The organism is Streptomyces typhae (assembly GCF_009755605.1).
In the GTDB taxonomy this organism is placed as follows: Bacteria; Actinomycetota; Actinomycetes; order Streptomycetales; family Streptomycetaceae; genus Streptomyces; species Streptomyces typhae.
This window is the reverse complement of record NZ_WPNZ01000021.1, coordinates 113,600-170,708: the sequence shown is the minus strand read 5'-3', so window position 1 is coordinate 170,708 and position 57,109 is coordinate 113,600. Positions and strand designations below refer to the sequence as shown.

At 71.7% G+C, this 57,109-nt stretch carries 51 protein-coding genes and 1 riboswitch (2 of these 52 cut by a window edge); of the genes, 24 read left to right on the top strand and 27 right to left on the bottom strand.

The annotated features are described in order from the left end of the window. A protein-coding gene (locus GPA10_RS31480; RefSeq protein WP_157168412.1) for a TerD family protein crosses the window boundary here: on the bottom strand, positions 1-305 show its beginning. Its footprint begins 1,555 nt before the window's first position; only the first 305 of its 1,860 coding nucleotides appear in the window; the start codon lies at positions 303-305; its stop codon lies off the left edge, out of view. A gap of 255 nt (positions 306-560) precedes the next feature. Further along, positions 561-1,970 (bottom strand): type I glutamate--ammonia ligase, encoded by a 1,410-nt coding sequence (glnA, locus tag GPA10_RS31475; protein ID WP_058850437.1) that lies wholly within the window; start codon positions 1,968-1,970, stop codon positions 561-563. A gap of 267 nt (positions 1,971-2,237) precedes the next feature. On the opposite strand from glnA, the gene GPA10_RS31470 reads away from it, so the two are divergent. Further along, complete coding sequence (locus tag GPA10_RS31470; RefSeq protein ID WP_058850438.1) at positions 2,238-2,705, top strand: RDD family protein; 468 nt, start codon at positions 2,238-2,240, stop codon at positions 2,703-2,705. A gap of 129 nt (positions 2,706-2,834) precedes the next feature. Here GPA10_RS31470 and GPA10_RS31465 read toward each other — a convergent pair whose 3' ends face one another. The 4 genes from GPA10_RS31465 to lipB all read right to left on the bottom strand — a co-directional run bounded on the left by GPA10_RS31465 (position 2,835) and on the right by lipB (position 6,178). Further along, on the bottom strand, positions 2,835-3,542 hold the full coding sequence (locus GPA10_RS31465) for a DUF4191 domain-containing protein (RefSeq protein ID WP_157168411.1): 708 nt from the start codon (positions 3,540-3,542) through the stop codon (positions 2,835-2,837). Positions 3,543-3,572: 30 nt separating this feature from the next. After that, positions 3,573-3,776 (bottom strand): SCO2195 family GlnR-regulated protein, encoded by a 204-nt coding sequence (locus GPA10_RS31460; RefSeq protein ID WP_058850440.1) that lies wholly within the window; start codon positions 3,774-3,776, stop codon positions 3,573-3,575. 480 nt (positions 3,777-4,256) lie between these two features. Beyond that, positions 4,257-5,222, bottom strand: a complete 966-nt coding sequence (locus GPA10_RS31455) for a lipoyl synthase (protein WP_343041538.1) — start codon at positions 5,220-5,222, stop codon at positions 4,257-4,259. A gap of 155 nt (positions 5,223-5,377) precedes the next feature. After that, positions 5,378-6,178 (bottom strand): lipoyl(octanoyl) transferase LipB, encoded by an 801-nt coding sequence (lipB, locus tag GPA10_RS31450; RefSeq protein WP_343041537.1) that lies wholly within the window; start codon positions 6,176-6,178, stop codon positions 5,378-5,380. Positions 6,179-6,469: 291 nt separating this feature from the next. Here lipB and GPA10_RS31445 point away from each other — a divergent pair, with 291 nt between their 5' ends. Next, entirely contained in the window at positions 6,470-7,912 is a 1,443-nt protein-coding gene (locus GPA10_RS31445; RefSeq protein WP_058850443.1) for an NsdA family TPR-like regulatory protein, read from the top strand. A gap of 120 nt (positions 7,913-8,032) precedes the next feature. Here GPA10_RS31445 and GPA10_RS31440 read toward each other — a convergent pair whose 3' ends face one another. Both GPA10_RS31440 and GPA10_RS31435 read right to left on the bottom strand, forming a co-directional pair. Next, the gene (locus GPA10_RS31440; RefSeq protein WP_343041536.1) at positions 8,033-9,445 is read right to left on the bottom strand and encodes an NAD(P)/FAD-dependent oxidoreductase; all 1,413 of its coding nucleotides are present in this window, start codon (positions 9,443-9,445) and stop codon (positions 8,033-8,035) included. A 210-nt stretch (positions 9,446-9,655) separates the two neighbouring features. Next, positions 9,656-10,678 carry a TIGR01777 family oxidoreductase gene (locus GPA10_RS31435; RefSeq protein WP_157168410.1) on the bottom strand — a complete coding sequence of 341 codons (1,023 nt, stop codon included), beginning with the start codon at positions 10,676-10,678 and terminating at the stop codon, positions 9,656-9,658. A gap of 62 nt (positions 10,679-10,740) precedes the next feature. Between GPA10_RS31435 and GPA10_RS31430 the strand changes: the two genes are divergently transcribed. Both GPA10_RS31430 and GPA10_RS31425 read left to right on the top strand, forming a co-directional pair. Next, the gene (locus tag GPA10_RS31430) at positions 10,741-11,229 is read left to right on the top strand and encodes a GNAT family N-acetyltransferase (RefSeq protein ID WP_107450510.1); all 489 of its coding nucleotides are present in this window, start codon (positions 10,741-10,743) and stop codon (positions 11,227-11,229) included. A 127-nt stretch (positions 11,230-11,356) separates the two neighbouring features. Then, positions 11,357-12,505 (top strand): PP2C family protein-serine/threonine phosphatase, encoded by a 1,149-nt coding sequence (locus tag GPA10_RS31425; protein WP_157168409.1) that lies wholly within the window; start codon positions 11,357-11,359, stop codon positions 12,503-12,505. A 37-nt stretch (positions 12,506-12,542) separates the two neighbouring features. Here the strand turns inward: GPA10_RS31425 and GPA10_RS31420 are convergent, their stop codons facing one another. Next, complete coding sequence (locus GPA10_RS31420; protein WP_198351759.1) at positions 12,543-13,064, bottom strand: DUF4240 domain-containing protein; 522 nt, start codon at positions 13,062-13,064, stop codon at positions 12,543-12,545. A gap of 180 nt (positions 13,065-13,244) precedes the next feature. On the opposite strand from GPA10_RS31420, the gene GPA10_RS31415 reads away from it, so the two are divergent. Then, positions 13,245-14,207 (top strand): SDR family oxidoreductase, encoded by a 963-nt coding sequence (locus GPA10_RS31415; RefSeq protein ID WP_157168451.1) that lies wholly within the window; start codon positions 13,245-13,247, stop codon positions 14,205-14,207. Here the strand turns inward: GPA10_RS31415 and GPA10_RS31410 are convergent. The 7 genes from GPA10_RS31410 to GPA10_RS31380 all read right to left on the bottom strand — a co-directional run bounded on the left by GPA10_RS31410 (position 14,198) and on the right by GPA10_RS31380 (position 25,299). After that, the gene (locus GPA10_RS31410; RefSeq protein ID WP_157168407.1) at positions 14,198-15,175 is read right to left on the bottom strand and encodes a helix-turn-helix transcriptional regulator; all 978 of its coding nucleotides are present in this window, start codon (positions 15,173-15,175) and stop codon (positions 14,198-14,200) included. The two genes, GPA10_RS31415 and GPA10_RS31410, sit on opposite strands and share 10 nt — an antisense overlap. A 230-nt stretch (positions 15,176-15,405) precedes the next feature. Then, complete coding sequence (gene aceE / locus GPA10_RS31405) at positions 15,406-18,102, bottom strand: pyruvate dehydrogenase (acetyl-transferring), homodimeric type (protein ID WP_157168406.1); 2,697 nt, start codon at positions 18,100-18,102, stop codon at positions 15,406-15,408. A 261-nt stretch (positions 18,103-18,363) separates the two neighbouring features. Continuing rightward, positions 18,364-18,987, bottom strand: coding sequence for a GntR family transcriptional regulator (locus GPA10_RS31400; protein ID WP_058850449.1), 624 nt, complete (start codon positions 18,985-18,987; stop codon positions 18,364-18,366). 169 nt (positions 18,988-19,156) lie between these two features. After that, positions 19,157-20,977 (bottom strand): 2-oxoglutarate dehydrogenase, E2 component, dihydrolipoamide succinyltransferase, encoded by a 1,821-nt coding sequence (gene sucB / locus GPA10_RS31395; RefSeq protein ID WP_157168405.1) that lies wholly within the window; start codon positions 20,975-20,977, stop codon positions 19,157-19,159. 60 nt (positions 20,978-21,037) lie between these two features. Further along, on the bottom strand, positions 21,038-22,426 hold the full coding sequence (gene lpdA / locus GPA10_RS31390; protein WP_343041535.1) for a dihydrolipoyl dehydrogenase: 1,389 nt from the start codon (positions 22,424-22,426) through the stop codon (positions 21,038-21,040). 373 nt (positions 22,427-22,799) lie between these two features. Then, complete coding sequence (locus tag GPA10_RS31385) at positions 22,800-24,347, bottom strand: leucyl aminopeptidase (protein ID WP_343041534.1); 1,548 nt, start codon at positions 24,345-24,347, stop codon at positions 22,800-22,802. Positions 24,348-24,504: 157 nt separating this feature from the next. Continuing rightward, a complete protein-coding gene (locus tag GPA10_RS31380; protein WP_058850453.1) occupies positions 24,505-25,299 on the bottom strand; it encodes an adenosylcobinamide-GDP ribazoletransferase in 795 nt (264 codons plus the stop codon). A 169-nt stretch (positions 25,300-25,468) separates the two neighbouring features. Here GPA10_RS31380 and GPA10_RS31375 point away from each other — a divergent pair, with 169 nt between their 5' ends. Then, a complete protein-coding gene (locus GPA10_RS31375) occupies positions 25,469-26,233 on the top strand; it encodes a hypothetical protein (protein WP_157168403.1) in 765 nt (254 codons plus the stop codon). Here the strand turns inward: GPA10_RS31375 and GPA10_RS31370 are convergent. From GPA10_RS31370 to cobT, 3 genes are all read right to left on the bottom strand, one after another. Continuing rightward, the gene (locus GPA10_RS31370; RefSeq protein WP_157168402.1) at positions 26,173-26,874 is read right to left on the bottom strand and encodes a hypothetical protein; all 702 of its coding nucleotides are present in this window, start codon (positions 26,872-26,874) and stop codon (positions 26,173-26,175) included. The genes GPA10_RS31375 and GPA10_RS31370 overlap by 61 nt on opposite strands. Then, entirely contained in the window at positions 26,871-28,637 is a 1,767-nt protein-coding gene (locus GPA10_RS31365; protein WP_157168401.1) for a phosphatidylglycerol lysyltransferase domain-containing protein, read from the bottom strand. Before GPA10_RS31365 ends, GPA10_RS31370 begins: the two co-directional genes overlap by 4 nt. Positions 28,638-28,772: 135 nt before the next feature. After that, positions 28,773-29,870, bottom strand: coding sequence for a nicotinate-nucleotide--dimethylbenzimidazole phosphoribosyltransferase (gene cobT / locus GPA10_RS31360; protein WP_157168400.1), 1,098 nt, complete (start codon positions 29,868-29,870; stop codon positions 28,773-28,775). A 202-nt stretch (positions 29,871-30,072) separates the two neighbouring features. On the opposite strand from cobT, the gene GPA10_RS31355 reads away from it, so the two are divergent. After that, positions 30,073-31,182: a class I SAM-dependent methyltransferase gene (locus tag GPA10_RS31355; RefSeq protein WP_157168449.1), complete on the top strand. Its 1,110-nt coding sequence runs from the start codon at positions 30,073-30,075 to the stop codon at positions 31,180-31,182. A 74-nt stretch (positions 31,183-31,256) separates the two neighbouring features. Here GPA10_RS31355 and GPA10_RS31350 read toward each other — a convergent pair whose 3' ends face one another. Next, positions 31,257-32,456: a bifunctional adenosylcobinamide kinase/adenosylcobinamide-phosphate guanylyltransferase gene (locus tag GPA10_RS31350; protein WP_343041532.1), complete on the bottom strand. Its 1,200-nt coding sequence runs from the start codon at positions 32,454-32,456 to the stop codon at positions 31,257-31,259. 113 nt (positions 32,457-32,569) lie between these two features. Between GPA10_RS31350 and GPA10_RS31345 the strand changes: the two genes are divergently transcribed. Continuing rightward, positions 32,570-32,785 carry a hypothetical protein gene (locus tag GPA10_RS31345; protein ID WP_157168398.1) on the top strand — a complete coding sequence of 72 codons (216 nt, stop codon included), beginning with the start codon at positions 32,570-32,572 and terminating at the stop codon, positions 32,783-32,785. 257 nt (positions 32,786-33,042) lie between these two features. On the opposite strand, the gene GPA10_RS31340 is transcribed toward GPA10_RS31345, so the two are convergent. Beyond that, positions 33,043-33,798, bottom strand: a complete 756-nt coding sequence (locus GPA10_RS31340) for a class I SAM-dependent methyltransferase (protein ID WP_425505848.1) — start codon at positions 33,796-33,798, stop codon at positions 33,043-33,045. After that, the gene (locus GPA10_RS31335) at positions 33,795-34,397 is read right to left on the bottom strand and encodes a DUF3043 domain-containing protein (protein ID WP_058850461.1); all 603 of its coding nucleotides are present in this window, start codon (positions 34,395-34,397) and stop codon (positions 33,795-33,797) included. The genes GPA10_RS31340 and GPA10_RS31335 overlap by 4 nt, the downstream gene beginning before the upstream one ends. A 278-nt stretch (positions 34,398-34,675) precedes the next feature. Between GPA10_RS31335 and GPA10_RS31330 the strand changes: the two genes are divergently transcribed. From GPA10_RS31330 to GPA10_RS31315, 4 genes are all read left to right on the top strand, one after another. Next, positions 34,676-35,473, top strand: coding sequence for a PspA/IM30 family protein (locus GPA10_RS31330; protein ID WP_079086743.1), 798 nt, complete (start codon positions 34,676-34,678; stop codon positions 35,471-35,473). 74 nt (positions 35,474-35,547) lie between these two features. Then, on the top strand, positions 35,548-35,826 hold the full coding sequence (gene pspAA, locus GPA10_RS31325) for a PspA-associated protein PspAA (protein ID WP_058850463.1): 279 nt from the start codon (positions 35,548-35,550) through the stop codon (positions 35,824-35,826). 139 nt (positions 35,827-35,965) lie between these two features. Beyond that, on the top strand, positions 35,966-37,231 hold the full coding sequence (locus tag GPA10_RS31320) for a sensor histidine kinase (protein ID WP_058850464.1): 1,266 nt from the start codon (positions 35,966-35,968) through the stop codon (positions 37,229-37,231). After that, the gene (locus GPA10_RS31315; protein ID WP_343041531.1) at positions 37,228-37,908 is read left to right on the top strand and encodes a response regulator; all 681 of its coding nucleotides are present in this window, start codon (positions 37,228-37,230) and stop codon (positions 37,906-37,908) included. Before GPA10_RS31320 ends, GPA10_RS31315 begins: the two co-directional genes overlap by 4 nt. 7 nt (positions 37,909-37,915) lie before the next feature. Here the strand turns inward: GPA10_RS31315 and nadA are convergent, their stop codons facing one another. After that, complete coding sequence (gene nadA, locus GPA10_RS31310; RefSeq protein ID WP_343041530.1) at positions 37,916-39,112, bottom strand: quinolinate synthase NadA; 1,197 nt, start codon at positions 39,110-39,112, stop codon at positions 37,916-37,918. Positions 39,113-39,365: 253 nt separating this feature from the next. Between nadA and GPA10_RS31300 the strand changes: the two genes are divergently transcribed. Next, positions 39,366-39,722, top strand: a complete 357-nt coding sequence (locus GPA10_RS31300) for a HesB/IscA family protein (protein ID WP_030564219.1) — start codon at positions 39,366-39,368, stop codon at positions 39,720-39,722. A gap of 139 nt (positions 39,723-39,861) precedes the next feature. On the opposite strand, the gene GPA10_RS31295 is transcribed toward GPA10_RS31300, so the two are convergent. Further along, positions 39,862-41,442, bottom strand: a complete 1,581-nt coding sequence (locus tag GPA10_RS31295; RefSeq protein WP_343041529.1) for a hypothetical protein — start codon at positions 41,440-41,442, stop codon at positions 39,862-39,864. A 149-nt stretch (positions 41,443-41,591) separates the two neighbouring features. Further along, a complete protein-coding gene (locus GPA10_RS31290) occupies positions 41,592-41,807 on the bottom strand; it encodes a hypothetical protein (RefSeq protein WP_058850468.1) in 216 nt (71 codons plus the stop codon). A gap of 133 nt (positions 41,808-41,940) precedes the next feature. Here GPA10_RS31290 and GPA10_RS31285 point away from each other — a divergent pair, with 133 nt between their 5' ends. Further along, positions 41,941-42,915: a carbohydrate kinase family protein gene (locus GPA10_RS31285; RefSeq protein WP_343041528.1), complete on the top strand. Its 975-nt coding sequence runs from the start codon at positions 41,941-41,943 to the stop codon at positions 42,913-42,915. A 69-nt stretch (positions 42,916-42,984) separates the two neighbouring features. Here the strand turns inward: GPA10_RS31285 and GPA10_RS31280 are convergent, their stop codons facing one another. Further along, positions 42,985-44,367 carry a cysteine desulfurase/sulfurtransferase TusA family protein gene (locus tag GPA10_RS31280; RefSeq protein ID WP_343041527.1) on the bottom strand — a complete coding sequence of 461 codons (1,383 nt, stop codon included), beginning with the start codon at positions 44,365-44,367 and terminating at the stop codon, positions 42,985-42,987. 338 nt (positions 44,368-44,705) lie between these two features. Here GPA10_RS31280 and ctaC point away from each other — a divergent pair, with 338 nt between their 5' ends. The 4 genes from ctaC (at position 44,706) to GPA10_RS31260 (ending at position 49,197) form a co-directional block, all read left to right on the top strand. Then, the gene (gene ctaC, locus GPA10_RS31275) at positions 44,706-45,668 is read left to right on the top strand and encodes an aa3-type cytochrome oxidase subunit II (protein ID WP_079086744.1); all 963 of its coding nucleotides are present in this window, start codon (positions 44,706-44,708) and stop codon (positions 45,666-45,668) included. Beyond that, positions 45,665-47,401: an aa3-type cytochrome oxidase subunit I gene (gene ctaD, locus GPA10_RS31270; RefSeq protein ID WP_343041526.1), complete on the top strand. Its 1,737-nt coding sequence runs from the start codon at positions 45,665-45,667 to the stop codon at positions 47,399-47,401. The genes ctaC and ctaD overlap by 4 nt, the downstream gene beginning before the upstream one ends. Then, entirely contained in the window at positions 47,398-47,796 is a 399-nt protein-coding gene (locus tag GPA10_RS31265) for a cytochrome c oxidase subunit 4 (protein WP_058850471.1), read from the top strand. Before ctaD ends, GPA10_RS31265 begins: the two co-directional genes overlap by 4 nt. A gap of 153 nt (positions 47,797-47,949) precedes the next feature. Further along, the gene (locus tag GPA10_RS31260) at positions 47,950-49,197 is read left to right on the top strand and encodes a L,D-transpeptidase (protein WP_157168394.1); all 1,248 of its coding nucleotides are present in this window, start codon (positions 47,950-47,952) and stop codon (positions 49,195-49,197) included. Between the two features lie 122 nt (positions 49,198-49,319). On the opposite strand, the gene GPA10_RS31255 is transcribed toward GPA10_RS31260, so the two are convergent. Continuing rightward, positions 49,320-49,721 carry a DNA-binding transcriptional response regulator gene (locus tag GPA10_RS31255; RefSeq protein WP_058850472.1) on the bottom strand — a complete coding sequence of 134 codons (402 nt, stop codon included), beginning with the start codon at positions 49,719-49,721 and terminating at the stop codon, positions 49,320-49,322. 165 nt (positions 49,722-49,886) lie between these two features. Between GPA10_RS31255 and ctaE the strand changes: the two genes are divergently transcribed. From ctaE to GPA10_RS31225, 6 genes are all read left to right on the top strand, one after another. After that, complete coding sequence (gene ctaE / locus GPA10_RS31250) at positions 49,887-50,507, top strand: aa3-type cytochrome oxidase subunit III (RefSeq protein ID WP_030564245.1); 621 nt, start codon at positions 49,887-49,889, stop codon at positions 50,505-50,507. 102 nt (positions 50,508-50,609) lie between these two features. Continuing rightward, positions 50,610-51,419: a cytochrome bc1 complex diheme cytochrome c subunit gene (gene qcrC, locus GPA10_RS31245; protein WP_058850473.1), complete on the top strand. Its 810-nt coding sequence runs from the start codon at positions 50,610-50,612 to the stop codon at positions 51,417-51,419. Further along, positions 51,416-52,480 carry a cytochrome bc1 complex Rieske iron-sulfur subunit gene (qcrA, locus tag GPA10_RS31240; protein ID WP_058850474.1) on the top strand — a complete coding sequence of 355 codons (1,065 nt, stop codon included), beginning with the start codon at positions 51,416-51,418 and terminating at the stop codon, positions 52,478-52,480. Before qcrC ends, qcrA begins: the two co-directional genes overlap by 4 nt. Then, positions 52,477-54,135 carry a cytochrome bc1 complex cytochrome b subunit gene (gene qcrB / locus GPA10_RS31235; protein ID WP_058850475.1) on the top strand — a complete coding sequence of 553 codons (1,659 nt, stop codon included), beginning with the start codon at positions 52,477-52,479 and terminating at the stop codon, positions 54,133-54,135. The genes qcrA and qcrB overlap by 4 nt, the downstream gene beginning before the upstream one ends. A gap of 152 nt (positions 54,136-54,287) precedes the next feature. Next, positions 54,288-55,352, top strand: a complete 1,065-nt coding sequence (trpD, locus tag GPA10_RS31230) for an anthranilate phosphoribosyltransferase (protein ID WP_157168393.1) — start codon at positions 54,288-54,290, stop codon at positions 55,350-55,352. Positions 55,353-55,525: 173 nt separating this feature from the next. Next, positions 55,526-55,643: riboswitch (SAM riboswitch) on the top strand. A 208-nt stretch (positions 55,644-55,851) separates the two neighbouring features. Further along, a protein-coding gene (locus GPA10_RS31225; RefSeq protein WP_246260141.1) for an aminotransferase class V-fold PLP-dependent enzyme crosses the window boundary here: on the top strand, positions 55,852-57,109 show its 5' portion. 170 nt of this gene lie beyond the right edge of the window; the window shows 1,258 of its 1,428 coding nt (coding positions 1-1,258); its start codon is at positions 55,852-55,854; its stop codon lies beyond the right edge, outside the window.

Below are 57,109 nucleotides of genomic sequence, written 5' to 3'. Positions count from 1 at the left end.
GCGACCAGGACACGGCTGCTCAGAAGTGCCGCCACCTGCGGGGCGATGTCCTCGAAGACAGGTGCGCCGGAGAGCCTGGCTGGGGTGAGGCCGTGGATGTGCACCGGGCCGGGGTCGCAGCCCGGATTGAGGAGCGTGGAGAATTCGCCTGTCTGCCGACCGTGCCCGTCCAGGGTGACGACAGCGAGAGACAGGATGCGGTCGTGCCCCGGCCTGAGCCCGGAGGTCTCGACATCCACCAGTGCCCAGTCGTGAAAGTAGTCGGCCAGTGTGGGCCACTTCCGCTGCGACGACAGCAAAACCATGCTGGGGCTCCCCTCCCGAGCGCGGCAGGGTGCCAGGCCTGCCCACGGTGATGACGACTGCGGGGGATTTTTCCATGGGCTGGGCCCTGCGGGTGCTGGATCTGTCACAGAGGGTCGTCTCGACCGGACAGCCGATTCGCCCGGCCACGAGCGGAGGCCGCCACCCGCAGGTGACGGCCTCCGCTCATGCAGGTTGATGCTCGTCAGGTATTTCGTCGTCCCTCGCACATCAGGATGGGCGTCGACCGAGAGGGCTTAGATGTCGAAGTACAGCTCGAACTCGTGCGGGTGCGGCCGCAGCTGGATCGGGGCGATCTCGTTCGTGCGCTTGTAGTCGATCCACGTCTCGATCAGGTCGGACGTGAAGACGCCGCCGGCCTGGAGGTACTCGTTGTCCGCCTCGAGGGCGTCGAGGACCGCGGGGAGGGACGTGGGGACCTGGGGGACGCCCGCGTGCTCCTCGGGGGCGAGTTCGTAGAGGTCCTTGTCGATGGGCTCGGCCGGCTCGATCTTGTTCTTGACGCCGTCGAGGCCCGCGAGGAGGAGGGCGGAGAAGGCGAGGTAGGGGTTCGAGGACGGGTCCGGGGCGCGGAACTCCACGCGCTTGGCCTTCGGGTTGGAGCCCGTGATCGGGATGCGCATCGCGGCGGAGCGGTTGCGCTGCGAGTAGACCAGGTTGACCGGGGCCTCGAAACCGGGCACCAGGCGGTGGTAGGAGTTCACGGTGGGGTTGGTGAAGGCCAGGAGCGAGGGGGCGTGCTTCAGGATGCCGCCGATGTAGTAGCGGGCGGTGTCCGACAGGCCCGCGTAGCCCTGCTCGTCGTAGAAGAGCGGCTCGCCACCCGTCCACAGGGACTGGTGCACATGCATGCCCGAGCCGTTGTCACCGAAGATCGGCTTCGGCATGAACGTCGCCGTCTTGCCGTTGCGCCACGCGACGTTCTTCACGATGTACTTGAAGAGCATCAGGTCGTCGGCGGCGGCGAGCAGCGTGTTGAACTTGTAGTTGATCTCCGCCTGGCCCGCCGTGCCCACCTCGTGGTGCTGGCGCTCGACCTTGAGGCCCTGCTTGTCCAGCTCCAGGGAGATCTCCGCGCGCAGGTCGGCGAAGTGGTCCACCGGCGGCGCCGGGAAGTACCCGCCCTTGTAGCGGACCTTGTAGCCGCGGTTGTTCTCGATCGCGCCGGTGTTCCAGGCGCCCGCCTCGGAGTCGATCTCGTAGATCGAACGGTTCGCGGAGGTCTCGAAGCGGACCGAGTCGAAGACGTAGAACTCGGCCTCGGGGCCGAAGTACGCCGTGTCGGCGATGCCGGTGGAGGCCAGGTACGCCTCCGCCTTCTTGGCCACGTTGCGCGGGTCGCGGGAGTACTGCTCGCCCGTGATCGGGTCGTGGATGAAGAAGTTGACGTTCAGCGTCTTGTCACGCCGGAAGGGGTCCACACGGGCCGTGGAGAGGTCCGCGCGCAGCGCCATGTCCGACTCGTGGATCGCCTGGAAGCCGCGGATGGACGAGCCGTCGAAGGCCAGCTCCTCCGTGGGGTCGAACGCCTCCGCCGGCACCGTGAAGTGCTGCATGACACCCGGCAGGTCGCAGAAGCGGACGTCTACGAACTTCACGTCCTCGTCCGCGAGGAACTTCTTGGCTTCGTCGGCGTTCTGGAACATCCAGCTCCTCCTACTCCCGCCCGGGAAGGAACGGGGTTGCAGCTCGGTTGTGCGGCCGGTGCGGTGGCACACGCTGGGACCCGACCATAAGGACGGTGGATTTCTCAAGCGTGACCCATTTGTTTCGCCGAAGTTAACCAGGGCGAGTGCGGGACGAGGGCTGTGCCGCGGGCTCACCCGGCCGCACCCGGCCCCCATACGCCTCCGCCCGGCCTTGGCGCGACCCCGCCCGCCCGGCTCCGCGCGGGCGCGCAGTACCGTGGACGGGTGGACAACAGGCAAGTAATCGGATCGTGGCTCTCCGGCCCGCGCGCGGCAGCCGAGGACGCGGGCGTCGACTTCGGATACCGCGGCGAGCGGCTCGGCCTGCCCGAGGAGGGCCCAGGCTCCGTCGCCCGGCCCGGCCGCCGCATCGGCGCCATCGCCGTCGACTGGGCCCTGTGCATGGTCATCGCATACGGTCTGCTCGCCCGCGACAACCCGCAGGCGATGGGCAACTGGGCGCTCGGCATCCTCTTCGTGATGAGCCTGCTGACCGTGGGCACGGTCGGCAGCACGCCCGGCAAGCGCCTGCTCGGCCTGCGCGTCGTCGGCGAGGACGGCGGCCGCCTCGGCTTCGTCCGCGTCCTGATCCGCAGCGCGCTGCTGTGCGTCGGCATCCCGGCCCTCATCTGGGACCGCGACGGCCGCGGCCTCCACGACCGCCTCGCCCGCGCCGTGCAGGTTCGGATCTAGGGATCCAGCACCTGGACACATAGAGCAGGAAGAGCAAGAAGAGCAGGAAGAGCAAGAAGAGGGGCGCCGGAACCTATCGGTTTCGGCGCCCCTCCTCGTACAGCGTCTCGTACGGTCTCTCGTACGGCGTCAGCGCATCTTGGGGCCGCCGCGCGGCATCCGCATGCCCTTGGGCATGGGCCCCTTGGGCAGGGGCATGTTGGACATCAGGTCCCCCATCGCCTTCAGGCGGTCGTTGGTCGCCGTGACCTGAGGGCCCTGGAGCACCCGCGGCAGCTTCAGCAGCGTGGTGCGGAGCTTCTTGAGCTCGACCTGGCCCTCGCCGGTGCCGACGATCACGTCGTGCACGGGTACGTCCGCGACGATGCGGGCCATCTTCTTCTTCTCGGAGGCGAGGAGCGGCTTCAACCGGTTCGGGTTGCCCTCGGCCACCAGGACGATGCCGGCCTTGCCGACCGTGCGGTGCACCACGTCCTGGCTGCGGTTCATCGCCACCGCGGGGGTCGTGGTCCAGCCGCGGCCGATCTTGTCGAGCACCGCGGCCGCCGCGCCGGGCTGGCCCTCCATCTGTCCGAAGGCGGCGCGCTCGGCCCTGCGTCCGAAGACGATCGCCATCGCCAGGAAGGCGAGGACGAAGCCGAGAATGCCGAGATAGACGGGGTGGTCGATCCAGAAGCCGATCGCGAGGAAGACACCGAAGGTGACGATTCCCACAGCCGCGATGATGAGACCGATCTTGGAGTCGGCCCGCCGGGTCATCTTGTAGGTCAGGGCGATCTGCTTGAGTCGCCCGGGTTCCGCGGCCGAAGCCGCCGCGGTGGTTTCCTTCCTCGCCATGCTGTGAAGTCTACGTGGCCCCGGAGGCGACTACGACGTGCGGGTTGATCCCGCCTCTTCCAGGACGCGCTGAGCCTCGACCCGGTCCTTGGCGCGGCGCCGGTCCTCCAGGACGGACGTCCAGGCGTTGCGGCGCGCGGTGCGCTGGCCGCCGCTCATGAGCAGCGACTCGACGGCGCGCAGCGCGTCGGTGACGGACGGGATGGCGGTGGCGCGAACGGGCGCGGCCTGCATGGTGATGCCCTCCGGGAAGCGGCAGTGGACGGGGGAGCGCTATGAGGGGTGCTACGGGGTGCTACGGGGTGGTGGCGGGTGGCAGCTGGTGGTGCCGAGCCGGGCCGGTGCTGGATGCGGGGGTGTCCAGCTATGGCTAAGGCTCTACGTGCGGTAGTAGCAGGGTCACTGATTGGTGTTACCAGGGCGTGACTGGGCGGTCAAACACCGATGAAGCCCTGACGCGGGGCCCGCAAACGCTGACGCGGCCCTTACGCTCCCCTCACCTGCGAGAAACGTACGGGCCGCGCCATATCGGCCGCTACCGGGCGGTAGTCACTTGTGCGCAGATTCACACGGCGGTCGGCCCCGCGAGGCCCTGCCAAGCGGAAGCCGCAGGGCCCGGAAGCGGAAGCCGAGGCGCCCTGCCGGGCGGAAGCCGAGGAGCCGGGCCGAGCGGAAGCCGAGCGGCCCGGCCGGACCCGGCCGAGCGGAAGCGCGTCAGACCGCCTGCGACGCCACGTACGACCCGCGCCGCTCGATCGCCATCTGGTACAGCCGCCCCGCGCGGTAGGAGGAGCGGACCAGCGGCCCCGACATGACCCCGGAGAACCCGATCTCCTCGGCCTCCTCCTTCAGCTCCACGAACTCCTGCGGCTTGGCCCAGCGCTCCACGGGGTGGTGGCGCACCGACGGGCGCAGGTACTGCGTGATCGTGATGAGCTCGCAGCCCGCGTCGTGCAGCCGCTGGAGCGCCTCGCTGATCTCCGCGCGCTCCTCGCCCATGCCGAGGATCAGGTTGGACTTCGTCACCAGACCGGCCTCGCGGGCCTCGGTGATGACCTTCAGGGAGCGCTCGAAGCGGAATCCGGGACGGATGCGCTTGAAGATGCGCGGCACCGTCTCCACGTTGTGCGCGAGCACCTCGGGACGCGACGAGAAGACCTCGGCCAGCTGGTCGGGATCCGCGTTGAAGTCGGGGATGAGCAGCTCGACCTTGGTCTGGCCGCTCTCGCGCTCCGCCGTCATGGCGTGGATCTGGCGGACCGTCTCGGCGTACAGCCAGGCGCCGCCGTCCTCCAGGTCGTCGCGGGCGACGCCGGTGATGGTGGCGTAGTTCAGGTCCATCGTGACGACGGACTCGCCGACGCGACGGGGCTCGTCGCGGTCGAGGGCCTGCGGCTTGCCGGTGTCGATCTGGCAGAAGTCGCAACGCCGCGTGCACTGGTCGCCGCCGATGAGGAACGTGGCCTCGCGGTCCTCCCAGCACTCGTAGATGTTCGGACAGCCCGCTTCCTGGCAGACCGTGTGCAGGCCCTCGCTCTTCACGAGCTTCTGGAGGGCGTTGTACTCGGGGCCCATTTTCGCCCGTGTCTTGATCCACTCGGGCTTGCGCTCGATGGGGGTCTGGGCGTTCCGGACCTCCAGGCGCAGCATCTTGCGTCCGTCGGGTGCGACTGCGGACACATCGGCTCCCTGTTAGCTGGCGTAACTTCGATTCGTCGGCGCACCCCAGGGTACGCCCGTCATGTCGTGGGGCTTACGTACGGCCAACCTCTGGCCCAAGGGGTGCATTCCCGTAGGGGTGCAATCCCGTACGAGCGCGGTGCCCCGTGCCCCGCCTAGGCGAGCGCGGGCTTCGCCACCTCGCGCGGCTTCAGCTCCGCGTTCTCCAGGACGTCCCGCAGATGCTTCTCGGCCACCGGCAGGACGTCGGCGATCGTGACGTCGCGGCCCAGCTCGTGGGCGATCGACGTCACCCCCGCGTCCCGGATGCCGCACGGCACGATCCGGTCGAACCAGGTGTTGTCCGGGTTCACGTTCAGGGCGAAGCCGTGCATCGTGACGCCCTTGGCGACGCGGATGCCGATCGCGGCGACCTTGCGGTCCTCGCGGCGCTGGCCCGCGTTGGAGGGCGCGTACTCCGGGCCGTTGAGGCGGGGGTCGAACTCGTCGTCCTGGAGCCGGGGGTCGAAGTCGAGGCTCAGGCCGCCGAGGGCCGGACGCGACTCCACCGGATCACCGAGGACCCATACGCCGCTGCGCCCTTCCACCCGCGTGGTCGCGAGACCGAACTCGGCACACGTTCGGATAAGGGCCTCTTCCAGACGTCGTACATGTGCTACGACGTCCACCGGACGCGGCAGTTTCTGGATCGGGTAGCCGACGAGCTGCCCCGGGCCGTGCCAGGTGATCTTGCCGCCGCGGTCCACGTCCACGACGGGCGTGCCGTCCAGCGGGCGCTCGCTCGGATCGGTCCTGCGGCCCGCCGTGTAGACCGGCGGGTGCTCCAGGAGCAGACAGGTGTCGGGGGCCTCGTCGGCGAAGCGGGCGGCGTGCACCCGGCGCTGCTCGTCCCAGGCCTCCTGGTACTCCACGGACTCGGGGCCGAACCCCAGCCGGATGAATCGCAACTCGCCCACGGCGCGTGCCTCCCTAGAACCGTCCCCGTGTACTCCGCGGCCGCCGCGGGCACTCCGCCGTCCCGGCCGCGGACCCGCCCCGCACCCGGAAACCTTCACCGTGCACGGATCGCGCCCCTGCCACTGTACGTCCGGCCACATCACGTCAGCCGTCCGGCCAATCCTCACACGATCGGATGAATGCGGCTTGAAGGTCACGATGAGCGGCCTCATCGCCGCTACATTCGCGCCGTTCACGAGGCCATAAGGGCTGCTCAAGGCAGGCCCGGAAGGCAGGAGACCGCACAGCTGATGACGGAACGACCTCCGCAGCGCACCCCCAACCGACAGCTAGCCGCGCTCATCGCGGAAGCAGGTTTCTCCAATGCGGGCCTCGCGCGCCGCGTCGATCAGCTAGGGCTCGAGCACGGTCTCGATCTCAGGTACGACAAGACATCGGTGACGCGCTGGCTCAGAGGCCAGCAGCCGCGCGGCACGACCCCCGCACTGATCGCGGAGGTCTTCACCCGGCGGCTCGGCCGCCGGCTCTCCGCGCAGGACCTCGGGCTCGACGCGTGCGCGCCCGTCTACGCGGGCCTGGAGTTCGCCTCCTCGCCCGAGGAGGCCGTCGACATCGTCGGCGGCCTGTGGCGCAAGGACTCCGGCAGCCACGCGGAACTGCGCAAGATCGCCTTCACCCCGGCCGGGCTGGTGGTGCCGAGCCGGGACTGGCTGATCGGCCGCGCCGACGAGCGCGTCGCCCGCGGCGAGCCCCAGCAGAGCCCGCGCGTGCCCGCCCAGGGCCGCCCCGCCGTGCCCCGCCAGCGCCGCGACACCGACCGCGGCCCCGGCCACCGGGTCACCGGCGGCGACATCGCGGCCCTGCGCTCCGTCGGCGAGCTGTTCCGCGCCCTGGACCACGCCTACGGCGGCGGGCACGCCCGCCAGGCCCTGGTCCGCTATCTGGAGCACGAGGCCGAGCCGATGCTCCGCGGCACCTACGGCGAGCAGGCCGGGCGCCGCCTGTTCGCCGCCGCGGCCGATCTGACCCGGCTCGCGGGCTGGACGTCGTACGACATCGCGGCGCACGGCCTCGCCCAGCGGTACTTCGTGCAGGCCCTGCGCCTGTCGCAGGCCGCGGGCGATCGCGCGTACGGCAGCTACGTCCTGGTCACCATGAGCCGCCAGGCCGTCTACCTCGGCCACGGACGCGAGGCGGTGCAGCTCGCCCGCGTCGCCCAGCAGGGCGTCGGCTCATCGGCGCCACCCGTCGTCCAGGCCCTGCTGCACGCCGTCGAGGCGCGCGGGCACGGGGTGCTCGGAGAGGTGCGGGCCTGCGCGGCGTCGATGGTGCGGGCCGAGCGCGTCCTGGAGACGGCACGGCCCGGTGACGAGGTCCCGTACTGGGCGCGCTTCTTCGACGAGGCCCAGCTCGCCGACGAGTTCGCGCACTGCAACCGCGACCTCCAGCAGTACCGCGCCGCCGCCCAGCACGCCGAGCGCTCCCTGCAACTGCGTGCCCCCGGCTACGCCCGCAGCAGGCTCTTCTGCCGCGTCGTCCTCGCCTCCGCCCGCCTCGGCCTCGGCGAACTGGAGCAGGCCTGCCAGCTCGGCGCGGAGGCGGCCCAGGCGGCGGGCGAGATGCGCTCGGTCCGTGCGGTGGAGTACGTACGGGACTTCGAACGCCGCTTGGAGCCCTACCGGGACGCGGCACCCGTGCGCGGGTACCGCGACAAGGTCGCGGCACTCGGTTAGCGGGCGCCCGGAGGGCTGGATGCTTGCCAGGGCGGCAAGCATCCAGCCCGTCCGGCGTTTGAGGACGAGGCGCGGAGCGCCGATCGACGGGAGCCCTGTGGGCGGCACCCGACGGAACCGTTACGCCGCCGCGGGCAAGGCCTCCTCCGCGGCCGCCGGTTCGACCCCGAGGTCGGCCAGCGCCGCGGCAGCGGCCCTGCGGCCCGAGTGCAGCGCGCCCTGCACGGTGCTGGTGTCCCGGTGGTCGCCGCACACGTACAGGCCCGCGAGGAGCCGTACGGGACGGCGCAGGTCGTGCGGCGGCGGCATCGCGGGCACCGCCTCGCGGGTGTGGTGGACGGCGAGGAGCTGCCAGCTGTCCGTGGCGGTGCCGTACAGCTCCGCGAGGTGGGTGCGCACCCGGTGCTCCAGGTCGTCCGGGGGAGGGCCGAGGACGGTCGAGGAGACCAGGGTGCGGCCCGCGGGCGCACGGGTGGGGTCGACGCGGCTGACCACGGCCGTGTGCGCGACCGGGCCCCGGCGGTCGGCGTCGAGCAGCAGGGCGGGTTCGGCGAGCGGCGGCTCGGGGGCCTCGTGGTGCACCACGGTCACCGGGTGGAAGGACGGCACCCGCAGGCCCGGAAGCAGCTCGGCGGCGGCGCGCGCGTCGGTGGCGAGCAGCACACCGGCGCAGGACAGCTCGCCGTGCTCCGCGGTGGTGACACGGTTCGCGGACACCGAGGTGACGCGTACGCCGGTGCGCACGGTCCCCGGCGGCAGCGCGGCCGCGAGCAGTTCGGGCAGGGCGTCGGCGCCGCCCTCGGGCAGACAGAGCCGGCCCCGCGCGAAGGCGTGCAGGGCGAGGTCGGCGCAGCGGCTCGACGTCGTCAGGTCCGGGTCGCACAGCAGCGCCGAGAGCAGCGGGCGCAGGAACCCCGCCACGGTGCGCGCGGGCAGGCCGCGCGCCGTCAGGGCCTGCACGGCGGGAAGTTCGGGGCGGGCGAGGAGCCGGGGGACCGGGGTCGCCGCGATACGGGCGAGGGCCGCCCCGAGACGGGCCTGATCGAGCGCGCCGCCCAGGGGCGTGGTGCGGGAGCCGGGCCTGGAAGGCCGGGGTGTGGTTCCGGCCGGGTGCCGGGGCGGGGCACCGGGCGCCGGGCGCCGCGGCCGCGCCACCCGAGGGGCGCTTGCCAGGGCGCGTGCCGCAGTGAGTGCGCCCCGTGCGCCCCCTGCGCTCTTGCTCCCGGCGGGCTCCGCCGCACGGTGGTGCCTGCCCTCGCTGTGCACGAGGAGGCCGGGCGCGAACGGGCGCAGGACGAGGGCGTCGAGTCCGGGCGCGTGCCGCAGTTCCGGATAGGACGTGGTCAGCAGCTGACCGATCCGGTCGAGCCGGAAGCCGTCCACCTTCTCCGTGGACATCCGGCCGCCGACGTAAGGGGCGGCTTCCAGGACAATGGTCGTTACACCGGCCCTGGTCAGGCGGTGGGCGGCCGACAGTCCCGCGATCCCGGCCCCCACGATGACGACATCGGCATGGTGCGCAGGCTCTGGCACGTGCTCCTCCCGGCGGTTGCGCGGCTCGCTCGACTGCTGGGGAGCCTTATGCCCTCGGCAGGGCGGCGGAATCCCCGAGTTCGCTTGAGGGTAGGAGTGCGGGCGTCCCGGGGCACTCGCGCATGGACCGGGCACGGTCGCACGCCGGTCGCACACGTGCGCGGTACGGGGCGCGGCCGGTGGCCCGGCCGGAGGCACGCGCCCCGGGTGTCACCGCAGCGCGGCCCGCACCGCGTCGTCGATCCGGGGGTGGGCGAAGGCGAAACCGGACTCCGTGAGCCTGGCCGGAAGCACGCGCTGGCTGCCGAGGACGTCCCCCGCCATCTCCCCGAGGACCAGGCGCAGCGCGGGCGCGGGCGCCGGGAACAGCGTGGGGCGCCGAAGGACCCGGCCCATGGCGGCCGTCACCTCGCGGTTGGTGACCGGTTCCGGCGCCGTCAGGTTGAAAGGACCCGCCAGGTCGTCGCGCGCGAGCAGATGCCGCAGCGCCGCCACCTCGTCGCGCAGCGCGATGAAGCTCCAGTACTGCCGCCCGTCGCCGAGGCGCCCGCCGAGCCCCGCCTTGAAGAGCGGGAACATCCGGCCCCAGGCGCCGCCCCCGCGCGCCACCACCAGACCGCTGCGCGCGAACACCGTGCGCACGCCCGCCTCCTCGACCGGCGCGGCCGCCTGCTCCCACTCCACGCACATGGACGGCAGGAAACCCTCCCCGGCGGGGGCGCTCTCGTCCACCGCGCGGGAGCCGGTGTCTCCGTAGTAGCCGATCGCGCTGCCGTTCAGGAACACGCGGGGCGGGGTGCCGAGCGCGGTCACGGCGGCGGCGAGCGTCCTGGTGCCGAGGACCCTGCTGTCCCTCAGCTCACGCTTGTACGCGTCGTTCCAGCGGCGGTCCCCGATGCCGGCGCCCGCCAGGTTCACGACGGCCTCGCAGCCCGCGAGCCCGTCCGCGTCCACGTACCCCTTCGCGGGGTCCCAGCGCACCTCGTCCGCGGCCCGCGGCGCCCGGCGCACCAGGCGCACCACCTCGTACCCGTCGGCCGCCAGGGAGCGGGTGAGCGCCGTCCCGATGAGGCCGGAGGCCCCCGCCACGGCGACGCGTCCCGGGCCGCCGGAGGCCTTGCCGGGGTTTCCCTCGGCGGCCTGCTCGGTGGCCTGCTCGGCGGCCTGCTCGGCGGCCTTCCCGGAGGGCGTCGAAGGGGCCGGTGACTCCGCGGGTGGTTCGGGCTTGTCCATGGGCCCATCCTGCCGTGAAAAGGGGGCGTGTGCCGTCGTACCGCCGCCGTACAGTGACGCTCATGCAGCAGACGTACATACGCACCGCGCGTGCCGAGGACGACGACGTGCTGGCCCGTCTGGACCGCGACCACTGGTCCACCCTGCACTCCGTCCAGCCGCGCCCGCAGCCGCCGCACGAGCCGTTCTTCACCGAACGCTTCGGCCCCGGCGACCACTTGGTCGCCGAACTGGACGGGAGGACGGTCGGCTACATCCGGCTCGGCTTCCCGACGCCGCTCGCCGTGAACGCGCACGTGCGCCAGATCCTCGGCTTCGTCGTCGCCGACGCGGCGCGCGGCAAGGGCGTGGGGCGCCTGCTGCTGCGCGCCGCGGTGGAGGAGGCCCGCCGCCAGGGCGCCCGCCGCGTCACGCTGCGCGTCCTCGGGCACAACACGGCGGCCCGCACGCTCTACGAGTCCGAGGGCTTCGCCGTCGAGGGCGTCCTGCCCGGCGAGTTCCTCCTGGACGGCAGGTACGTCGACGACGTCCTGATGGGCCGCCCCGTCTGAGCAGCCCGCTGCCGTGCCCGCCGCCTCGCCCGCCCCGGCGAAGCCCTGACGGACCGGCCCGGCGTGCGCCCGGTGCCCGCCCGTAGGAGCGTGGACTCGTCCTCCGGTCCGCCGGGAAGGAGCACCGATGATCAGGGCCGCGGCCAGGCGCCGGGACGCGCGGGAGGCCGGCTGGCCGCGCGGCGCGTCCGCGCCCCCTTGGGCGCGCTGGCCCGCGCCGGTGCTCCTGGTCGTCACGTGCGTGGTCCAGCTCGCCACCCCGCGGACCATCGACCTCAGCTTCCTGCTGGCCGCGGTGCCCCCGCTGGCCGCCCTCGCCTACGGGCCCGCCGCCACCGCGGGCCTCGGCGCCGCCGTCCTGCTCCTGATCTCCCTGCCGCAGTACGACCTGGGGCACCCCGGGGAGAGCGACACCGCGACCGTGGCCTTCGTGTCCGTGCTCAGCGTGCTCTTCTCCTGGGTGCGCAGCCGCCGCGACGCCCAGCTCGTCACGGTCCGCACGGTCGCGGAGGCGGCCCAGTTCGCGGTCCTGCCGCCGCTCCCCGACCGGGTGGGCCCGGTGCGCTGCGCCGGCCTGTACCGGGCCGCGCAGCGCGGCACCCTCGTCGGTGGCGACCTCTTCGACGTACGCCGGGGCCCGCACGGCGTGCGCGCCCTGGTCGGGGACGTGCAGGGGCACGGGCTCGCCGCCGTCGGAACCGTCGCGGCCCTGCTCGGGGCCTTCCGGGAGGCGGTCCTCGACGAGAGCGACCTGGAGGGCGTCGCCAGGCGCCTAGACCGGCGCCTTGTCATCGACACCGAGGAGGCGGCGCTCCAGCGGCGCCTGGTCATCGACCCCGACGAACCGCCCTCCGGCGACCCCCGTGAACTCTTCACCACCGCCGTCCTCCTGGAGTTCGACGACGCGGGCCGTGAGCTGAGCTTCCTCAGCTGCGGCCATCCGCCGCCGCTGCTGCTGCGCGGCGGCGCGGTCACCGAGCTTGAGGTCGCCCCGGGCGCGCCGCTCGGCCTCGGCATCGCGGGCACGGCCCCGCCGCGGCCCGCGGTCGTGCCCCTGGAGCCCGGCGACTGGCTGCTGACCGTGACCGACGGCGTGACCGAGGCACGGGACGCGTCCGGCGCGTTCTATCCGCTGGCGCAGCGGCTGCCGATGGTCTTCGAGGCGGAGCGCGACGACCCCGTGGCCTTCACGGACGCGATCTGGAGCGACCTGGTCCGCTACAGCGGCGGGGTGCAGGACGACGTGGCGCTGCTGGTGTTCGTGGTGGGGGAGTAGCGCGCCCGCGTACGCGGCCGGAGGCGGGCGGGTACGGTCACGCGGACGCGAACCGCTCCCACAGCTTCGGGTAGAGCCGCGCGAGCGCCGCGTCGTCCTCGAGGTCGACGGGCGTGCCCTCCGGCTCCGGCGGCGCGGGCGTGATGCCGAGGTCGGGGGCGACGACGCCGGTCATCCGCTCGTACGCCTCGTCGGCGGCGTAGCCCAGCTCCTCGCCGTCCCCGTCGATCTCGTCGTCGAAGTCGTCGAGGAGCTCGGCGAGGGAGTCCGGGTCGTGCACGGCGCCCTCGAAGACCTCCCGGCCCTGCCCGATCAGCCAGCACCGGAAGTAGTCGAAGGCGTCGTCGCTCGCGCCGTCGAGCAGGATCCAGGCCGCGCCCCACAGGTCCCAGCGGTACGCGCGGTTGTAGCGGGCCTCGAAGTGCCGGGCGAAGTCCAGGACGGAGTCCGGGTCGTACTCCAGGAGCTTGTCGACGACCAGCTCGGCCTGGTCCTCGGGGTCGCCCTCGGCGGCCTCGCGGGTGCTGTCCACGATCTCCCAGAACTCCGTCTCGTCCATCACGGGTCCAGCATCGGTCCTGGGCGGTGGGGGCGCACGCGGAGTGCGCCGGAATGCGGCTGTGTCGTTATGCGTGCACATGCCCGTGGAAAGACCGACAGAGGATGTCGGCTTTCGCTGCGAGGGTCTGCGTCACGGAACCAGGACGGAACCATGGACGAGCAGGAAGCGGAGTACGGGATGACCGGACGGACAGGGGCAGCAGCGGGGGCGGGCGGCCTGACCGGGAAGATCGCGCTGGTGGCCGGGGCGACCCGCGGGGCGGGCCGGGCCATGGCGGTGGAACTGGGCCGGGCCGGGGCGACGGTGTACGTCACCGGCCGCACGACACGGGAGCACACCAGCGAGGTCGGCAGGACCAAGGAGACCATCGAGGGCACCGCGGACCTCGTCACCGCGGCGGGCACGGAGGCGGGCACGGGCGGCACGGGCGTGGCGGTGCCCACCGACCACCTCGACCCGGAGCGGGTACGGGCCCTGGTGGAGCGGATCGAGCGGGACCACGGCCGCCTGGACGTCCTCGTCAACGACATCTGGGGCGGCGACGTCCACGTCGAGTGGGACAAGAAGATGTGGGAGCACGACCTGGACAAGGGACTGCGCATCCTGCGCCTCGGCGTGGAGAGCCACATCGTCACCAGCCGGTACGCGCTGCCGCTTCTGATCCGCAACCCCGGCGGCCTGGTGGTCGAGGTGACCGACGGCACGCAGGAGTACAACAGCCGCTACCGCGAGCCGTTCTACTACGACCTTGCGAAGTCGGCGCCGCTGCGGATGGCGCGCGCGCTCGCGGAGGAACTGAAGGAGTACGACTGCACGGCGGTGTGCCTGACGCCGGGATGGCTGCGCTCCGAGGCGATGCTCGACACGTACTTCAAGGTCACCGAGGACGACTGGCTGGCGGGCTGCGAGCAGGACCCGCACTTCGCGATCTCCGAGACGCCGACGTTCGTGGGCCGGGCGCTCGCCGCCCTCGCGTCGGACCCCGACGTGGCCCGGTGGAACGGCGCCTCGCTGTCCAGCGGCGGGCTCGCCAAGGAGTACGGCTTCACGGACGTGGACGGCTCGGCGCCGGACGCCTGGCGGTACCTCATGGAGGTCGACCAGGAGAGCAAGGAGGCGGACGTGACGGGCTACCGGTAGAGCTCGGCCATCCGGGCCGCCGTCGTGGCGAGGCGCTCCCGCAGCTCCGGCGGCTGAAGGACCTCCACCTCGGGGCCGAGGACGAGGAGTTGGGAGTACGCGACGACGGCGGACTCGACGGGCAGGGTGACGGTGACCCGGCCGAGGCCGTCGGGTTCGGCGCCGGCCAGGGCTTCCTCGGCGACGGCGCGGTCGGTGACGTGGGGGAGCTGCCGGGCGCCGGCGGGGGAAAGGCGCAGGACGGTCTCCTCGCGCAGGATGGCGCGGGCGAACTGGGCGGCGCGTTCCTCCCAGAACGCGGGCAGGTCGAAGTCCTCGTCGCGGACGAAGCGTTCGCCCGCGGAGGTGCCGGGGGTGACGGAGGTGAAGCGGTCGATGCGGTACACCCGGTGGGACGCCGTCTCCGGGACGCGGGCGCACAGGTACCAGACGCCCGCCTTGAGGACCAGGCCGTACGGTTCGAGTTCCCGCTCCACCTCGGAGTCCTGGCGCCGGTAGCGGGCCACGACGGGGCGGTCGTCCCACACCGCGTCGGCCACGACCGGCAGCAGGGGCGGGGGCGGGGTCTCCTTGAACCAGCCCGGGGCGTCCAGGTGGAAGCGCTGGGACGCGTTCTGGGAGGCGTCGCGCAGGGACGGGAGCAGGGCGGCGGAGACCTTCAGGCGGGCGGCGGACGCGGCGTCCTCCAGGCCCATCTCGCGCAGGGCGCCCGGGACCCCGGACAGGAACAGAGCCTCCGCCTCGCTCCGGGCGAGGCCCGTGAGACGGGTCCGGTAGCCGCCGATCAGCCGGTACCCGCCCGTCCTGCCCCGGTCCGCGTACACCGGGACGCCCGCCTCCGAGAGAGCCTGGGCGTCCCGCGTGATGGTCCGCTCCGAGACCTCCAGCTCCTCGGCGAGCTCGGCGGCGGTCATGGAGGCCCGCGACTGGAGCAGCAGGACCATCTTGATGAGCCGGGCAGCGCGCATGGGCCCATGATGCAGGGTGGCCCCTGTCTGCGGCGGCAGTCACGGGTGGGCGGGTGGGAGACCGCCGCGGAGCGGCGGGGCGGTTGCCGCCTGGGAGGGTGTGCGCAGCCCGGCGCGGCGGGGTCCGCCCTGTGCCCACCCGTCCCGCCCTCTGGGCGGCCCAGCTGCCCACAGGGCGGACGGGCGGCGGCGGCTCAGCTGCCCACAGGGCGGACGGGTGGACGACGGCCTTACAGGCCGTACTTCGCGCGGGCCTCCTTGACCGCGGCCGCAGGCACCTCGCCGCGAGCCGCAAGGCGGGCGAGGGCGGCCACGACGATGGACTCGGCGTCGACGCCGAAGTGGCGGCGGGCCGCGTCCCGGGTGTCGGAGAGGCCGAAGCCGTCCGCGCCGAGCGAGGAGTAGTCCTGCTCGACCCACTGGGCGATCTGGTCGGGGACCTGGCGCATGTAGTCGGAGACGGCCAGGACGGGACCCTGGGCGCCGTCGAGGGCGGCACGCACGAAGGGCGTGCGCTCCTCGCCGCGCAGCACCGCCGCGTCCGCCTCCAGGGCGTCCCGGCGCAGCTCGGTCCAGGAGGTCGCGGACCACACGTCGGCGGCGACCCCCCACTCCTCGGCGAGCAGCCGCTGCGCCTTGAGCACCCAGTGGATGGCCGTACCCGAGCCGAGGAGCTGGATCCGCGCGGCGTTGGCGGCGGGCGAGAGACCCGCGGACTCGGCCGTGTTGAAGCGGTACAGGCCCTTCACGATGCCCTCGTCCACACCCGCGGGCTTCGCGGGCTGCGGCATCGGCTCGTTGTAGACGGTCAGGTAGTAGAAGACGTCCTGGTCCTCACCGGGAGCGGCCTCGCCGTACATCCGGCGCAGACCCTCCTTGACGATCGCGGCGATCTCGTACGCGAACGCGGGGTCGTAGGACAGCGCGGCCGGGTTCGTCGCGGCGATCATCGGCGAGTGGCCGTCGGCGTGCTGAAGGCCCTCACCGGTGAGCGTGGTGCGGCCCGCGGTGGCGCCGATGAGGAAGCCGCGGCCGAGCTGGTCGCCGAGCTGCCACATCTGGTCGGCGGTGCGCTGCCAGCCGAACATCGAGTAGAAGATGTACAGGGGGATCATGGGCTCGCCGTGCGTCGCGTACGACGACGAGGCGGCGATGAAGTCCGCCATCGAACCGGCCTCGGTGATGCCCTCGTTGAGGATCTGGCCGTTCTTGGCTTCCTTGTAGTACATCAGCTGGTCGCGGTCGACCGGCTCGTACGTCTGCCCCTTGGGGGAGTAGATGCCGAGCGAGGGGAAGAGCGACTCCATGCCGAAGGTGCGGGCCTCGTCCGGGACGATCGGGACCCAGCGCTTGCCGGTCTCCTTGTCGCGTACGAGGTCCTTGAGCAGCCGTACGAGCGCCATGGTGCTCGCGACCTTCTGCGAGCCCGAGCCCTTGTCGAAGGAGGCGAAGGCCTTGTCGGCGGCGGACGGCAGCGGCGCGGCGGCGTGCGTGCGACGGGCCGGGGCCGGACCGCCGAGGGCGGCACGGCGCTCCTGGAGGTAGCGGACCTCGGGGGAGTCGGCGCCCGGGTGGCCGTAGGGCACCACGTCGTCGACGAACTGGGAGTCGGAGATCGGCAGGTCGAGCAGGTCCCGCATGTTCTTGAACTCGTCCGTCGTCAGCTTCTTCATCTGGTGGTTCGCGTTCTTCGACGCGAAGCCCTCACCGAGGGTGAAGCCCTTGACGGTCTGCGCCAGGATTACGGTCGGCGCGCCCTTGTGGGCCAGGGCCGCCTTGTACGCCGCGTACACCTTGCGCGGCTCGTGGCCACCGCGGGAGAGGTGGAAACACTCGAGGATCTTGTCGTCGCTCAGCAGCTTCGCCATCTCGACGAGCGCCGGGTCCTTGCCGAAGAAGTCCTCGCGGATGTAGGCGGCGTCCCGCGTCTGATACGTCTGCACCTGCGCGTCCGGCACCTCGCGGATGCGGCGGACCAGGGCGCCGGTGGTGTCGAGCTGGAACAGTTCGTCCCAGGCGTTGCCCCACAGGGACTTGATCACGTTCCAGCCGGCGCCGCGGAACTGGGCCTCCAGCTCCTGCACGATCTTGAAGTTGGCGCGCACCGGACCGTCGAGGCGCTGCAGGTTGCAGTTGATGACGAAGGTCAGGTTGTCCAGGCCCTCACGGGCGGCGAGCGCGAGTGCCGCCGTCGACTCGGGCTCGTCCATCTCGCCGTCGCCGAGGAACGCCCACACGTGCGAGGACGAGACGTCCTTGATGGAGCGGTTGGTGAGGTACCGGTTGAAGCGGGCCTGGTAGATCGCCGACAGCGGGCCGAGGCCCATGGAGACGGTCGGGAACTCCCACAGCCAGGGCAGCCGGCGCGGGTGCGGATAGGAGGGCAGGCCGTTGCCGCCGGACTCCTGGCGGAAGTTGTCGAGCTGCGTCTCGTTCAGCCGGCCGTCGAGGAAGGCGCGGGCGTAGATGCCGGGCGAGGCGTGGCCCTGGATGTACAGCTGGTCGCCGGAGCCATCGCCTTCCTTGCCGTGGAAGAAGTGGTTGAAGCCCGTCTCGTACAGCCAGGCCGCCGAGGCGAAGGTGGCGATGTGGCCGCCGACGCCGTGCTTGGCGCCGCGGGTGACCATCGCGGCCGCGTTCCAGCGGTTCCACGCGGTGATCCGGGACTCCATCGCCTCGTCGCCGTCGATGACCGGCTCGGCGGCGGTGGGGATGGTGTTGACGTAGTCCGTCTCAAGAAGCTTGGGCAGCGCCAGGCCCGCGCCCTCGGCGCGCTCCAGCGTGCGGCGCATCAGGTACGCGGCACGGTGCGGCCCGGCCGCCTTGGTCACGGCGTCCAGGGAGGCCTGCCATTCGGCGGTCTCCTCCGGGTCGCGGTCCGGGAGCTGGTCGAGCTCGCTCGGCTGGATGCGGGAGGGGTCGGTCATTACGCCGCCTTCCTGAGTCGGAGGGGGTGCCCATGCCTGTGTCGGGCGGGGGTCCCTTAACGGAAAGGGTCGGGGGTGCCCTTGGTCTTTGGCAGGACAGGGCGTAGGGCCCGGGTGCGCAGTCGTTTGTGCGGCTCCGCGGCGGGCCCATCGAAGACTGTAAGCCCGCGATCGATGATCGATCAAAGCTTTGAAGGGAAAACTTCCTCGAAACGACAAAAGTGGGCACAGAGTGCCGTACTCAAGGGCACGCAGTGCCGGTCAGGGGCGCGGCGCGCAGCCGAGGACGTGTGCCTTGACCAGCTCCGCGATCGCGGGGTCGCGCTGCCGGAACGCCGACACCAGGGCCTCGTGCTCCTCCGCGTACGACTGCTGGACCGTGCCGAGCCAGCGGATGGACAGCGCGGTGAAGACCTCGATGCCGAGCCCCTCCCAGGTGTGCAGGAGCACGGAGTTGTGCGCGGCCCGCACCAGTTCCCGGTGGAAGCCCACGGTGTGCCGCACCTGGCCGGTACCGTCCGACGCCCGGTCGGCCTCGTACAGGGCCGCCACATGGGGTTCGAGGGCCGAGCAGTCCTCGGCGAGGCGGTCCGCCGCGAGCTCCGCGGCGATGGCCTCGAGACCGGCCCGTACCGGATAGCTCTCCTCCAGGTCGGCGGCGGTCAGGTTGCGCACCCGGACGCCCTTGTTGGGGGCGGACTCGATCAGGCGCAGCGACTCCAGCTCCCGCAGCGCCTCGCGCACCGGGGTCTGGGAGACCTCGAGCTCGACGGCGATCCTGCGCTCCACGATCCGCTCGCCCGGTTTCCAGCGACCGCTCACGATGCCTTCCACGATGTGCTCGCGAATCTGTTCGCGCAGCGAGTGAACGACGGGCGCGGTCATGGGGGCTCCTCCGGCGGTCGGAAGCGTGGCGCTTGGGGCCTCGGTGGGGGGCGACGGGCGGGCAACCCTTGAACAATACGGCCAATACACGGCCGCGCCCCCGTCCGGAGGACTCCGGACGGGGGCGTACTCGCTGATGAGACGAGTGTTACAGCCGAAAGTGAGGCGCTTACAGGCCGAGTTCGACCTCGAACTCGCCGGCCTCCAGGATGGCCTTGACCGTCGTCAGGTAGCGGGCGGCGTCCGCGCCGTCCACCAGACGGTGGTCGTAGGACAGCGTCACGTACGTCATGTCCCGCACCGCGATGGTCTCACCGAGATCGGGGTGGTTGATGACGACCGGGCGCTTGACGGTGGCACCGATGCCGAGGATGCCGACCTGGTTCGGCGGCACGATGATCGTGTCGAACAGGGCGCCGCGCGAACCGGTGTTGGAGATGGTGAACGTCGCACCGGACAGCTCGTCCGGCGTGATCTTGCTGGCCCGGACCTTGTTGGCCAGGTCGGCGGTCGCCTTGGCGATACCGGCCAGGTTCAGGTCACCGGCGCCCTTGATGACCGGCGTCATCAGACCCTTCTCGGAGTCCACGGCGATGCCGATGTTCTCCGAGTCGAAGTACGTGATGGTGCCCTCGTCCTCGTTGATGCGGGCGTTGACGACCGGGTGGGCCTTCAGCGCCTGCGCCGCCGCCTTGACGAAGAACGGCATCGGGGACAGCTTGACGCCCTCACGGGCGGCGAAGGAGTCCTTGGCCGCGGCGCGCAGCTTCATGAGCTTCGTGATGTCGACCTCGACCACGCTGGAGAGCTGGGCCTGGCCGTGCAGCGCCTTCATCATGTTGTCGCCGATGACCTTGCGCATGCGGGTCATCTTGACGGTCTGGCCGCGCAGCGGGGACGCCTCGATGACCGGCGCCTTCGACGCGGACGCCGGGGCGGCGGCAGCGGCCGGGGCGGCGGCCGGAGCCGGGGCCTTGGCGGCCTCGGCGGCGGCGAGCACGTCCTGCTTGCGGATGCGGCCGCCGACGCCGGTGCCCTTGACCGAGCCCAGGTCGACGCCGTTCTCCGAGGCGAGCTTGCGCACCAGCGGGGTGACGTAGGCGCCGTCGTCCGCCGGGGTCGCCGGGGCCGCGGGAGCGGCGGGCTCGGCCGGAGCGGCCGGCTGCGCCGGAGCCGCGGGCTGCGCCGGGGCCGGAGCGGCCTGGGCGGGCTGCGCGGGAGCGGCGGGCTCGGCGGCGGGGGCCGCGGGCTGCGCCGGGGCCTCCTCCTTCGCCGGAGCCGGGGCGGGAGCCTCCTCCTTCGCCTCCTCCTTCGCCGGGGCCGGAGCCTCGGCGGGAGCGGCCGGAGCGGCGGCGGGGGCCGCGCCCGGGGCACCGATGACGGCGAGCTTGGCGCCGACCTCGGCGGTCTCGTCCTCACCGACGACGATCTCCAGGAGAACACCGGCGGTGGGCGAGGGGATCTCGGTGTCGACCTTGTCCGTGGAGACCTCGAGCAGCGGCTCGTCGGCCTCGACGGAGTCGCCGACCTCCTTCAGCCAGCGGGTGACGGTGCCCTCGGTGACGGACTCGCCGAGCGCGGGCAGCGTGACCTCGGTGCCCTCGGCGGAACCGCCGGAGGCGGCCGGGGCCTCGGCCTGCGGGGCGGCCTGCTGAGGGGCCTCCTCCTGCGCCGGGGCCGGGGCCTCCTCCTGCGCGGGAGCGGCCGGGGCCTCTTCCTGCGCCGGAGCGGCGGAGCCGCCCGCGTCGCCGGAGCCGTCGTCGATGACGGCCAGCTCGGCGCCGACCTCGACGGTCTCGTCCTCGGCGACCTTGATGGAGGCGAGCACACCGGCGGCGGGGGAGGGGATCTCGGTGTCGACCTTGTCGGTCGAGACCTCGAGCAGCGGCTCGTCGGCCTCGACGCGCTCGCCCTCGGCCTTCAGCCAGCGGGTGACAGTGCCTTCAGTGACGCTCTCGCCGAGCGCCGGAAGGGTTACGGAAACCGACATGGTTTCTGTTGCTCCTTAACTACGTACGTATGTGGTCGTCGCGCCCGTGGGACTGAAGGCTCAGTCGTGGGAGTGCAGCGGCTTGCCGGCGAGGGCGAGGTGGGCCTCGCCGAGCGCCTCGTTCTGCGTCGGGTGGGCGTGGATGAGCTGGGCGACCTCGGCGGGCAGCGCTTCCCAGTTGTAGACCAGCTGGGCCTCGCCGACCTGCTCACCCATGCGGTCGCCGACCATGTGGACGCCGACCACGGCACCGTCCTTGACCTGGACGAGCTTGATCTCGCCCGCGGTCTTGAGGATCTTGCTCTTGCCGTTGCCCGCGAGGTTGTACTTCAGAGCGACGACCTTGTCCGCACCGTAGATCTCCTTGGCCTTGGCCTCGGTGATGCCCACGGAGGCGACCTCGGGGTGGCAGTACGTCACCCGGGGCACGCCGTCGTAGTCGATCGGGACGGTCTTGAGACCGGCCAGACGCTCCGCCACCAGGATGCCCTCGGCGAAGCCGACGTGCGCGAGCTGGAGCGTCGGGACGAGGTCACCGACGGCGGAGATCGTCTCCACGTTCGTGCGCATGTACTCGTCGACCAGGACGTAGCCGCGGTCCGTCGCGACGCCCTGCTCCTCGTACCCGAGGCCCTGGGAGACCGGGCCGCGGCCGATGGCGACGAGGAGCACCTCGGCCTCGAAGGTCTTGCCGTCGGCGAGGGTGACGCGCACGCCGTTCTCGGTGTACTCGGCCTTGTCGAAGAAGGTGCCGAGGTTGAACTTGATGCCGCGCTTGCGGAAGGCGCGCTCAAGGAGCTTGGAGCTGTTCTCGTCCTCGGCCGGCACCAGGTGCTTGAGGCCCTCGACGACCGTCACGTCGGTGCCGAAGGACTTCCAGGCGGAGGCGAACTCGACGCCGATGACGCCGCCGCCGAGGATGATCGCGGACTCCGGCACCCGGTCCAGGACCAGCGCGTGGTCGGAGGAGATGACGCGGTTGCCGTCGATCTCCAGGCCCGGCAGGGACTTCGGCACGGAGCCGGTCGCGAGGAGGATGTGACGGCCCTGGATCCGCTGGCCGTTCACGTCCACGGAGGTCGGGGAGGACAGCCGGCCCTCACCCTCGATGTAGGTGACCTTGCGGGAGGCGACCAGGCCCTGGAGGCCCTTGTACAGGCCGGCGATCACGTCGTCCTTGTACTTGTGGACGCCCTTGATGTCGATGCCCTCGAAGGTGGCCTTGACACCGAACTGGTCGGCCTCGCGTGCCTGGTCGGCGATCTCGCCGGCGTGCAGCAGGGCCTTCGTGGGGATGCAGCCGTTGTGCAGGCAGGTGCCGCCGAGCTTGTTCTTCTCGATCAGTGCGACGTCGAGACCCAGCTGCGAGGCGCGCAGGGCCGCGGCGTAACCGCCGCTACCGCCGCCGAGGATCACTAGGTCGAAAACGGTGCTGGCGTCGTTCGCCACGTCACGTCCTCCATGCATGTGCGCCGTGCGCCGGACCCCTCTTACCGGGGACGACCGGTCGGTCGGCTGGTATACGGCCGCTCTTCTTCGGCCCTTTGGTGGGGGCCCTGTCCTGCCGAGAACCCATCTTCGCACTTGTCGGCGACAGGCGGGACGCCGGGCCGGTCCCGGAGCCGTCCGATCGTCCGGTGCGGCGGGCAACCTCGCGTACGAACGTACGGATTTCATCCACAGCGAACAGCGGCCTTCGTCGCGCCGTGGGCGGCATCACATCCGCACCCGGGGTACGGCCCGGTCCCGCGCACGGGTACGGCCCCGGACCCGAGGGCGTCCGGGGCCGTACCCGTGCGCGGCGCGGCCGGCGTCGGCCGGGTCAGCCGAGGTCGCCGGCGGCGGTGCGCTCGGCGAGGCGCACCAGGGTGCGGACCGCGGAGCCCGTGCCGCCCTTCGGGGTGTAGCCGAAGGGGGCGGCCTCGTTGTAGGCCGGGCCCGCGATGTCCAGGTGGGCCCAGCTGATGCCCTCGCCCACGAACTCCTTCAGGAACAGACCGGCGACCAGGCCGCCGCCCATGCGCTCGCCCATGTTGGCGATGTCGGCGGTGGGGGAGTCCATGCCCTTGCGCAGGTGCTCCGGCAGCGGCATCGGCCAGGACGGCTCGCCGACCTCCTCGGCGATCTCGTGCAGCGAGGTGCGGAAGGCGTCGTCGTTGGCCATGATGCCGAAGGTCCGGCCGCCGAGCGCCACCATCATGGCGCCGGTGAGGGTGGCCACGTCGACGATCGCGTCGGGCTTGTCCTCGGAGGCCTTGGTGATGGCGTCGGCCAGGACCAGACGGCCCTCGGCGTCGGTGTTGAGCACCTCGACGGTCTTGCCGCTGTACATCCGAAGGACGTCGCCGGGGCGGGTCGCCGAGCCCGACGGCATGTTCTCGGCGAGCGCGAGCCAGCCGGTGACGTTGACGTCGAGGCCGAGGCGGGCGGCGGTGATCACGGCCGCGAACACGGCGGCGGCACCGGCCATGTCGCACTTCATGGTCTCGTTGTGACCGGCCGGCTTCAGCGAGATGCCGCCCGAGTCGTACGTGATGCCCTTGCCGACGAAGGCCAGGTGCTTCTTGGCCTTGCCGGCCGAGTACGAGAGCTTCACCAGGCGCGGCGGGGCCTCGGAGCCCACGCCGACACCGAGGATGCCGCCGTAGCCGCCCTTGGCGAGGGCCTTCTCGTCCAGGACCTGGATCTTGACGCCGTGCTCCTTGGCGGCGGCCGTGGCGACCGCGGCGAAGGCCTCCGGGTTCAGGTCGTTCGGGGGCGTGTTGATGAGGTCGCGGGCGCGGTTGAGCTCCTCGGCGAGGGCGACAGCGCGCTCGGCGGCGGCCTTGTGGGCCTTGTCGCGCGGCTTGGCGCCGAGCAGGGCGACCTCGGCGAGCGGCGCCTTGGGGCCCTTGCTGTCCTTGGCGCCCCTGCCCTTGGCGGCGGTGTCGTCGCCCGCCTTGTAGGCGTCGAAGGAGTACGCGCCGAGGAGCGCGCCCTCCGCGATCGCGCCCGTGCCGGCGGCGTCCTCGACCGGCAGCGCGAACGCGGCCTTCTTGCTGCCCGCGAGGGCGCGCGCGGCGGCACCGGCGGCGCGGCGCAGCGCCTCGGCGTCGTACCCGGAGTCCTTCTCGGGGACCGCGCCGAGGCCGACTGCCAGGACGAGCGGCGCCTTGAATCCGGACGGCGCGGGCAGCTTCGTCACCTCGCCCTCGGCACCGGTGGCGCCGAGGGTGTCGAGGACGGAGGCGAGCTTGCCGTCGTACGCCTTGTCCACGGACTCGGCGCCTGCGGCCACCACGGGCCCCTTGGCGCCTTTCGCGACACCGACGACGATCGCGTCGGCGCGCAGGCCGGACGCGGCGGCGGTGCTGAGAGTCAGAGCAGTCACGGTGCTGAGGTCCCTCTTTCGTGGAGTTCCACTGAGTTATGGAGTTCTGTCGAGCTCTAACGAGATCTGTTGAGCTCTAGTGAGATCCAAGCGATCTCATGGGCTTTGGGGTAGTAAGCCCGTCGCGAGCCTACGCCTGTAAGCATTGCGGTGTGCATCACTGTGCGTGTTGGCCGAGGGAGAGCACAAGGAGGGCCGTGGTCGCGGCGGTCTCGGCGAGGCCGCCGAAGACGTCTCCGGTCACCCCGCCGAAGCGTCGCAGGCAGTGGCGCAGGAGGAGTTCGGCGACGGCGCAGCCGAGCACCACGGCGGCGGCGCCGCGGACCGCTCCGTAGGGCCCGTCCGGGGCGCCCGCGGCGGCCGCCGCGGTCGTGGCGACGGCGAGGACGGCCGCGGCGGCGGGCCCCGGCACGGTCCCCGCGACGGCGGCGCCGAGACCTTCGGGGCGGGCCGCGGGGACGTTTCTGCGGGCCGCGAGGGTGAGCGCGAGGCGCGCCGTCACGGCGGCCACGACCGTGCCGGCGGCGCCGTGCAGCCAGCTCTTGTCGTAGAGCCCGGCGAGCGCGGCCACCTGGGCGAGCAGCACGAGGACCAGGGTGATGACACCGAACGGGCCGATGTCGGACTGCTTCATGACGCGCAGCGCGTCGTCGGCGGGCTTGCCGCTGCCGAGGCCGTCGGCGGTGTCGGCGAGGCCGTCCAGATGCAGGCCCCGGGTGGCCGCCGCCGGCACCGCGACGGCGGCGACGGCCGCGAGCAGCGGACCCGCGCCGAGCACGGTCAGGGCCGAGCCCGCGGCGGCGGCGCCGACGCCCACGGCCAGGCCCGCGAGCGGGGCGCACAGCATGCCGGTGCGGGCGGCGTCGCGGTCCCACCGGTGGACGCGGACGGGGATCACGGTGAGCGTCCCGAAGGCGAACCGGAGGCCGTCGGCGGGGGTGGGTCTGGGCACCCGGTGAGGCTACCCGCCGCGTGCGGCCCGGCCGGGGCCGCCGGTGCCGCCGGGGTCTCCCGGGTGCCGCGCCCGTCGCGCCGGGCGCGGCCGGGCGGAGCCGTCCGGCCTGCGGAACCCGGGCCCCGACCGGAGGATGGGCTGAGGGACGGCTCCGGAGGACGGGCGCATGGACGGCTGGTGGTACCGGAACATCGTGGAGCCCGGGAAGCTGCCGCTGCTGCTCGCCCTGGTCGCGTTCGTGGGCTGCTTCGTGGTCACCCGGACCATCACCCGGCTCATCCGGGCGGGCCGGGGCCCCTTCCGGAACATCACCACGGGTGACGTGCACATCCACCACGTCGTACCGGGCATCTTCCTGATGCTTGTGGGCGGCTTCTGGGCGGTGGCGGCGGGGCGGCACAGCCTCGGGTCGATGTGCGCGGCCGTCCTCTTCGGCCTGGGCGCGGGCCTGGTCCTCGACGAGTTCGCGCTGATCCTGCACCTGGACGACGTCTACTGGAGCGAGCAGGGCCGCAAGAGCGTCGAGGTCGTGGTCCTCACGGCCGCCCTGGTGGTGCTCGTCCTCACCGGCTTCAGCCCGCTCGGCGTCAACGAACTCACCGCCGACGAGCGGCACGACCGGGTCGCGTTCGCCCTGAACATCACCCTCAACTGCGGCTTCGCCCTGATCGCGCTGGCCAAGGGCAAGCTGCGCCTGGCCCTGATCGGGATGGTGGTGCCGTTCGTGGCGCTGGTCGGCGCGGTCCGGCTCGCCCGCCCCGGCTCGGCGTGGGCCCGCAGGTTCTACCGCCGCCGCCCCCGCGCGCGGGCCCGCGCGGGGCTGCGCGCCTTCCGCCACGACCGCCGCTGGTCGGGCCCGCGGCGCCGGCTTCAGGACCTGATCGGCGGCAAGCCGGACCCGGCCGGGCCGCTCCCGCCCCGGCGGCGGTGACGCAGCAGCGCCGACACCGCGCACAGCAGCAGGACCCCGCCGATCGCGGCCAGGTGCTCCTTGCCCGCGAGGTTGTCCTTGAAGATCACCTCGACGACCATCAGGACGACCACGAGGACCCCGGTGGCGTACGCCCGGTAGCGCCAGCACACGTACACCGCGAGCCCCACCACCGCCGCCGAGGGACCGGTGTCGACCACGGTCGCGTCGGACGCGGGCAGGCCGAAGAAGTTGTCGTACCCGAGAGCGATGCCCACGCGCGCGTACAGCGTGCCCGCGAGCGTCGCCACGTACCCGATGACGAGCGTGCGCCACCAGCCGAGACAGATCTCCGCGATGCCGAGGACCACCAGGATCTGTGCGAGCGCGCCCCACACCGGCAGGTCGAGGGCCGGGACGAAGAGCGAGAGGGGGGTGCGGAGCAGGGCGAGCCACAGCGGGTCCTCGGCCCGTACGCAGCCGATGTTCTGCACGAACCGATAGCCCCAGGACTGGTTCTGCACGTACTGGAACGCCGCCGTCAGGCAGACGGCCGCCAGCGTCAGCGGGATCGCGCGCAGATGCCGGGCCGCGAGGCCGTCGCGCACGGTGGAGAACAGCGGCTCCCACTCGGCGCGCGCCAGCCGGGACAGGGTGCTCATCGTCGGGACTCCAGATGTGTGCGGTGCAGCCACTTCGGCAGCCCCGGTGCTTCGAGGAACCCTTCGGCGCGCGCCGACGCGATGGCGATGCGCGGCAGGTCGCCGCTCTTCTCGAAGAGCAGGAAGCGGGGTTCCCAGATGGGCCGGTACTTGGCGTTGGCGCGGTACAGCGACTCGATCTGCCACCAGCGCGAGAAGAAGCTGAGCAGCGAGCGCCACAGCCGAAGGACCGGGCCCGCGCCGAGCCGCGAGCCACGCTCGAAGACCGACCTGAACATCGCGAAGTTCAGTGACACCTGCGTGATCTGGATCTCGGCGGCGCGCTGGAGCAGCTCGATGACCATGAACTCCATCAGGCCGTTCTCGGCGTCCCGGTCGCGCCGCATGAGGTCGAGGGAGAGGCCGTGCGGCCCCCACGGCACGAACGAGAGCACCGCCCGCAGCGCCCCGTCGCCGTCCCGGCACTCCAGCATCACGCACTCGCCGTCCGCCGGGTCGCCGAGCCGCCCGAGCGCCATGGAGAAGCCGCGCTCGGTGGCGCCGTCGCGCCAGTCGTCGGCGCGATCGAGGAGGTGGGCCATCTCCTCGGCGGGGATGTCGTGGTGGCGGCGGATGCGGACCTCGTATCCGGCGCGCTTCACCCGGTTGTAGGCCTGCCGGACGGTCCGCATGGCGCGCCCCTCCAGGGTGAACTCCGCGATCTCGACGATCGCCTCGTCACCGAGTTCCAGGGCGTCGAGGCCGTGCCGGGCGTAGACGGTGCCCGCCTCCTCGCTCGCGCCCATCACGGCCGGGGTCCAGCCGTGCTCGCGGGCCTCGGCGAGCCAGGGCTCGATGGCGCCGGGCCAGGCCTCCGGGTCGCCGATGGGGTCGCCGGACGCCAGCGAGACACCGCCGACGACGCGGTAGGCGATCGCCGACTTGCCGGTCGGCGACCACACCACGCTCTTCTCGCGGCGCAGACAGAAGTATCCGAGGGAGTCCCGCTCGCCGTGGCGCCCGAGCAGGGCGCGCAGCCGCGCCTCGTCGTCCTCCGACAGCGGGTCGACCGCCCGGCGGGAGCGGAAGGCGGCGTACAGGACGGCGCAGAGCAGCACCGTGCTCAGGACGTTGACGGTGACGTTGACCCAGCCGGGCGTCGCGATCCCGGCGAACCGGGAGTCGTCGGCGGCCAGGGAGACCAGGCGCATGGTGCCGTAGCGCCAGCGGTCGAGGAACGTGGAGCGGTACTCGTCGTGGGCGCGGTTGGTGACGGACACCAGGAGCGCCGCGAGCAGCGACGTCACGAGCAGCCCGCCGACCGCGACGGCCGCGGCGAGCCTCGGGTTGGAGCGGTCGCCCTTGGCGTAGAACTCGCGGCGGCCGACGAGCAGCGCGCCGACGAACAGCGCGGTGAGGCCCAGCGAGATCCAGTTCTGCGCGTACTGCCTGATCTCCGGGAAGCACATCGCGAAGGCGAACAGGAGCAGGAACAGGCCGCTCAGGACGACGTTGAGGATCCAGGCCGCCCGCTTCCTGCGCCGCATGGTGATCGCCAGGAACATCGTGAAGACACCGGAGGCGAAGCCCGCGGTGAGCAGGTACGGGGTGAAGTAGTCCGCCGTGTTGTGGCGGCGCAGGTCCTGGCCGAGGGAGACCCACACCGCACTGAGGAAGTTCACGAACGTGACGGCGCGCAGATACCACACCGCCACGGCCGCCCCGCGCCGCGAGGCCGCCGTGGACGCCCGGACCTGCTCTTCCCCTGTCCTGATGTCTCCCATGAAACGGGATCTTATGGGGCGTTGTGGTGTGATATGCGGTTCTGCAGCCCGGCGCCGCTCCGCCCGCCGGAGCCGAGGCCCGCGCCGCTCGCCGTCCGCCTGCTTCGCCCGCTCCCGCCGGGCCGGGCGCCGTCCTTACTCGCCGTCCTCCCGGGCGGTGGACGGCTCCGACGGCTCGGCGGGGGACGGTTCGGCGGCGGGCATCTCGGCGGACAGCGCGGCGGCGGCCCGCACCAGCGGTACGGCGAGGAGCGCCCCGACGCCCTCGCCGACCTTCACCCCGTGGGTGAGCAGCGGTTCGAGCGCCATCCGGTCGAGCGCCTTGGCCTGCGCGGGCTCCCCGCTGTCGTGCCCCGCGAGCCACCAGTCCGGCGCCCGGAAGGCCACCCGCTGCGCCACGAGGGCCGCCGCGGCCGACACCACACCGTCGAGGATCACCGGCGTCCGCCGCACCGCGCACTGGAGCAGGAACCCGGTCATCGCCGCCAGGTCGGCCCCGCCCACCGCGGCGAGGAGCTGCATCTGGTCGCCGAGCATGGGGCGCGCCCGCCGCAGCGAGTCCCGGACGGCCGCGCACTTGCGCATCCACGCCAGGTCGTCGATCGGCGCGCCGCCGCGCCCGGTGACGACGGAGGCGTCGGTGCCGCACAGCGCCGCGATCAGGGTCGCCGCCGGTGTCGTGCCGCCGACGCTGACGTCGCCGAGCACAACCAGGTCCGTGCCGGCGTCGGCCTCCTCGTCGGCGAGGGCGATACCGGCCCGCACCGCCTGCTCGGCCTCCTCCTGCGTCAGGGCGTCCTCGATGTCGATGCGCCCGGAGCCGCGCCGCACCCGGTGCCCCGCGACCTCGGCGGGCAGGGCGTCCTCGGCGCAGTCGAGGGCCATGTCGACGACCCGTACGGGCACGTCGAGGCGGCGCGCGAGCACCGCCGCGGGGCTCTCGCCCGCCAGCACGGCGCGGACGAGATCGGCCGCGCCGCCCGCCGCCCGCGCGGACACACCGAGTTCGGCCACCCCGTGATCGCCCGCGAACAGCACGGCACGCGGCCGTTCGATCGGCTTGACCGGCACCTCGGACTGCGCGGCCGACAGCCATTCGGCGAGATCGTCGAGGCGGCCGAGCGCGCCGGGATGCACGTCCTGGCGCTCCCTGCGCTCGTCGGCGTCCCGGCGTACCCCGCCGTCGGGCCGCTCGATCAGATCGGTGAAGTCGTCGAGAATCAGCGAGCTCATTCGGCGAACAGTACCGGCGGGGCGTGTCCTGCGCGCGTACGGGCCCATGCCCTCCGGCCACGGGGGCCCGGCGCGGGAATCGCCGGGACACGCGCCTTTCCGTAAGTGCCCCTTTCTTTCAGGTACGTTCCGAATGTCCCGCATGTATCGCATGGTCGTACCGCGGCATGCGGGAGTACGCGACGGACTTCGGGAGTACGCGATGGACCTCGCCCAGCAGACCGCCGAACGCCGCCCCGCCTGCCTCGCCCGCCTCGCCGAGGGCACCGCGCCCTTCCACGAACCGCGCCGCGACGACTGCCCCTGGTGCGGCTCCCACCGCCTGCGGGTACGGGTCCGCACCCCCGACCTGGTCCAGGGCAAGCCGGGCCACTTCACCCTCGCCCGGTGCGCGGACTGCGCCCACACCTTCCAGAACCCCGGCCTCAGCCCCGAGGGCCTGGAGTTCTACCGCCTCGGGTCCGGCCGACAGGACCTCGGCCACCGGGACTTCTGGCGCCAGGACCTCTGCCACGGGGTCGGGGGTGCCGCGGCCGCGATCCTGACCAGGGCCTGGACGAGCCGGCGACGGCAGCTCGCCGGTGTGCGCGCGCTGAGCCGGTTCGGGGAGCCCGAGAGCTGGCTGGACGTGGGCACGGGGCGGGCCCGCTTTCCCGCGGCCGCCAAGGAACTCCTGCCGTACACGGCCTTCGACGGGCTCGACGGCGACCGCGGCCTCGCCGAGGCGGTGCGGCGCGGCCGTATCGAGGAGGCCCACCGCGGCCGCCTCACCGACCTTGCCGGGCGCCTCGCCGGACGCTACGACGTCCTCAGCATGATCCACTACCTCCAGCGCCGCCCCGATCCACGCGCCGAACTGCGGGCGGCGAGGACCGTCCTGCGCCCCGGTGGGCATCTGCTGATCGAGGCACCGGACCCGCAGAGCCGCTCCGCCCGGCTGCTCGGCAAGTGGTGGGCGTCCTACCGCCAGCCGCGCCACCCGCACTTCGTGCCGCTCGCCAACCTCTGCCGGGAACTGGACGAACTCGGCTTCACCGTCGTCGGCGTGGACCGGCGCTCCCCGCACGTGCCGTCCGACCTCACCACGGCCTGCGCGCTGCTCCTCAACCGGCTGCTGCCCGATCCTGACGTCCCCTGGCACCCCCGGCCCCCGGCCGCGCCGCTCCTGCGCCTGCGCCGCGCGGCCTGGTGGGCGGCCATCCCGCTGCTCGCCCTGGCCCAGGCGGCGGACGTGCTCCTCGCCCCGCTGCTCACCCGGACCGGCTTCGGCAACGCGTACCGCGTGATCGCGCGCAAGGAGCCGGAGGGCTGAGCGCGGGCGGCCCGGTGCGGAGGCCGGGGGCCCGGGTGCTCCCGGGTGGCCCGGTGCCCGGGAGTTCGCTCGGGTCAGGGGCGCAGCGGCAGGGCCTGGCCCGCGACCACCAGGAGGACGTGTTCGCACTCGGCGGCGAACGCCGCGTTGAGGCGGCCGAGTTCGTCGCGGTAGCGGCGGCCCGACGCGGTCGCGGGCACGATGCCCGAGCCGACCTCGTTGGAGACCGCGACCACGGTGCGCCGGGTGCCGCGCACGGCGTCCGTCAGCTCCGCGACCCGCTTGCGCAGCGACCGTTCCCCGCCGCCCGCCCACTCCGTGTCGTCCCAGGCGTTCACGTCGTCCATCGCCTGCGTCAGCCACAGCGACAGACAGTCCACGAGCAGCGGCGGCCCCGGCTCCGCGAGCAGCGGCACCAGGTCGCAGGTCTCCGTGGTCCGCCAGGACCCGGGCCGCCGCTCCCGGTGCGCCCGCACCCGCTCCGCCCACTCACCGTCGCCGCCGCGGGTGCCGCCGGTGGCCACGTAGAGCACGTCGGGGAAGGCCTCCAGGCGCCGCTCCGCCTCCACGGACTTGCCGGACCTGGCACCGCCCAGGACCAGGGTGCGGCGCGGCAGGTCCGGTACGTCCTCGTAGGCGCCGACGGTCAGGGTGCTGCCGTCCGGCACGGCCCGCGCCCCGGCAGCCGCGAGCCGCCGCGCGAGCTCGCGGCCGCCCGGCGCCCCGTGCCCGATGTGGACGGCCACCACGTCCGTCGTCGGCGCCACGGCACCGGCCGCGCGCAGCCGGGCGAGCCCGTCGGGGCGCCCCACGACGTCGGCGACGACCATCTCGTACGCGCTCTGGTCCGCGGGGAAACCGGCGGGCGCGGTGCCCGGCGGCAGGTACAGGAGCCGGTCGCCGTCGGGTCCCGTCACCTCGTAGCCGGTCCCCGGCGCGTCCGCCGCGACCGCCCGCACCCGGTGGCCGGTCAGGAGCGCGAGCTCCCGCCCGTCGGGCACCCGGCCCGGCTGCGGAAGCCCGACGGGCACCTCCACGGCGGGCCCGTCGTGCGGATGCGAGAGCAGCACCTGGCGCACCCCCGCCAGGGAGTGCCCCGCGCGGGCGGCGGCGAACGCCGCGCCGGGCGTCAGGTCCAGCAGCAGGACGCCGTCGACGAGGAGCGCCGTCGCGGCCCGCGCCGCGTCGCCGAGCGCGGTCGCGCACACGGCGCAGGGACAGCCGGGGGACGGCAGCCCCTCGGGGGCTCCGGTGCCGAGCAGAGTCAGTTCCACAGGAAGATCCTCCCGCGTCGCCCCGCGCGCCGCGCGCCCGGATAGGCTTCGAGCGGCTCCGGCTTCCGCTCCGGGCGGCTGCCGGGACACCCACAGGACCTCGGGAGGCTGACATGGCGGCATGGACGTGGCGGTTCGAGAAGGCGGACGGGACGGAGGTCCAGCCTGCCGTGCGGCCCGAGGAGTTCACCACTCAGGGCGACGCGGAGACCTGGCTCGGGGAGCACTGGAAGGAACTCGCCGAGGGCGGGGCGGAGCAGGTTTCCCTCTTCGAGGACACCAGTGAGGTCTACGGGCCCATGGGCCTTGGGGAGGACAGCGCGGCCTAGCCCCCCCGGGGGTGGGGGTTTCCCACCCACCCACCCGTTACTGGCGGTCTCGGCGCACCGGGCGTTACTGGGGGGTTCTCGGTGCACCGGGACACCCCCCGGGACACCCCCAGTAACGGGGTCCCGGTGCACCGAGAACCCCGTAGCTGCCGGCCTCGCCCCCGTCAAGGCCTCCGAGAGGCAGGTGAGGGTGGTGCGCCGGGTGTCGCCCAGGCGAGTGAGGGCGCCGGGGAGCCTCGGCCCCCGGCCTCGGTGTCTCAGTCCCTGCCGCCGCAGAGGTGCAGCAGCGTCGCCACCCGCCGGTAGGGCTCCGTGCGCCCGGCCCGCTCCTCGGCGGCGAGCAGCGCCTCCAGGCCGGGCCCCGGCTCCGGGACGTCGACGGCCTCCGAGAAGAGCCGCACCCCGTACCAGGACACCAACGGCGCCGCGATACCCGCCAGGGCCTGCCCGACCGCGTCCAGACGGTGCGCCCGCACCTCGGTCCCGGCGGCGTCCCGGTAGGTGTCGGCGCCGAACGAGGCGAGCGCGCCCGCCCAGTCCCCGCGCAGTCCGGGACGCATGGCCAGGGCGTCCGCGTTCCGCACCACCAGGGACAGCAGCCCGCCGGGGGCCAGCATCCGGCCGAGCCCGGCGAGCAGCGCGTCGGGCTCCTCGACGTGCATCAGCACGCCGTGGCACAGCACGACGTCGAAGCTCCCGGGCAGGAAGTGCACGCCGGTGTCACGGCCGTCGCCCTCGACGATCCGCATCCGGGAGCGGATGCCCTCGGGCTCGGCGGCCACCGCGGCACGCACCGCGGAAAGGCCGTCCGGGTCGCGCTCGACGCCCGTCACGTCGTGCCCGGCACGGGCCAGACGCAGTGCCTGCGCCCCGCGCCCCATGCCCACGTCGAGCACCTTCAGGCGCCGGCCGAGGGGGAACCGGGCCACGATCCGCTCGTCGAGCTGTCGGCCGACCAGCTCCTGCTGTACGGCCTCGCGCGCTCCAGGGCGCACGCCCCGGTCCTCGCTCAGGGCCGCGCTCCGCGCTTGGCCTGCGGCTTCGGCATCCGCAGCCGGCGCATCTGGAGGCTGCGCATCAGGGCGTAGGCGACGGCGCCCTTCCTGCTCTCGTTCGGGAACCGCTCGCTCAGGCGCTTCTTCAGGCGGAAGACCGTGGAGATCGAGTCGACCACGATCAGGACGATCACGAAGAGCCACAGGAGCAGCGCGATGTTCTGCAGCTGCGGGACGCGGACCATGCTCAGCACGAGGATGAGCACGGCCATCGGCAGGAAGAACTCGGCGACGTTGAACCGCGAGTCGACGAAGTCACGGGCGAACTTGCGCACCGGGCCCTTGTCCCGCGCGGGCAGATACCGCTCGTCGCCGCTGGCCAGCGCCTCACGCTGCTTCGCGAGGGCGACGCGGCGCTCCTCGCGCTGCCGCTTCACGGCCTCCTTGCGCGACGTCGGCGCGTTCATCACGCTGCGGCGCTGGGACTGGGCCATGGCGCGCTTGGGGGTGGGGCGGCCCTTGGGGGCCTGCGGGTCACGGGTCTGCGCGGACTCAGATGTGGTCACCGGGGCCTTGGCTGCCGGGGCCTTCTCGTCCTTGGATCGGCTACGGAACACAAGAGCCAAGGGTACGGGGTTCCGGAGGCTCGACCGCCGTCGCGCCGGGAACGATCCCACAACACCGCGCGTCTTGAATAGGTGACCAAAGGGGTGATGCGGGCAGTTTCCCAGGGACGCACCTACTCCCTGCGCCGGAGAGGCGTACGAAGCAGTCGTCCTTGGGGATGAGCGCATCCGCTCGCGAACAGTGCGGTAATGGATACAGACCCCGTACCGTGGGTTCTGTTGCAGTGGCTGGAGCCGGGAAGTCCGTCAGAAGGGGGCGCGCGAAGCCCATGAGCGGTGTCATGAAGCGTATGGGGATGATCTTCCGCGCGAAGGCGAACAAGGCCCTTGACCGGGCCGAGGACCCGCGCGAAACCCTCGATTACTCGTACCAGAAGCAGCTGGAGCTGCTACAGAAGGTGCGCCGCGGCGTCGCCGACGTGGCGACCTCGCGCAAGCGTCTCGAACTGCAGCTCAACCAGCTCCAGAAGCAGTCCTCCACTCTTGAGGACCAGGGCCGCAAGGCGCTCGCCCTCGGCCGCGAGGACCTGGCCCGCGAGGCGCTGTCCCGCAGGGCCGCCCTCCAGCAGCAGGTCAGCGACCTGGAGGTGCAGCACCAGACGCTTCAGGGCGAGGAGGAGAAGCTCACCCTCGCGGCCCAGCGCCTCCAGGCCAAGGTGGACGCCTTCCGCACGAAGAAGGAGACCATCAAGGCCACGTACACCGCCGCCGAGGCCCAGACCCGGATCGGCGAGGCCTTCTCCGGCATCTCCGAGGAGATGGGCGACGTCGGCATGGCGATCCAGCGCGCCGAGGACAAGACCGCGACGCTCCAGGCCCGCGCCGGCGCCATCGACGAACTCCTCGCCTCCGGCGCCCTCGACGACTCCTCCGGGCTGCACAAGGACGACATCCAGTCCGAGCTCGACCGGCTCTCCGGCGGCACGGACGTGGAGCTGGAGCTGCAGCGCATGAAGGCCGAGCTGGCGGGCGGCTCCAGCTCGTCGCAGCAGGCCATCGAGGGCGGTCAGGGCAGTCGCGGCCAGCAGGGCCGGCCGCAGGACACCCCGCGCTTCGACAAGCAGTGACGGGTAGCGTCGACGCGTGGCGTCCGTCGCCGCACGGCGCCACGGCCGAACCGCTCACGTCCTAGGAGGGCGTCATGATCGTACGGATCATGGGGGAGGGGCAGGTGAAGCTGGCCGACAGCCACTTCACCGAACTGAACAAGCTGGACGACGAACTGCTCGAAGAGATGGAGAGCGGTGACGAGCCCGGCTTCCGCCGCACCCTGCACGCGCTCCTCGACAAGGTGCGCGAGCTCGGCGAACCACTGCCCGACGACGCCCTGGAACCCTCGGAGCTGATCCTTCCCGCGCCGGACGCATCCCTCGATGAGGTGCGCTCGATGCTCTCCGACGACGGCCTCATCCCCGGCTAGCCCCGCCCCGCACACCCGGTCGACGGGCCCGTGCCCGCGCCGCCCCGCGGCGGCGCGTGTCAACGGGCCGCGTCAACCCTTGTCCAGGGACACCCCGTTTCCGTTCCGCCCGCCGGTGGGGCCCCGTACCGTCTAGTACGTGACCAACTTTGAACGGTGCCGCGGCTGGGCCAGAACGCACCCGTTGGCCGTCGACGCGATCCTTGCTGCCGCCGCCCTCGTCTGCATGGTCATCGGCTCCTTCGCCGAGCCGTACGGGGAGAAGGGCTCCACCTGGAACGTGCACGCGCCCGGCGGCCTGAGCCTCACCCTGATGGCCTGCGGCGCCGCCGCCCTCGTCTTCCGCCGCCGGGCCCCGTGGACCGTCCTCGCGGCCACGTCCGGCTTCTCCATCGTGGAGCTGGTGACCACGGGGCCCCGCGCCCCGGTCGTCATGTGCGCGGTCATCGCCCTGTACACGGTCGCGGCCACCACCAACCGGCCCACCACCTGGCGCATCGGCCTGATAACCATGACGGGCCTGACCGGCATCGCCATGCTGGCGGGACCGCTGCCCTGGTACGCGCAGGAGAACCTCGCCATCTTCGCCTGGACCGGCATGGCCGCCGCCGCGGGCGACGCCGTCCGCAGCCGCCGCGCCTTCGTGGACGCCATCCGGGAGCGGGCCGAACGCGCGGAGCGCACCCGCGAGGAGGAGGCGGGCCGCCGGGTCGCCGAGGAGCGGCTGCGCATCGCCCGTGATCTGCACGACGTGGTCGCGCACCACATCGCCCTGGTCAACGTACAGGCCGGAGTCGCCGCGCACGTCATGGACAAGCGGCCCGACCAGGCCAAGGAGGCGCTCGCCCACGTCCGCGACGCCAGCCGCTCCGCGCTCGGCGAGCTGCGCGCCACCGTCGGCCTGCTGCGGCAGAGCGGCGACCCGGAGGCACCCACCGAGCCCGCACCGGGGCTCGGCCGCCTCGACGACCTCGTCGACACCTTCCGGCACGCGGGCCTGCCCGTGGACGTGGCCCGCGGCGACGCGGGGCCGACGCCCCCGGCCGCCGTCGACCTGGCCGCGTTCCGCATCATCCAGGAGGCCCTCACCAATGTGCAGAAGCACGCGGGTGAGCACGCCAAGGCGGAGGTCAGCGTCGTGCGCGTGGGCCCGAACCTGGAGATCACCGTCCTGGACGACGGCGCGGGGCACGAGCCGGGGGACCCGGGGGCCGGTGAGGAGGCGGACCGCGGCGGCGGCCACGGACTCCTCGGCATGCGCGAGCGCGTGAGCGCCCTCGGCGGCCGGTGCAGCGCGGGGCCCCGGTACGGCGGCGGCTTCCGCGTCCATGCGATCCTGCCGGTCACGACCGCGAAGCAGGAGGACCGTGGGCACGCCCCGGTCAAGGGAGGGACGACCGCGTGACGATCCGGGTGCTGCTCGCCGACGACCAGGCGCTGCTGCGCAGCGCGTTCAAGGTCCTCGTCGACTCCGAACCCGACATGGAGGTCGTCGGGGAGGCCTCCGACGGGGCGCAGGCGGTGCGGCTCGCCAAGGCCGAGTCCGCCGACGTCGTCCTGATGGACATCCGCATGCCCGGCACCGACGGCCTCGCGGCCACCCGGATGATCAGCGACGACCCGGCCATGTCCCACGTACGCGTGGTGATGCTGACCACCTTCGAGGTCGACGAGTACGTGGTGCAGTCGCTGCGGGCCGGGGCGTCCGGCTTCCTCGGCAAGGGCGCCGAGCCGGACGAGCTGCTCGGCGCGATCCGGATCGCCGCGGCGGGCGAGGCGCTGCTCTCGCCGACGGCCACGAAGGGCCTCATCGCCCGGTTCCTCGCGCAGGGCGACGGCGGCGACGCGGACTCCCCCGCCCGCAGCGAGCGCCTCGGCGCCCTCACCGGGCGCGAGCGGGAGGTCCTGGTCCAGGTCGCGGGCGGCCACTCCAACGACGAGATCGCCGAACGCCTCGAAGTCAGCCCGCTCACCGTGAAGACCCATGTGAACCGGGCCATGGCCAAGCTCGGCGCCCGCGACCGCGCCCAACTGGTCGTCATCGCCTACGAGTCGGGTCTGGTGCGGCCGCGGGGCGACTGAGCGACGGCTACGGCAGCGCCAGCATCCGCTCCAGGGCCAGCTTCGCGAACTGCTCGGTCTCGCGGTCGACTTCGATGCGGTTGACGAGCTTGCCGTCGGCGAGCGACTCCAGGGCCCACACCAGGTGCGGCAGGTCGATCCGGTTCATGGTCGAGCAGAAGCAGACCGTCTTGTCGAGGAAGACGATCTGCTTGTCCTCGGCGGCGAATCGGTTCGCCAGGCGGCGCACGAGGTTCAGTTCGGTGCCGATCGCCCACTTGGAGCCGGCCGGGGCCGCCTCCAGGGTCTGGATGATGTGCTCCGTGGAGCCCACGTAGTCCGCGGCGGCGACGACTTCGTGCTTGCACTCGGGGTGGACGAGCACGTTCACGCCCGGTATGCGGGCCCGCACGTCCTCGACCGACTCCAGCGAGAAGCGACCGTGCACCGAGCAGTGCCCGCGCCACAGGATCATCTTCGCGGCGCGCAGCTGCTCGGCGGTCAGACCGCCGTTCGGCTTGTGCGGGTTGTAGACGACGCAGTCGTCCAGGGACATCCCCATGTCGCGCACGGCGGTGTTCCGGCCGAGGTGCTGGTCGGGCAGGAACAGGACCTGCTCGCCCTGCTCGAAGGCCCACTCCAGCGCCCGCTTCGCGTTCGACGACGTACAGATCGTGCCGCCGTGCTTGCCCGTGAACGCCTTGATGTCCGCCGAGGAGTTCATGTACGAGACGGGCACCACCCGCTCCGCGATCCCGGCCTCGGTCAGCACGTCCCAGCACTCGGCGACCTGCTCGGCCGTCGCCATGTCGGCCATCGAACAGCCCGCGGCCAGGTCGGGGAGCACGACCTTCTGGTCGTCGCCGGTCAGGATGTCCGCGGACTCGGCCATGAAGTGCACACCGCAGAAGACGATGTACTCGGCCTCGGGGCGGGCGGCGGCGTCACGGGCCAGCTTGAAGGAGTCGCCGGTCACGTCGGCGAACTGGATGACCTCGTCGCGCTGGTAGTGGTGGCCGAGCACGAAGACCTTCTCGCCGAGCCGCTCCTTGGCGGCGCGGGCGCGCTCCACCAGGCCGGGGTCCGAGGGCGAAGGCAGGTCGCCGGGGCACTCCACGCCGCGCTCGCTCCTGGGGTCGGCCTCGCGGCCGAGCAGCAGCAGGGCCAGCGGCGTCGGCTGTACGTCAAGCTCGGAGCTGTCCACGGTGGACTGGGCGGTGGTCACGACACACACCCTTTCTTCTGTGACGAACGCGGCCGGGACCGCGTTCCGAGTGGGCCGGGGGTCGGCACCACGCATCCTTTTCGTCGAATTGACGTTATCTATCATAACTGCTTCACGTCACTTTGACGATGGCCATAGTGTCGATGTGACGCATCCCCCGTGCGGCCCTGTGTGCGAGCATGGGAATGAACACGCGTCACCGCCGGTTGCAACCGTCGGCAAGCAGTCTCCGTACAACCCGGGAGAGAAGCAGATGTCCGTATCGGACGAGACCACCACCGTGAGCGACGGCATCCTCCTGTCGGACGCCGCCGCGGACAAGGTCAAGGCCCTGCTGGACCAGGAAGGCCGGGACGACCTGGCGCTGCGCGTGGCCGTTCAGCCCGGCGGCTGCTCGGGCCTCCGTTACCAGCTCTTCTTCGACGAGCGCTCGCTCGACGGCGACGTCGTCAAGGAGTTCGGCAGCGTGAAGGTGGTCACCGACCGCATGAGCGCTCCGTACCTGGGCGGCGCCTCCATCGACTTCGTCGACACCATCGAGAAGCAGGGCTTCACGATCGACAACCCGAACGCCACGGGTTCCTGCGCCTGCGGCGACTCGTTCAGCTGAGCGCGTCCGGCTGAGCGCACCGCTCGGCCCGCGCGAAAAGGCGGCGGCACCCCTTCGTGGGGCGCCGCCGCCTTCGTCGTGCCTGCCCCGGCGTCCGGGGCGCTCGGCGGGCCGGAGCGCTCGGCGTGTTCGGGGGCGCTCAGCGCGTCCGGGGTGCCGGAACGCCCTCGTGCCTGCCGTCGTCCCGCGGTACCGCCTTGCCCCCCTCGGTCACGACCGCACGGTCGCCGAGCGGCTCGTCCAGCTGTACGGAGAGCTTGTAGGACTGCGCCATCGCGACACACACCGTGCCGTTCTTCATGGTCTCGGTGATCCGCACGGCGACCCGGTCGCCGCTCTCGTCCGCCGACACCGCGTACGTACTGCACACGCCGCCCGTGAAGTACACGGTCAGCGTCCGCCCCGCCGTGCTGTAGCCGTCGGCCCTCACCCCGTGGGTGCGGGTGTCCGGGTCATCGGGCCCGGACGTCGGACCCTGCGAGGGGGCGGCGGTCCCGGGCGCGCGCAGATACTTCGGGTCCACGGCCGGATGGGTCACCGTGTAGCTCTCCGTCGCGTCCTCGGGCCGCACCTCGAACAGCCAGGACGGCACCAGGGCGGTGCGGCCGTCCACGAACTGCGCCGCGAGGCCGAACTCCGCGCCCTTCACCGCGATCGGCTCCGCCGGACGCGGAGCGAAGTCCTCCGGGCAAGGAGCGTCCTTGCTGCTGTCCTTGCCGCTCTCCTTGTCGCCGTCCCCGTGCGGCACCGGGGACGCGCAGCCGCCGATGTCCACGTGGCCGCCCCCGCCGGACTTGTTGAGCAGGTCCAAGGCCTTGTCGGCGCTCACGACGGGATACGTCGCACCCTTCTCCGGCTCGGTCAGACGACCGGACGCCCCGACGACCCCGCCGTCCGCCCCGACCTGCACCCCTGTCGACCAGCCGTACGTCGGCAGACCGGCGACCTCCGGGTCGGCGTTCACCACCCGCACCGACCCCATGAGCTGGCGCGCGTCCAGCTTTGCGCCGTCCAGGCCGGCGGCCTTCAGGACGGGGGCGGCCGCCTTCTTCGCCGCCGCCTCGCCGACGGCGCCGCCCGAGTCGTCGGGGTGCAGCTCGGCGGGGCTCCGGTCGGCCGTCCCGCCGCCCTGGCCCGGACAGCGCTTGCCCTTCAGACAGTTGTCGGAGCCGGGCGCCTGGTGCCGGGTGTAGGTCCACGTGCCGGGCGCCTCCTTGCCGACCTGGAGCGCGGGACCGCTGCCGTCGTTGGAGGGACCGACCCGCCAGGTGCCGTCGCGCACGACCGGGGTGCCGGACAGGCCGAGGGCCTCCGCGAGCCGGGACACCTGCTCCCGGCCGACCTCGCCGCGCACATGCTGCACGGCGGCCGACTCCGGTCCCTCGGGCAGCTCGCCGTCCGCCCTGTACGTCGCGCCGCTCGGGTCGGGCTCGCCCGGGGCGATGCCGCCGGTGCCGCCGCTGCTCCCGCTGCTGCCGTCCGGTCCCTGGGCCGGGCCCTGGTGCGTGCGTCCGTCGCGGTCGCCCGCGTACCCGTCGAGAGTGAGGAGGGGCGGCGCGCCGCCGTCGCCCGTCGCGCTGTCACGGCCGCCGCCGTCGTCGGACGACGCCGTCGCCAGATAGGCCCCGCCGCCGCCCGCGAGCAGCACCGCGGCCGCGACCGAGGCGACCACCAGGGAAGTCCGCCGCCGTTGTCCGTCCTGCGTCTGCTCGCTGCTCACCGCATCGCTCCCTAGAACGCCAGCCGTCCCCGAGACCCCACCTGTGGGGCTCGGGCGTACACTGCATCCCCTTCACGGGGGACAGCGGTGGGACGCGGCGGGGGAGCGCACGGTTCCCTCGGACGCACGCCGGGGTGTACGCGGCCTGTTCAGTCGCCGTAGTCCGACATCCCGTCGAGGACGCGGGCGGTGGCGGCCGGGACCGTGACCCCGTGGATCAGCGACGGGGGCACCGGTACGACCGGCACGGCCGGCACCACCCAGTGCGGGACCATGCGGACGCAGGCGCCGCGCAGCGACTCCAGGGTCTCGGGAGCCTGGTCGGCGGTGTGCCGGGGAACACTCTGCTTCACGTAGACGGCCATAACGGAACCGTATGCACCGCTTGCCCCATGGAGAAAGACCTACTATTGGGTATTTTTGGCCCCTACAACGAGGGCTCCGCGACCGGATAGCGTTAACCGTCAACCCCTCGCCTCCTTGCAGGAGCTTCCAGCCGTGCGAATCGCAGTCACCGGCTCCATCGCCACCGACCACCTCATGACCTTCCCCGGCCGCTTCGCCGACCAACTGGTCGCCGACCAGCTGCACACGGTGTCGCTGTCGTTCCTGGTCGATGCCCTCGACGTCCGCCGCGGCGGCGTCGCCGCCAACATCTGCTTCGGCATGGGCCAGCTCGGCAGCGGCCCGGTCCTCGTCGGCGCGGCGGGATCCGACTTCGACGAGTACCGCGCCTGGCTCGACCGGCACGGCGTGGACACCCACTCCGTACGCATCTCCGAGACGCTGCACACCGCGCGCTTCGTGTGCACCACGGACGCCGACCACAACCAGATCGGCTCCTTCTACACCGGCGCGATGAGCGAGGCCCGCCTCATCGAGCTGCAGGCGGTCGCCGAGCGCGTCGGCGCCCTCGACCTGGTCCTGATCGGCGCGGACGACCCGGAGGCCATGCGCCGCCACACCGAGGAGTGCCGCACCCGCGGCATCCCGTTCGCGGCGGACTTCTCCCAGCAGATCGCCCGCATGGACGGCGACGAGATCCGCAACCTCCTGGAAGGCGCGACCTACCTCTTCTCCAACGAGTACGAGAAGGGTCTGATCGAGTCCAAGACCGGCTGGACCGACGCGGAGATCCTGGCCAAGGTCGGCCACCGCGTCACCACCCTCGGGGCCAACGGCGTGCGCATCGAGGCGGTCGGGCAGGACCCGGTGGTCGTCGGCGTGCCCGAGGAGAAGGCCAAGGCGGACCCGACGGGTGTGGGTGACGCCTTCCGCGCCGGGTTCCTCTCCGGTCTGTCCTGGGGCGTCTCGCACGAGCGTGCGGCGCAGGTCGGCTGCATGCTCGCCACCCTGGTGATCGAGACGACCGGCACCCAGGAGTACGAGCTGCACCGCGCCCAGTTCATGGAGCGCTTCACCAAGCAGTACGGCGACGAGGCCGCCCTCGAGGTCAAGGTCCACCTGCCGTAGCGGGACGGCCGGGCGCGACACCCCGCGCCCGGCCTCCCTCCCGCAGGGGGGCCTGCCCGCGGCAGGGAGCTAGACCAGGCGGCGTACCACGTACGCCACCACTCCGTGCCCCCGCTCCGCCGGCCCCACGTACTCCTGTTTCCGCGTCCAGCACCACGCCGGGATGTCCACGGCCGCGACCTCGTCGTCCGACAGGACGGTGACCTCGCCGCCGACGCGGACCCGGGGGAGCGCCTTCGCGAGTTCGATCACGGGCTGGGGGCAGCGTTCACCGACCGCGTCGACCGTCAGCTCCGCCAGGGTGCCGGGCGCGTCCGGGGCGACGGGCGCCCCCAGCTTCTCGCGCACCCCGGCCACGGCCCCCGGCAGCACGTCGAGGAAGCGCTCGACGTCCGCGGCACCGGTCCCGGGCGGCAGCGACAGCCGGACGTTGCCCTCGCTGACCACGCCCATCGCCTTGAGCACATGGCTCGGCGTCAGCGTGCTGCTCGTACAGGAGGAGCCGGACGAGACGGAGAAGCCCGCGCGATCCAGCTCGTGCAGCAGGCTCTCGCCGTCGACATAGAGACAGGAGAAGGTGACGAGGTGCGGCAGGCGCCGCTCCGGCGCGCCGACGACCTCCACGTCCGGCACCAGCCGCGGCACCCGCGCCCGGATCAGATCCGTCAGCCCGCGCAGCCGCGCCGCCTCCGCGACGGCCTCGGCCCGCACCGCCCGCAGCGCCGCCGCGGCCGCCACGATCGCCGGAATGTTCTCGAACCCGGCGGACCGCCCCGACTCCCGCTCGTCCACGGGACCTTGCGGCGCGAACCGCACGCCCTTGCGCACCACGAGGAACCCGACGCCGGCGGGACCGCCCCATTTGTGGGCACTCGCGCCGAGCAGGGACCAGTCGCCGCCCACCGGCCCCCACGCGAGGGACTGCGCCGCGTCCACGAGCAGCGGCACCCCGGCGGCCCGGCAGGCCTCGGCGACCTCGGCCACCGGCTGCTCGGTGCCCACCTCGTGATTGGCGGACTGCAGACACGCGAGGGCGGTGTCGTCGCGCAGCGCGGCGGCATACGCGTCCGGGCCCACCGCGCCCGTCCGGTCCACGGGAACCTCGGTCACCGTGCCGCCCGCACGCTCATGGGCGGCGGCCGAATGGAGGACGGCCGAATGTTCGACGGCGGACACCACGAGGTGCCGCCCCGCCCGGCGCCGCCCGGCGAGCGCGCCCGCGATCCCGTCGTACAGCGCCCGCGTCCCCGAGGTGGTGAACACCAGCTCGTCCGGCCTGCACCCCACCGCGTCGGCGGCGGCCTCCCGCGCGGCGTCGAGCAGCATCCGCGCCCGCCGCCCCTCCCGGTACAGCCGGCCGGGATCGGCCCACCCCTCGTCGAGCGAGGCTTGCAGGGCCTGCCGGGCAACGGGATGAAGGGGAGCACCGGAGGCGGCATCGAAGTAGGACACGCGCACAAACTAAACGTTCCGCCAGCAGAAGCGCTCCGAAGGGGCGCGGGGAACTGCGCGAGCAAGAGGGACGGACCCGCACCCGCCGAACACGGGGAGGCCCCCCGGCTCGGAAGGCGCGGGGCCGACCCTCCGTCAGATACCGGTGGACGGAGGGGCACCCCACCCCGACAGAGTGACCCGCGGCGCGTTAGGCACCCTCCCCGCGCGACCCCAAATAGCGTCCAGTAGGGTTTGGTCCGCATAAACATCCAAACCCCTGCCCGACGCAGGGCGGCGACCGACCAGCGAGAAGGCCGCAGCCAACCGCGCGGGCGAGACTCTCGGGAAGGCGCTACGTGAGTCCCAACGGCTCCGACCGCTCGCCGCGGCGCCCGATGCGGCGGAAGCTGCTGCAGGCATTGACTGCGGGCCTGGTCCTGGTAACCGCCACCGGTTGCACATACAAGGACTTTCCCCGCCTTGGTATGCCGACCCCGGTCACGGAGGAGGCTCCGCGGATCCTCTCCCTCTGGCAGGGCTCGTGGGCGGCTGCGCTCGCCACGGGCGTGCTGGTCTGGGGCCTGATCCTGTGGAGCGTCATCTTCCACCGGCGCAGCCGCACCAAGGTGGAGGTTCCTCCGCAGACGCGTTACAACATGCCCATCGAGGCGCTGTACACGGTGGTTCCGCTCATCATCGTCTCGGTGCTCTTCTACTTCACGGCACGTGACGAGTCCAAGCTCCTCAAGCTCGACGACAAGCCCGCCCACACCATCAACGTGGTCGGCTTCCAGTGGAGCTGGGGCTTCAACTACATCGAGAACGTGCCGGGCTCCAACAAGGACAACGCCAGGACCGCCAAGGAACTGGACGCCATTCCGGACCGCTTCCGCAAGGACTTCCCGGCGGACGCCGGCGGCGTCTACCAGGTCGGCACGCCCGGCGAGCGGAACCCGCAGAACGGCAACCCGGGCCCGACCCTCTGGCTCCCCAAGGGCGAGAAGGTCCGCTTCGTACTGACTTCGCGTGACGTCATCCACTCCTTCTGGGTGGTTCCGTTCCTGATGAAGCAGGACGTCATCCCGGGTCACACCAACGCCTTCGAGGTCACTCCGAACAAGGAGGGCACCTTCATGGGCAAGTGCGCCGAGCTGTGCGGCGTCGACCACTCCCGGATGCTCTTCAACGTCAAGGTCGTCTCTCCCGAGCGCTACCAGAAGCACCTCGAGGACCTCGCGAAGAAGAACCAGACCGGTTACATCCCGGCCGGCATCGAGCAGACGGGCCACGAGAAGAACCGGGAGACGAACAACCTGTGAGCATCCTCAACGAACCCCAGGGTGCCGCGGCAGCAGAGGACTCGTACGAGAACGAGCTGCCGGTCAGGCGCAAGCAGCCGGGCAACGTCATCATCAAGTGGATGACCACCACCGATCACAAGACGATCGGCACGCTGTATCTGGTCACGTCGTTCGCGTTCTTCTGCATCGGCGGCGTCATGGCGCTCTTCATGCGCGCCGAGCTGGCCCGGCCGGGTACGCAGATCATGTCGAACGAGCAGTTCAACCAGGCGTTCACGATGCACGGCACGATCATGCTGCTGATGTTCGCGACGCCGCTGTTCGCGGGCTTCGCGAACTGGATCATGCCGCTCCAGATCGGCGCCCCCGACGTGGCCTTCCCACGTCTGAACATGTTCGCCTACTGGCTGTACCTGTTCGGCTCGCTGATCGCGGTCGGTGGCTTCCTCACCCCGAACGGCGCCGCGGACTTCGGCTGGTTCGCCTACTCGCCGCTCTCGGACGCGGTCCGGTCGCCGGGCATCGGCGCCGACATGTGGATCATGGGTCTGGCCTTCTCCGGCTTCGGCACGATCCTCGGCTCGGTCAACTTCATCACCACCATCATCTGCATGCGCGCCCCCGGCATGACGATGTTCCGCATGCCGATCTTCGTGTGGAACGTGCTGCTCACGGCCGTGCTCGTGCTGCTCGCCTTCCCGGTGCTCGCCGCCGCGCTGTTCGCCCTGGAGGCGGACCGCAAATTCGGTGCCCATATCTTCGACGCGGCCAATGGCGGCGCCCTGCTGTGGCAACACCTCTTCTGGTTCTTCGGCCATCCAGAGGTGTACATCATCGCGCTCCCATTCTTCGGAATCATTTCCGAGGTCATTCCGGTCTTCTCCCGCAAGCCGATGTTCGGCTACATGGGCCTGATCGGCGCGACCATCGCGATCGCCGGTCTTTCCGTGACGGTGTGGGCGCACCACATGTACGTCACAGGCGGTGTACTCCTACCGTTCTTCTCCTTCATGACGTTCCTCATCGCCGTACCGACGGGCGTGAAGTTCTTCAACTGGATCGGAACGATGTGGAAGGGGTCCTTGTCCTTCGAGACCCCGATGCTCTGGGCGATCGGCTTCCTGATCACCTTCACCTTCGGTGGTCTGACGGGTGTCATCCTGGCCTCGCCGCCGATGGACTTCCACGTGTCCGACTCGTACTTCGTGGTCGCGCACTTCCACTACGTCGTCTTCGGCACCGTGGTGTTCGCGATGTTCTCCGGCTTCCACTTCTGGTGGCCGAAGTTCACCGGCAAGATGCTCGACGAGCGCCTCGGCAAGATCACCTTCTGGACGCTGTTCGTGGGCTTCCACGGCACGTTCCTGGTGCAGCACTGGCTGGGCGCCGAGGGCATGCCGCGCCGGTACGCGGACTACCTGGACGCCGACGGCTTCACCGCCCTGAACACGATCTCGACGATCTGTTCGTTCCTGCTCGGTCTGTCGATCCTGCCGTTCTTCTACAACATCTGGAAGACCGCCAAGTACGGCAAGAAGATCGAGGTCGACGACCCGTGGGGCTACGGCCGCTCCCTGGAGTGGGCCACGTCCTGCCCGCCGCCGCGGCACAACTTCCTCACGCTGCCGCGCATCCGCAGTGAATCCCCGGCGTTCGACCTGCACCACCCGGAGATCGCCGCCCTCGACCAGCTCGAGAACACCGGTCACGGCGAGAAGGCCCTCGCCGGCAGCAAGGAGGCCGGCAAGTGAAGATCCAGGGCAAGATGTTCATCTGGCTGAGCGTCTTCGTACTGGCCATGGCGATCGTCTATGGCTGGTGGTCGAAGGAGCCCGCCGGTACCACCGCGCTCTTCCTGGCTTTCGGCCTGTGCATCATGATCGGCTACTACCTGGCCTTCACGGCCCGGCGGGTCGACGCCTCGGCACAGGACAACAAGGAGGCCGACGTCGCGGACGAGGCCGGCGAGGTGGGCTTCTTCAGCCCGCACAGCTGGCAGCCGCTGTCCCTGGCCGTCGGTGGCGCGCTCGCCTTCATGGGTGTCGTCTTCGGCTGGTGGCTGCTGTACTTCTCGGCCCCGATGCTGCTGATCGGTCTGTGGGGCTGGGTCTTCGAGTACTACCGCGGCGAGAACCAGAACCAGTAGTCCTCCCGCACCGCGGGCCCGAAGGGGCCCGGACACTCCGTCAGGAGCGTCCGGGCCCCTTCGGCTTTCCGTTCGCCCGTCCGGGGGAATCCGGGGAAACTCGTACGGAGCACTCCGCGCGCCGGACTTGGTGAATCTTCATACCGTGTGCTCATGAGCAACTCACCGCGAATCCGCACGGTACTGAGCTGTACGTTGCTGGTGGTCGCCCTCGGTGCGGGGGCCACGGCCTGCGGCAACGACGGCCATCCGCTCTCGGCCAAGCCGTACGACGCGGCGAGTCAGGTCGCCTTCAACGGGCCCGCGGGCAGCCGGAAGGCCGACCCGGACAAGCCCCTCGAAGTGACCGCCCAGGGCGGCGGCGGACGCATCACCGACGTGACCGCCACCGACGCCATGGGCCGCTATGTGGCGGGCGAACTGCGCGCCGACGGCTCCCGGTGGCGCAGCACGGCGCCGCTGGCCGCGGGCGCGCACTACACCGTCCGGGTCAGCACGGAGGACGACAAGGGCGCACCGGGCCGCAAGGTCCTCACCTTCGCCACGAGCCAGGCCGCCGAGAAGAAGCAGCTGAAGGTCACCTTCGGGCCGCAGGCGGGCAAGTACGGCGTCGGCCAGCCGGCCACGGCGAAGCTCAGCGCCGACGTCAAGGGCAAGCAGGCGAGGACCGCCGTGGAGCGGGCCCTGAAGGTGCGCTCACAGCCCGCCACGGAGGGCGCCTGGCACTGGGTGGACGACCGGACGCTGCACTACCGCCCCAAGGAGTACTGGCCCGCGAACGCCACCGTCGACCTGCACAGCAACCTCGACGGCATCAAGGTCACCGACAAGCTCTGGGGCGCCCCCGCGAAGCCGCTGCGCTTCACCACCGGCGACAAGGTCGAGGCGGTGACGGACGCCGGCGCGCACTCGATGACCGTCTACCGCAACGGCAAGGAGATCAACTCCATCCCGGTGACGACCGGCAAGCCCGGCTACGCCACCCGCAACGGCATCAAGGTGGTGCTCGGCAAGGAGTACGTCGTCCGTATGACCAGCGCCAGCATCGGCTCGGCGGACTTCTACGACAAAATGGTCTACTACGCGACGCGGGTCACCGACAGCGGCGAGTACGTGCACGCGGCCCCCTGGTCGGTGGGCTCCCAGGGGAGCGCGAACACCAGCCATGGCTGCACGGGCATGAGCACGGGCAACGCCGCCTGGTTCTACGAGACCGTCCGCCAGGGCGACATCGTGAAGGTCGTCAACAGCGGCGGCGCCGACATGGACCCGTTCGGGAACGGATTCGGCGACTGGAACGTGAGCTGGGACAAGTGGCGCAAGGGCAGCGCCCTCCTGGCCGACACCAGGGAGGGCCCGACCCGCACGGACGCGGCCCGCCTGCGCCCCCAGCCGACCTGAGGCCCCGGGAGGGCCCCTGAGGGGCCCTGGGGGCCCTGAAGGGGCCCTTCCAGGGGCGCGGGGAACTGCGCGCCCAGCCACAACGCAGCAGCACCCGCCGAACAGCGCCCGGCCCCGCCCCCTCAGGCGCTGAGGGCGTCCCTGCTGCGCAGCAGGGACGCCAAGGCGGAGGCGAACTCCACAGGCTCGACCGGCAAGGTCACCGCGGCCTCCGCACGGCTCCAGGTGGCCAGCCAGGCATCCTGCGGCCGCCCGATGAGCAGAAGCACCGGCGGCGCCTGGAAGACCTCGTCCTTGATCTGCCGGCACACGCCCATGCCGCCGGCGGGCGCGGCCTCCCCGTCGAGGACGCAGACATCGATGCCGCCCTTGTCCAGCTCCCGGAGAACCGCGGGGAGCGTGGCGCACTCGACGAAGCGGACTTCCGGGACGTCACCGGCCGGCCTGCGCCCGGTGGCCAGGCGGACCTGCTCCCGGGTGTTCGCGTCGTCGCTGTAGACCAGCACCGTGGCGGTCGGCTGCATGGTTCCTCCGCTTCGTCGAGGGGATCTCGCGCGGATGCTACCCCTCCCGACACCCCGTCAACAGCGCTTCGGACACCGCCGCGATGGGCCATACGGGCTGGACACACGCCGCAGACACTCCGAACGGCACCCCCCGGGGTGAGGGCGGGATAAGCGACCGACATAATGTCGGTCGTGGCGACAGCAACGACAGTAGATACCGGGCACGCGCACCCGCCGGTCAATCGACCGAACCTCACCAGCGTCGGAACCATCATCTGGCTGAGTTCCGAGCTGATGTTCTTCGCGGCCCTCTTCGCGATGTACTTCACCCTGCGATCGGTGACAGGTCCAGAGCACTGGAAGGAAATGGCGGACAGCCTGAACTTCCCGTTCTCGGCGACGAACACCACCATCCTGGTGCTCTCCTCCCTCACGTGTCAGCTCGGCGTCTTCGCCGCCGAGCGCGGTGACGTGAAGAAGCTCCGGATGTGGTTCATCGTCACCTTCATCATGGGTGCGATCTTCATCGGCGGTCAGGTCTTCGAGTACACGGAGCTGGTCAAGCACGAGGGCCTCTCGCTCTCGTCCGACCCGTACGGCTCGGTGTTCTACCTGACCACCGGCTTCCACGGACTGCATGTGACAGGCGGACTCATCGCCTTCCTGCTGGTCCTCGGCCGCACCTACGCGGCCCGGAGGTTCACCCACGAGCAGGCGACCGCCGCCATCGTCGTGTCCTACTACTGGCACTTCGTCGATGTCGTCTGGATCGGCCTCTTCGCCACGATCTACATGATCAAGTAGTCGGTGGCGGGGACCGCGCGGCGCTTCGGCCGCCCGGACACCCCGACGTACCGACACATTCCAGAAGCATCGACGCAGAAGATCCTGACACCGGGGTAATCCGTGAAAAAGCTCTCCGCACGACGACGCCATCCGCTGGCGGCGGTCGTCGTCCTACTCCTCGCGCTGGCGGCCACCGGGGGGCTGTACGCCGCGTTCGCGCCGGCGGACAAGGCGCAGGCCGACGAAACCGCTCAGTCCCTCGCCATCGACGAGGGCAAGAAGCTCTATGCCGTGGGCTGCTCCAGCTGCCACGGAACCGGCGGTCAGGGCTCCTCCGACGGCCCGAGCCTGGTGGGCGTGGGCGCCGCCGCTGTCGACTTCCAGGTCGGCACCGGCCGGATGCCGCTCCAGCAGCAGGGCGCCCAGGCGCCCAAGAAGAAGGTCATCTACAACCAGGCCCAGATCGACCAGCTGGCCGCGTACGTGGCCTCGCTCGGCGCCGGCCCCAACGTCCCGACCGAGAAGCAGGTCAGCCCCGAGGGCGCCGACATCGCCAAGGGCGGTGAACTCTTCCGTACCAACTGCGCGCAGTGCCACAACTTCACCGGTGAAGGCGGCGCGCTGACGCACGGCAAGTTCGCTCCGAGCCTGGAGGGCGTCAGCCCCAAGCACATCTACGAGGCCATGCAGACGGGCCCGCAGAACATGCCGTCCTTCCCCGACACGACGATGCCGGAGAAGAACAAGAAGGACATCATCGCGTACCTCGACGCGGTCAACGGTGAGAAGACCGAGAGCCCCGGCGGTCTCAAGCTGGGCGGTCTCGGACCGGTCAGCGAAGGCCTCTTCGCCTGGATCTTCGGCCTCGGCGCACTGATCGCGGTCGCCGTGTGGGTCGCCGCCCGGACCGCAAAGGCCAAGAAGTCATGAGTGGACAAGAGAACCCAGAAGAGAACCTGCCCAGCGCGCAGGAGACCGAGCACGGCTCGGTGGCCGTGGCGGGACACGCCGACACGGACCCGTTCGCGGACCCGGGGCTCCCGCCCCACGAGCACCGCGTCCAGGACATCGACGAGAAGGCCGCCCGGCGCTCCGAGCGCACGGTGGCGATGCTCTTCACCATCTCGATGCTGGCCACCGTCGGCTTCATCGCCTCGTTCGTGGCGTTCCCGGTCGACAAGAGCGTCTTCATCTGGCCCATCGGTCACATCAGCGCGCTGAACTTCGCGCTGGGCATGACCCTCGGTGTGGCGCTCTTCTGCATCGGCGCGGGCGCGGTCCACTGGGCCCGCACCCTGATGTCCGACGTGGAGATCGCCGACGAGCGGCACCCGATCGAGGCCGAGCCCGAGGTCAAGGCCAAGGTCATGGCGGACTTCGCGGCCGGTGCCAAGGAGTCCCAGCTCGGCCGGCGCAAGCTGATCCGCAACACGATGTTCGGCGCGCTGACCCTCGTACCGCTCTCCGGTGTCGTCCTGCTGCGTGACCTCGGTCCGCTGCCGGAGGACAAGCTGCGGCACACCCTGTGGTCCAAGGGCAAGCTGCTCGTGAACATGAACACGAACGAGCCGCTGCGCCCCTCGGACGTCCAGGTCGGATCGCTCACCTTCGCCAAGCCCGAGGGCCTGGAGGAGCACGACCACGACTTCCAGACCCAGATCGCCAAGGCGGCCCTGATGATCGTCCGGATCCAGCCGGACAACATCAAGGACAAGCGTGAGCTCGAGTGGTCGCACGAGGGCGTCGTCGCGTACTCCAAGATCTGCACCCACGTGGGCTGCCCGATCTCCCTGTACGAGCAGCAGACGCACCACGTCCTCTGCCCGTGCCACCAGTCCACCTTCGACCTCTCCGACGGGGCCCGAGTGATCTTCGGCCCGGCCGGTCACGCTCTGCCGCAGCTGCGCATCGGCGTGAACGAGGAGGGCTATCTTCAGGCGCTCGGCGACTTCGAAGAGCCCGTCGGCCCTGCCTTCTGGGAGCGCGGATGAGTACCGAGAACAGCACCGCGGCCGAGGCTCCGGCCGCGGCGAACGACAGCCGCAAGAAGGCACCCGCCGGTGAGCGGGTCGCCGACTGGGCGGACGGCAGGCTCGGGATCTACTCCCTGGCCAAGGCCAACATGCGCAAGATCTTCCCGGACCACTGGTCCTTCATGCTCGGTGAGATCTGCCTCTACAGCTTCATCATCATCATCCTCACGGGTGTGTATCTGACGCTGTTCTTCCACCCGTCGATGAACGAGGTGGAGTACCACGGCAGCTACGTGCCCCTGCAGGGCCAGCTGATGTCCGAGGCGTTCAACTCGACCATGCACATCTCCTTCGATGTGCGCGGTGGTCTGCTGATCCGGCAGATCCACCACTGGGCCGCGCTGATCTTCCTCGCCGCCATGTTCGTGCACATGATGCGCGTGTTCTTCACGGGTGCGTTCCGCAAGCCGCGTGAGGTCAACTGGCTGTTCGGCTTCCTGCTGTTCGTCCTCGGCATGTTCACCGGCTTCACCGGCTACTCGCTCCCGGACGACCTGCTCTCCGGCACCGGTGTGCGCTTCATGCAGGGCGCGATCCTGTCCGTGCCGATCGTGGGCACGTATCTGTCGATGTTCCTGTTCGGCGGCGAGTTCCCCGGCGGCGACTTCGTGGCCCGGTTCTACTCGGTCCACATCCTGCTGCTGCCGGGCATCATGCTCGGCCTCGTGGTGGCGCACCTGATCCTGGTCTTCTACCACAAGCACACGCAGTTCGCGGGCCCCGGCAAGTCCAACAAGAACGTCGTCGGCATGCCGCTGCTCCCGGTCTACATGGCCAAGGCCGGAGGCTTCTTCTTCCTGGTCTTCGGTGTCATCGCGGCCATCGCGGCGATCGCCTCGATCAACCCGATCTGGGCGCTCGGACCGTACCGCCCGGACCAGGTGTCCACCGGCGCCCAGCCCGACTGGTACATGGGCTTCGCCGAGGGTCTGATCCGTGTGATGCCGGGCTGGGAGATCAACTTCTGGGGCCACACGCTGGTCCTCGGCGTGATGATCCCGCTGGCGGTCTTCCCGCTGGTCCTCGTGGCCATCGCGGTCTACCCGTTCATCGAGTCCTGGGTCACCGGCGACAAGCGCGAGCACCACATCCTGGACCGCCCGCGCAACGCCCCGACCCGTACCGGCTTCGGTGTCGCCTGGATCACCGCGTACATGGTGATGCTGGTCGGTGGTGGAAACGACCTGTGGGCCACGCACTTCCACCTGTCGCTGAACGCCATCACCTGGTTCGTCCGGATCTTCTTCTTCGTCGGACCGGTCATCGCGTTCATCGTCACCAAGCGGATCTGCCTCGGCCTTCAGCGCCGTGACAAGGAGAAGGTGCTGCACGGACGCGAGTCCGGCATCATCAAGCGCCTCCCGCACGGCGAGTTCATCGAGGTGCACGAGCCGCTCGACTCCGAGCAGCTGCACACCCTCACCGCGCACGAGCAGTACAAGCCGATCGAGGTCGGCCCGACGGTCGACGAGAACGGCGTGCAGCGCAAGGTGAAGGGCTCGCAGAAGCTCAAGGCGAAGCTCTCCAAGGGCATGTACGGCGAGGACAGCCAGATCCCGAAGCCGACCGCCGAGGAGTACAAGGAGATCACGAGCGGCCACGGCCACCACTGATCCCGCGCGCGCATCGACGCGCTGACCCGAGGTCGCCACGGCAGGAGCCCCGTCCAGTGCATGGACGGGGCTCTTTGCCGTCCCCCGGGCTGGATAGGGTGGACCCACCCCAAGAGCTTGGGATGTCCTCGTCTACGAACCCAGGAGCGGCCATGAGCGCTGTGACCCCCGCAGGAGGCGACACCGCGGCGGCCCGTTCCTGGCCCGACGTACTGAACGGACTGCTCGACGGGCGCGACCAGAGCGCGGACGACACGGCCTGGGCCATGGACCGCATCATGCGCGGCGAGGCCACGGACGCGCAGATCGCGGGCTTCGCGGTGGCGCTGCGGGCCAAGGGCGAGACCGTCGAGGAGATCTCCGGGCTCGTCCGCGCGATGTACGAGCACGCCCACGTCATCGACGTGCCGGGCCCGAGCGTCGACATCGTCGGCACCGGCGGCGACGGCGCCAGGACCGTGAACATCTCCACCATGTCCGCGATCGTCGTCGCCGGCACCGGCGCGAAGGTCGTCAAGCACGGCAACCGCGCGGCGTCCTCCGCGAGCGGCGCGTCCGACGTCCTGGAGAAGCTCGGCGTCAACCTGGAACTCACCCCGCAGCGGGTGCGGCAGGTCGCCGACGAGGCGGGCATCACCTTCTGCTTCGCCGTGAAGTTCCACCCCGCGCTGCGGCACGTGGCGCCCGCCCGGCGCGAGCTGGGCATCCGGACCACGTTCAACTTCCTCGGTCCGCTCACCAACCCGGCCAAGGTGCGGGCGCAGGCCACCGGCGTCGCCGACGCGCGGATGGCGCCGATCCTCGCCGGGGTGCTCGCCGAGCGCGGCTCCTCCGCGCTCGTCTTCCGCGGCGACGACGGGCTCGACGAGCTGACGACCACGGCGACGTCCCGGGTGTGGAGGGTGCGGAACGGGAGCGTCCGCGAGGAGGCCTTCGACCCGCGGGACGTCGGCATCGGCCTGGTGCCCGTGGAGGCGCTGCGGGGCGCCGACGCCGCGTACAACGCCGATGTCGCCCGGCGGCTGCTCGACGGGGAGTCCGGGCCCGTGCGGGACGCGGTCCTCCTCAACTCCGCCGCCGCCCTGGTCGCCCTGAAGCAGGGCGAAGGCTCCCTGCCCGAGCTGATCCGGGCCGGGATGGCCGAGGCCGCCGAGGCCATCGACTCCGGCGCCGCGAAGGCCGCGCTCGCGCGCTGGATCACCGCCAGCAACCGTTAGCCCCCGTAAGGGGCGCGGGGAACTGCGCGCTCAGCCCAGGAAAGGCCGCAGACGCGTCTGCTCGGTACTCAGCAGACGCGTCTGCGGGTTTTTCGTGGCTTGTCGCGCAGTTCCCCGCGCCCCTGACGGGGCCGGGTGTTGCTCCGGTGCAGGTGTGTGGCAAGATGCTGGCAGGTCATGAGTAACAGCGACTACGGCCCCGGCCCGCTGTTCGGCAACCCTCCGTCCGTGGCGGGGTGCCCCGGGTGAAGACCAGGCGGTGAACAGCAAGGTTCATCGCAAGCGCGGACCCCTCGCGTCACCAGGGGTCCTGGTCGTCGAGGGAGCAGTCTCGTGAGCAAGCGAATGCGCTAGGGCCTCCGGCCCCGTCCGCAGAATCCTCCGTCCGGCAGTGACTGCCGTGCGTCGAGGCACCCCCGTACGCGAACCGGCCGTAGTGCCGCTGCGTCGTGCGGCCCTTCCACAGCCATTCCGCCTTGTCCCGCCGGGAGATACCGCCATGTCCGCATGCCCGCACACCGCCGTCGCCACCGCCACCGCCGAGTCCGCCGACCCCTGCTGCGCCGCCCCGCTGCCCGTCCTCGGCCGTGACGTCACCGTTCCCCTCGTCACCGGCGGCGAGGTGACGTACGCGGCCCTCGACTACGCGGCCAGCGCCCCCGCCCTCCAGCGCGTGTGGGACGACGTGGCCGCGTACGCCCCGTACTACGGGAGCGTGCACCGCGGTGCCGGGTATCTGTCGCAGCTGTCGACCGACCTGTTCGAGAACGCCCGGAGGACCGTCGCCGACTTCCTCGGGTGCCGGGAGGGCGACCAGGTGGTGTTCACCCGGTCCACCACCGACTCCCTGAACCTCCTCGCCGCCGCCCTGCCCGCCGACTGCCAGGTCTTCGTGTTCGAGACCGAGCACCACGCGTCGCTGCTGCCCTGGCGTGACGCCCGCGTCACCTACCTCGACGCCCCGCGCACCCACGACGAGGCCGTCCACACCCTGGAGCGCGCCCTCGCCGACCGCGAGCCCCACGGCCCCGCCCTGGTGTGCGTCACGGGCGCCTCGAACGTCACCGGCGAGCTGTGGCCGGTCCGTGAGCTGGCCGCCGCCGCGCACGCGCACGGCGCCCGCATCGTCCTCGACGCGGCCCAGCTCGCGCCCCACCACCCCGTGGACATCGCGGACCTCGACGTCGACTGGGTCGCGTTCTCCGGGCACAAGCTGTACGCGCCCTTCGGCTCCGGAGTGCTCGCCGGGCGTGCCGACTGGCTCCAGGCCGCCGATCCCTACCTGGCCGGGGGCGGCGCCTCGCGGAAGGTGGCGCGCCGCGCCGACGGGGGAGTGGACGTCGAGTGGCACGACACGGCCGCCCGGCACGAGGCGGGCTCGCCCAACGTCATCGGCGCGTACTCCATCGCCTCCGCCTGCAAGGCCCTCCAGGAGGCCGGGTTCGACGGGCTCGTGGAGCGCGAGCGGCACCTGATCCGCACCGTCCGCGAGGGGCTCGCCGCGGTGCCGCAGGTCCGGGTGCTCTCGCTGTTCGGGGACGACGCGCCGCGCGTCGGCGTCATCTCGTTCGTCGTGGACGGCTGGAACAGCTCGCACTTCGCGGCGGCGCTCTCCGCCGAGTACGGCATCGGCGTGCGCGACGGCCTCTTCTGCGCGCACCCGCTGGTGCGCACCCTGCTGGGCGGCGCGTCCGACGAGCCCGGCGAGTGCGGTGCCCCCGAGGCCGCGCCCGGCGAGCGCTCGCTGAACGCGATCC

Coding starts and splice junctions, on each gene's coding strand:
- glnA (WP_058850437.1), bottom strand. CDS start 1,970: ATGTTCCAGAACGCCGACGAAGCCAAGAAGTTCCTCGCGGACGAGGAC.
- GPA10_RS31465 (WP_157168411.1), bottom strand. CDS start 3,542: ATGGCGAGGAAGGAAACCACCGCGGCGGCTTCGGCCGCGGAACCCGGG.
- GPA10_RS31460 (WP_058850440.1), bottom strand. CDS start 3,776: ATGCAGGCCGCGCCCGTTCGCGCCACCGCCATCCCGTCCGTCACCGAC.
- GPA10_RS31445 (WP_058850443.1), top strand. CDS start 6,470: ATGACGGAACGACCTCCGCAGCGCACCCCCAACCGACAGCTAGCCGCG.
- GPA10_RS31435 (WP_157168410.1), bottom strand. CDS start 10,678: ATGGACAAGCCCGAACCACCCGCGGAGTCACCGGCCCCTTCGACGCCC.
- GPA10_RS31430 (WP_107450510.1), top strand. CDS start 10,741: ATGCAGCAGACGTACATACGCACCGCGCGTGCCGAGGACGACGACGTG.
- GPA10_RS31425 (WP_157168409.1), top strand. CDS start 11,357: ATGATCAGGGCCGCGGCCAGGCGCCGGGACGCGCGGGAGGCCGGCTGG.
- GPA10_RS31420 (WP_198351759.1), bottom strand. CDS start 13,064: ATGGACGAGACGGAGTTCTGGGAGATCGTGGACAGCACCCGCGAGGCC.
- GPA10_RS31415 (WP_157168451.1), top strand. CDS start 13,245: ATGACCGGACGGACAGGGGCAGCAGCGGGGGCGGGCGGCCTGACCGGG.
- GPA10_RS31410 (WP_157168407.1), bottom strand. CDS start 15,175: ATGCGCGCTGCCCGGCTCATCAAGATGGTCCTGCTGCTCCAGTCGCGG.
- aceE (WP_157168406.1), bottom strand. CDS start 18,102: ATGACCGACCCCTCCCGCATCCAGCCGAGCGAGCTCGACCAGCTCCCG.
- GPA10_RS31400 (WP_058850449.1), bottom strand. CDS start 18,987: ATGACCGCGCCCGTCGTTCACTCGCTGCGCGAACAGATTCGCGAGCAC.
- sucB (WP_157168405.1), bottom strand. CDS start 20,977: ATGTCGGTTTCCGTAACCCTTCCGGCGCTCGGCGAGAGCGTCACTGAA.
- GPA10_RS31375 (WP_157168403.1), top strand. CDS start 25,469: ATGGACGGCTGGTGGTACCGGAACATCGTGGAGCCCGGGAAGCTGCCG.
- GPA10_RS31370 (WP_157168402.1), bottom strand. CDS start 26,874: ATGAGCACCCTGTCCCGGCTGGCGCGCGCCGAGTGGGAGCCGCTGTTC.
- GPA10_RS31365 (WP_157168401.1), bottom strand. CDS start 28,637: ATGGGAGACATCAGGACAGGGGAAGAGCAGGTCCGGGCGTCCACGGCG.
- cobT (WP_157168400.1), bottom strand. CDS start 29,870: ATGAGCTCGCTGATTCTCGACGACTTCACCGATCTGATCGAGCGGCCC.
- GPA10_RS31355 (WP_157168449.1), top strand. CDS start 30,073: ATGGACCTCGCCCAGCAGACCGCCGAACGCCGCCCCGCCTGCCTCGCC.
- GPA10_RS31345 (WP_157168398.1), top strand. CDS start 32,570: ATGGCGGCATGGACGTGGCGGTTCGAGAAGGCGGACGGGACGGAGGTC.
- GPA10_RS31330 (WP_079086743.1), top strand. CDS start 34,676: ATGAGCGGTGTCATGAAGCGTATGGGGATGATCTTCCGCGCGAAGGCG.
- pspAA (WP_058850463.1), top strand. CDS start 35,548: ATGATCGTACGGATCATGGGGGAGGGGCAGGTGAAGCTGGCCGACAGC.
- GPA10_RS31300 (WP_030564219.1), top strand. CDS start 39,366: ATGTCCGTATCGGACGAGACCACCACCGTGAGCGACGGCATCCTCCTG.
- GPA10_RS31290 (WP_058850468.1), bottom strand. CDS start 41,807: ATGGCCGTCTACGTGAAGCAGAGTGTTCCCCGGCACACCGCCGACCAG.
- GPA10_RS31260 (WP_157168394.1), top strand. CDS start 47,950: ATGAGCAACTCACCGCGAATCCGCACGGTACTGAGCTGTACGTTGCTG.
- GPA10_RS31255 (WP_058850472.1), bottom strand. CDS start 49,721: ATGCAGCCGACCGCCACGGTGCTGGTCTACAGCGACGACGCGAACACC.
- ctaE (WP_030564245.1), top strand. CDS start 49,887: ATGTCGGTCGTGGCGACAGCAACGACAGTAGATACCGGGCACGCGCAC.
- qcrA (WP_058850474.1), top strand. CDS start 51,416: ATGAGTGGACAAGAGAACCCAGAAGAGAACCTGCCCAGCGCGCAGGAG.
- qcrB (WP_058850475.1), top strand. CDS start 52,477: ATGAGTACCGAGAACAGCACCGCGGCCGAGGCTCCGGCCGCGGCGAAC.
- trpD (WP_157168393.1), top strand. CDS start 54,288: ATGAGCGCTGTGACCCCCGCAGGAGGCGACACCGCGGCGGCCCGTTCC.